Source organism: Micromonospora sp. NPDC047738 (genome assembly GCF_040642675.1).
Classification (GTDB): Bacteria; Actinomycetota; Actinomycetes; order Mycobacteriales; family Micromonosporaceae; genus Micromonospora.
The window spans coordinates 342,349-399,071 of record NZ_JBEYSO010000004.1 but is presented as its reverse complement, the minus strand read 5'-3'; the positions used below and the strand labels follow the sequence as shown (position 1 = coordinate 399,071).

Genomic DNA, 56,723 nt, shown 5'->3' with positions numbered 1-56,723 from the left:
GCGCCGGCGACCCGGCGAATCCGCCGGTCCGACCGCGTCCCCGTGCTCGCGCCCGGGTCGCTGCCCGGTGCGCCGGTTCCCGGTTCCGTCCCGTCAGGGCTGGCGGCCCGACGGCCGGCAGGGCCTGCCGGCGACCGTCCACCGGTGCGCCCGCTCCCCGTGCCAACCCGATGTGCGGCAGGCCGGCGTACCGGGACGGGGAGCGCGGCAGCGAGACCGTGGGCGAGCCGTCGAACGAACGGGCAGCATCCACCAGTCCGGGCAGCGGCCCCCTCGCCCCACCGTCGCCAAGCGACGACCCGGAACCCGGCCGGGCCGGGCGGCTCGCCACCGTCGGGCCGGTCGCCGGATCGCCGGCCCGGGGACCGGCGCTCGGCCGACCCGCGAACCCTGCCGTGCCGGCCACGCGGTCCAGGCGGGTCCCCGCGCCGGTCGCGGCGGCCACGCGGTCCAGGCGCGTCCCCGCGCCGGTCGCGGCGGCCACGCGGTCCGGGCGCGTCCCCGCGCCGGTCGCGGCTGCCACCGCGGGTTGCGGGCCGGTGCGCGCCCGCCCGGCGAACTCCGCCCGCAGCGCGCGGGGCAGCCGGTGCCGCGCCACCCGGGCCACCGTGGGCTCGGCGACGGCGTACCCGCCCAGGCCGGTCCGGCGCAGCAGGCCGGCCGCGACCAGGGCGCGCAGCACCGGCTCCGCCCGGCCCGGCGCCCAGCCGAGCAGCCGGTCCATTGTGGCGGCCGGAAACTCCGCGGGTTGGGCCGCGCCGGCCATCAGCACCGCCCGCTGGTCGCCGTCGAGCCGGTCCAACCGGGCGTCGACCCGGCGGCGCACCGTGTCCGGCACCCCGATCCGATCGCCGTCCTCGTCGAGCGCCCGGACGTACGCCTGCGCGACGGCCGGGTTGCCGCCGGTCAGCGGCAGCAGCTCCCCGGCCAGCGCGGCCGGTCGGCCGGCCCGGTCGAGCAGGTGCCGGAGCAGCCGCCCGGTGTCCACGGCGCCCAGCGCGGGCAGCGGCACCCGGCGACGTCGCCCGGCGGCGCCGGGCAGCAGGTCGGCCCAGCCCGGACCGTGGGTGGCCACCACGGCGAGGGGCAGTCCCCGCTCGCTCGCCGTGGCGAAGAGCCGGTGCAGGAACCGGTTCAACGCCGGGGCGGCCCGGTCGAGGTCGTCCACCGCCACCACGGTCGGCTGGTCGGCGGCCAGGTCGAGGAGGACCTCCCGCCAGACCTCGGCGCCGCGGCCCGCCGCGCCCGCGTCCTGCGGCGCCACGACCCAGTCCGCCAGCGCCTGCACCGCCGCGGCGCGGTGGGCCGGCGGCAGCAGCCCGGCCAGCGCCGTGGCCAGCCGGCGGCGGACGGTCGGGGTCGGATCGGTGTCGCGGACCCGGGCGAACGCGCGGACCGTGTCGGCCAACGGCGCCAGCTCTCCCTCCGGGTACGGCGGGCAGTGCGCCACGCACCAGCGGACCGGCGCACCGTCCACCGTCGACACCGCGCGGGTCAGCTCGTGCAGTACCCGGCTGCGGCCACTGCCGGCCGGGCCGACCAGGGAGACCCAGCGCGGCCGCCGGTCCCGGACGGCCCGGGCGATCTCGTCGCCGGCGGTGGCCAGCTCGCGGCGCCGACCGACCAGCGGGCCCTGGTGGCGGGTCGGCCGGGGCCGGGCCGCCCCCAGCACCCGCCAGACGTCCAGCGGCAGCGCCTTCCCGGCCACCGTCAACGCGGCCAGCGGGCGCTGGTCGACCAGCCCGTCGGTGGCCCGCCGGGTGGCCGCGCAGACCGCCACCCCGCCCGGCGGGGCGTACTCCTGGATGCGGGCGGCGGTGGTGATGACGGCGCCGCTGGCGGTGCCGTGTCCGCCGTCGCGGGTGCCGGCCAGGTCGACCAGGGCCTCGCCGGTCGCCACGCCGACGCGGACCCGCAGCCGGATGCCGGCCGGAGCCCGCCGGTCCAGCGCGTCCTGGATCTCCAGCCCGGCCCGCACCGCCCGGTACGCGTCGAACCCGTCCGACCCGTGCGCCCCGAACAGCGCCATCACCGCGTCGCCGATGTACTTCTCCACCACGCCGTTCCACCGGCGCAGCACCCCGGCGACCGTGTTGAAGTACGCGCGTTGCAGCTCCCGGACATCCTCCGGGTCGAGCCGCTCCACCAGACCGGTCGAGCCGACGATGTCGGCGAAGAGCACGGTGACGGTGCGTCTCTCCTCGGGCACCGGCCAGTGCGCGGCGGTGACGGGTTTCCGACTTCTCACGATCGTGGTCATGGGCCTCGCACCCACCCTTTCCCCCGCCCGGTGCCTGACGACCTCAGGAGACTTTCACCACCGGGTCCTCGGGGGATCGGTAGGACGACGTATGTCGACCACCCGCAACCTTTAGTCGTAATGTCGACGCGAGATGTACCACCACCGGCTCTCGCCCGTAGAACGGTGGGGGAACGTGTGACTAGGCTGCGAGCCATGGCCAGCGATGTGGACACCGCACCGCTTGTCGGCCGTGCCGACACCGTGACGGCGCTCCGGTCGGCCCTGCTCGACGACGTCGCGCCCGGGCACACCGCTGCGGTCTTCCTCACCGGTGAGAGCGGGGTGGGCAAGACCCGGCTGCTGGCCGAGGTCAGCGAGCGGTTGCGGGAGGCGGGCGCGCTCGTGCTGACCGGTTCCTGTCTCGACATCGGCGACGCCTCCCCGCTGCATCCGCTGCGGCAGGCGTTGCGCCGCTTCGACGCCGAGGCGACCGAGGCCCGCCTCGCCTCGGCGGTCCGCGGCCTGCTCCAGGTCTTCGACGAGGAGACCCCGGGCCCGGACGGCGCGGGCACCCTGCTGGAACGGGTCTCCCGCGGCTTGCAGCTGGTCGCCGGGGGGCGTCCGCTGGTCCTGGTCCTGGACGACTTCCAGTGGGTCGACCGGAGCACCCGCCAGCTTCTGCTCTATCTGCTCGCCGGCCTCGGTGACCTGCAGCTGTCGGTGCTCGCCGCGATCCGGGCCGAGTCGTTGCAGGGCGCGCACCCGTTGCGCCGGGTGCTCACCGAGCTGCGCCGGCTGCGTTCGGTCCGGGTGGTCGACCTGGCGCCGCTGGACCGCGCCGGCATTGACGAGCTGGCCGCCGCGATCGCCGGCGCGCCGCTGAACCCGGACGCGGCCGACCAGATGTGGCAGCGCAGCGGCGGCAACCCGTTCGTGGTCGAGGAGCTGGCCCGGGACCTGCGCGACGGCCGCGACGGCCTCTCCGACACGGTACGCGAGGTCTTCCTGGCCCGGGTGGACGCGCTGCCGCAGCACGCGCACGCGGTGGTGCACGCGGTCGCCGCGGGTGTCGAACCGGTCGAGCACTGGCTGCTCGCCCAGGTCGTCCGGTTGCCGGAGGAGGAGCTGATCGACGCGGTCCGGGCCGCCGTGGCGCACCGGCTGCTGGTCGGCGCCGACGACGGCTACCGGCTGCGGCACCGGCTCGTGGCCGAGGTGCTGGCGCACGAGCTGCTGCCCGCCGAGCGCGCCGCGCTGCACCGGCGCTACGCCGAGGCGCTGACCTCGGCCACCGCCGAGCTGCACCAGGCCCGGCTGGCCCACCACTGGCGGCTGGCCGGCGAGCCGGGCCGGGCGTTGCCGGCGGCGATGGCCGCGGCCCGCGAGGCCGAGCGGCTGCAGGGGTACGCGGAGGCGCACCGGCACTGGTCGGCGGCGTTGCAGCTGGCGAACAGCCCGGCCGCGGTGTCGCCGGACGGCGACCGGCCGGACCCGGTCGAGGTGAACCGCGCCGAGCTGCTGGAGCACGCGGCCGAGACGGCGCACCACTGCGGCGAGCACGCCCGGGCCCTGGCCCTGCTGGAGGAGTTGGCCGCGGACCCGGCCGGGCCGGCGACCTGCGCCCTGCACATCCGGCGGGCCCGCTACCTGGCCGCCGCCGGCCGGTCGGCGCCGGCGGAGGCCGAATACCGGCGGGCCCTGGAGGCCGCCGACTGCACCCCCCGGGAGCGGGCCACCGCCGCCGCCCACCTGGCCGAGCTGCTGCTGCACCTGGGCCGGTACGGCGAGGCCGGTGACCAGGCCCGGGAGGCGCTGGAGCTGGCCGCGGCGGTCGAGGGCTCCACCTCGGAGCTGGTGCTGGCCAGCGCCGCGCTCGGTTTCAGCGAGGCCTTCCTGGAGGACCCGGACGCCGGGCTGGCGGTGATGCGCAACGCGCTGGAGATCGCCGAGCGCGCCGGCCGGCCGGAGGATGTCGCGTGCGCGTACCTGCACCTGGCGGAGCTGCTCACCGGTCCGCTGAACATCCTCGAGGAGGGGGTGGTGGTCGCCCGCCGGGGTGCCGAGCGGGTCGCCGAACTGGGGCTGGGCCGCACCTGGGAGACCCGGCTGCTGGCCATCGCCACCAACGGGCTGTTCCGGGTCGGCCAGTGGGCCGAGGCGGAGAAGGTGGTCGCGGCGGCGCTGCGGCACCGTCCCTCCGGCGCCGACGCGGTGGAGCTGCTGCTCGCCCGCTGCCGGCTCTCCGTCGGGTACGGCGACATCGAGGCCTCCGACCGGGACCTGGAGGCGGTGGCCACCGTGCTGGCCGGCGGCGGGGCCCGGCACGTGCTGCCGATGCTGATCCTGCGGGCCGGACTGGCCATGTGGCAGGGGCGGCACGACCTGGCCCGGCAGGCCGTCCAGCGGGGCCTCACCGAGAGCCGCTCCGACGACGTCATCGTGCTCGCCACGCTGGCCTGGCACGGGCTGCGGGCGGAGGCGGAGGCGCACGCCAGCCGGACCGTCGAGGTGGACCCCACCGCGGTGCGGCGGCTGCGCGAGGTGGCCGACCGGGTGGCGCGCAAGAGCGAGAAGGCGGGGGCCCCGGTGCGCTACGTCGCCGACGGGTTCCTGGCGTTGTGTGACGCCGAGGTCAGCCGGCTCGACGGCAAGGGCGACCCGGAACTGTGGGCCCGCTCGGCCGAACTGTGGGACCACCGCAACCACCCCTATCCGGCGGCGTACTCCCGACTGCGGCAGGCCGAGGCGCTGCTGGCCCGGCGCAGCAAGCCGGCCACGGCGGGCAAGCTGCTGCGGCAGGCGTACCAGATGGCGCAGGGGCTGGGCGCGGTGCCGTTGAGCTCGGAGATCCGTACCCTGGCCGGTCGGGCCCGGGTGACCCTGGAGGAGCGGCCGGCCGGCGCCCGCCCGGTGCCCCGGCCCCGGCTGGCCCCGGCGGACGCCGCGCCGGCGGTGGACGAGCTGGCCGTGCTCACCGCCCGGGAGCGCGAGGTGCTCGCCGCGGTGGCGGAGGGGCTGACCAACAAGGAGATCGGCCAGCGGCTGTTCATCAGCGAGCGGACCATCGGTGTGCACGTGTCGCACATCTTCGACAAGCTCCAGGTCCGCACCCGGGTGCAGGCGAGCGCGATCTTCCTGCGCAACCGCTCCGCGTAGCCCGATCGCGCCGAATACGTCGTTCTACTGATCCGGCCGGCGTACGCCGGCTGGGAGGCTGTCCAGCGTCACCGTGGCGCCCCGCGGCGTTTCGGCACAGTGGAGGAGAGATGACTGAACCGGTCTGGGGTCCTGTGCACCAGGACATCGTCGGGTTGCTCGCCGACCACCCTGCCGACGTGCCGGCGGTCGTCGACCACCTCACCAAGCTCCAGGACATGCTGGTCCGGCTGCCTCCGCTCGAGGAGAGCTGCCCCCTCGCCGACTTCAACAAGCTCTACCTGGTCATCACCAGCACCGTTCTCGACGGCCTCTACGACGACCGGTTCGCCGACTCGGTCTTCCTAGCCCGGCTGGACGTGGAGTTCGCCACCCGCTACTTCGACGCGTTGCGGTACTGGACCGAGTCCAGCCCGAACACGCCGAAGGCGTGGGCCTGCCTGTTCCAGCGGATGCGCGGCCCGGACGCCCGGCCGCTGCCGTCCGCCGCGGCCGGGGTCAACGCGCACATCAACTACGACCTGCCGTTCGCGCTGGTCACCACGTTCGACAGCCTGGAGTCCGAGCCGGTCGATGGCAGCGAGCAGCACCGCGACTACCTGGAGATCAACAACATCTTCGCCGAGAAGATCCCGGGGCTGCGCCGCGGCTACCTGGACAACTGGCAGTTGATGATCGACATGCTGAACGGCGAGATCGACGACTGGTACCAGGGTGAACTGGTGGAGTACACCCGGAACGTGGCCTGGCGCAACGCGCAGAAGATCTGGCGCTGCCGGCACGATCCGGAGGCCCGCGAGTGTGAGCGGACGCGGCTGGACGACAACGCCGCGCTGCTCGGCCGGCTGCTGCTCTCGCCCCTCGGGGCGTTCCTGCAGTAGCCGGGACGGGGGGTCCCCGCGCTCCGGAGTCCAGGGGGGCGGAGCGCGGGGACGCCGTCCCGCCGCCGGACGGTGAGGACTTCATCCAGCCACCACGACGTGGCGCCGCGGCATCTGGTCCGGTCCGCCCGTGGCCGGTGTTGATCTTTTACTGGGCCGGCGCCTAGCTGGACCGGTGGACCGCCGCGCTGGCGTGACGGCTCAGCCGCGCCGGGTCCGGTTCCGGTACGCCGCTGCGGCGGCCCGGTTGTTGCACAGTTCGCAGCAGTAGCGCTGCCGGCCCGCCCGGGTCCGGTCGAGGTAGGGCGCCCGGCAGGGGTCGGCGGCGCAGACGCCGAACCGGTCCGTCCCGCCGGTCGTGGCGGCCCGGGCCAGGGCTCCGGTGACGGTGGCGGCGAACGGCCCGATCGGGCCGGGCCGGGGCAGCGGGGTCAGCCGCAGCGTGCCGTCCGGGCTGGCCTCGACCGCCGTCCCGGCGCTGACCTCGGTCAGCACCTCGTTGAGGGTGGCCACCCGGGCGGCCGGGTCGGGAGCGGCGAAGACCTGGTAGAGCCGTGTCCGCAGCTCCCGCAGCCGGGGCAGGTCGGCGTCGCCCAGCGGTTCGGTCAGCTCGGTGAGGCCGAGTTCCCGGCCGGCGGCCCGGAGCCGGGCGACGGAGAGCTGGTCGACCGGGTCCTGGAGCACCCAGTAGCTGTGCAGCAGCGCGACGGCCAGCCGCAGCGCCGGCTCCAGGGGTGGCACCGCGCTCATCCGCGCCCGCTCCGCCGTCCGGTTGCCGACACGCCCGCCGTCCTTCCCCGCTTGACCTACCGCCGCCTGCCATCCTACCGTCATCAGCTGTAAAACGCGTTTAAAAACTTATGGAGGTGTGTGGTGCGACGACTACCCGCACTCGTGTCCACGGCCGTGCTGCTGGTCACCGGCGCGTTCGTCAGCGCCGGCGGGGCGCACGCGCAGGCTCCGACCGACGCCGCGAGCGCCGGGGGACACCGGGCCGCCGTGCTGGTCCGGGACATCGAGATCCCGGTGCCCGGGCAGCCGGCCGTCCGGGCGTACCTGGTGCGGCCGCAGGGGTCCGGCGCCGGGCTGGCCGGCGTGCTGAACCTGCACTGGTTCGAGCCGGGCCGGGTCAACCAGGACCGCACCGAGTTCCTCGCCGAGGCGACCGCCCTGGCCGGGCGCGGGGTGGTCTCGCTGCTGCCCCAGCTCACCTTCCCGTGGGCGGGCGACCCGGTCGGCGACGCGCGGGACCGGGCCGCGGTGACCGCCCAGCTCGACGCGGTGCGGCACGCGTACCGGCGGCTGCTCGCCGAGCCCGGCGTCGACCGGACCCGCACCGCCGTGGTCGGCCACGACTACGGCGCGATGTACGCCGTCGACCTCGCCGCCGGCGAGCCGGGGCTGCGCACGGCAGTGCTCCTCGCGCCGGACACCACCTGGGCGAACTGGTTCGACCTGTACTGGCTCCAGCTGCCGGAGGGGGAGCAGGCGGCATACCGGGCGGTCTTCGCCGGGCTGGACCCGGTGGACCTGGTGGGGCGGCTCGGCGCCGGGGCGTACCTCCAGTTCGCCGGCGCGGACCGGTTCGTCGGCCCGGCGACCCGCGCGGCCTTCGCCGACGCCGCACCGCAGGCCCGGGTGTCGCTCTATCCGCGCGAGGAGCACGACCTGGGCGCGACCAGCGTCCGCGACGACCGGCTGGCCTGGCTCGCCGACCGGCTGGACCTGCGTGACTGACGACAGCGGGCGGGGGCCGGCCGGCCCGGGGGCGGCCGGCCGGTCCCGGCCCGCGGGATGGGCGGGCCCGGGCGCGGTGCCGACCACCGGGCCGTGGCCGGACCGGTGAGCCGCCGGGCGGCACCGTTCCGCCGCCCGGCCGATCTTGTCCGGGTTGCCGAGTTCGCCGGTCGGTGCTGCGGGTACCGCCTACCGTCGGGTCAGGCGCCGAGGGGTGGACATGACGGACGGGCGGGACGGGCCGCGACGCAGGCGGGGGCGGCGGGGCAACGCGGGGCGCGGTGACGAGCGCGGACTCGACGCCGCCGGCGACCGGGACCGCGCCCCGGGCCCCGGCCGGACGCCGGCGCGGATCCCGGAGTGCGTGCCGAGCCACACCCGGCCGGCGGAGCCGCCCAACCGGCTGAGCCGGTGGCTGTTCCAGCACCGGGTGCATCCGGTCGGCCCGGAGACGCTCGAGCCGGAGGCTCGGGCCCACCCCTGGTGGCAGGTGATGTGCCTGACCGGCGTGGACTACTTCTCCACCCTCTCCTACCTGCCCGGCATCGCCGCCCTGGCGGCCGGTGTGCTCTCCCCGGTGGCCACCCTGCTGATCGTGGCGCTGACCCTGTTCGGGATGCTGCCGATGTACCGGCGGGTGGCCCGGGAGAGCCCGCACGGGCAGGGCTCCGTGGCCATGCTGGAGCGGCTGCTGCCGTTCTGGCGGGGGAAGATCTTCGTACTTATCCTGCTCGGCTTCGTCGCCACCTCGTGGATCATCACGATCACCCTCTCCGCCGCGGACGCCACCGTGCACCTGCTGGAGAACCCCAAGCTGCCGGCGTCGGTCCCGCACGGCGCCACGGCGGCGGTGCTGGTGACGGTCGTGCTCCTGCTCATCCTCGGCGGCGTGTTCCTGATGGGCTTCAGCGAGGCGGTGCAGGTCGCCATCCCCCTGGTCGCGGTCTTCCTCGCGCTCAACGCGGTGGTCGTGGTGGTCGGGCTCGGTCAGGTGGCGGCCCACCCGGAGGTGCTGAGCGGCTGGCTCGAACTCCTCACCGCCCAGGTCACCAACGTCAGCGACCTGGTGGGGCCGGCCGTGCTGGCGTTCCCGCTGCTGGTGCTGGGCCTGTCCGGCTTCGAGACCGGGGTCAGCATGGAGCCGCTGGTCCGGGGCCGGGGCGCCGACCCGCAGGAGCGGCTCCGGTCCCGGATCCGGAACACCCGCAAGCTGCTCACCGCCGCGGCGCTCATCATGTCCGTCTACCTGGTCACGACCACCTTCGTCACCACCGTGCTGATCCCGGCGAAGGAGTTCCAGCCCGGTGGGGCGGCCAACGGGCGGGCGCTGGCCTTCCTGGCCCACGAGCACCTGGGCGAGGGGTTCGGCACCCTCTACGACATCAGCAGCATCCTCATCCTCTGGTTCGCCGGCGCCTCGGCGATGGCCGGCCTGATCAACATCGTGCCGCGTTACCTGCCGGACTACGGCATGGCGCCCGAGTGGGGCCGCGCGGTCCGCCCCGTGGTCCTCGTCTACACGTTGATCAGCATCGCCATCACGGTGGCCTTCCGCGCCGACGTGAACGCCCAGGCCGGGGCGTACGCGACGGGGATCCTGGCGATGATGTTTTCCGGCGCGATCGCGGTGGCCATCTCGGCGCTCCGCGCCCGGCACCGGGTCGCCGCGGCCGGCTTCACGGTGCTCACCGTGGTGCTGCTCTACGCGCTGCTGGCGAACGTCATCGAGAAGCCGGACGGCATCACGATCTCCGCGTTCTTCATCCTCGGCATCGTGGTGGTCTCGCTGGTCTCCCGGGTCACCCGCACGACTGAGCTGCGCGCCGCGCAGATCGAGTTCGACGAGCCGGCGCGGCGGTTCATCGCCGACTCGCTGGCGAACGACGGCCGGCTGCACCTGGTCGCGAACAAGCGGCAGAGCGGGACGGTGCAGGAATACCGGGCCAAGGAGCGGGCGCAGCGGGCGACCAATCCGGTGCCGGGCAAGGCCGATGTCCTCTTCCTCGAGATCGACGTGATCGATCCGTCGCAGTTCAGTCAGGTGCTGCGGGTGCACGGGGTGGAGGTGGACGGGTACCGGGTGCTGCGGGCCGGCAGCCCGGCCGTGCCGAACGCGATCGCGGCGATCCTGCTCGCGCTCCGGGACGCCACCGGGGTACGCCCGCACGCCCACTTCGAGTGGTCGGAGGGAAATCCGCTCGCGCATCTGCTGCGCTACCTGATCCTCGGCCGGGGGGACACCCCGCCGGTGGTCCGGGAGATCATCCGCAAGGCCGAGCCCGACCCCGCCCACCGCCCCGGCATCCACGTCGGCGGCTGAGGCGGCGTGTTCAGCCGGGCGTGCGGCGGAGCGCCCCAGGCCGCCGGCGAGAAACTCGTGGGCGGCTGCCCGTCCCGGCCGACGCCGGCCAACGCCCCCGTAAGCCAGCCTCCTAGGACGCCGTACGGAGGGTGACGGCGCCCGCGCCGGACCCGAAGCGGCCCGCGCCGCGGGGAGCGGGCGCGGGCCGGAAGGCGAGTGGCCTACTTCGAGGGCTCGGGGAGCGTGCAGTCCACCTTGGGGTTAGCGCCGATGTAGTTCAGTGGACCGGCCACGATGGTGACCAGAATGGTGCCGGCCTCGGCGCAGTTCTTGTCGTCGTTGCTGTAGTAGCCGCGCTGACCGGCGGCGATCGCGCCGATGATGAGCCAGATGACGACCAGGACGCCGAGTATCGAGGTGCCGCGCATGGGGTGCCTCCACGGGGTTGTGGCTGATTTGAGAGGTGGCGTCCCTGTACCCCGGGCGGGTGAGTGCCCAAACGGTGCCGCGAGACGCGCGGCTGATTTCGATCATCGCGGCCCCCGGTGGCGGCCCGCCGCGGCGCCGCTCACGGCATGCCGGCTCAGGTCGGCGGGGCTGGATCCTCCGGTGGCCGGCCCCGGCTACGCAGGTGGTCGGCGACGGCCACGCCGGCCAGCACCAGCATGGCGCCGAGCGCCGCGCACAGCGGCGGCAGGAACAGCACCGCCGGCGCGATGGTGAGCAGGGCGAGCAGCCCGCCGGGGCGGGACAGCGACACCCGGCTGAACACCTCGTACTCGAAGACGCTGCGGCCGACCAGGAACATCGCCGGCCCGCCGAGGATGACCGCCGCCCAGGCCGGCGGCGTACGCCCCGTCGGCTCGTGCAGCACCAGGTCGAAGCCGGCCGCGGTGGTCACCACCCCGGCCACCATCAGCAGGTGGGTGTAGGGCGCGGTGTTCAGGAACCGGCTCGGCTGCTTCGACTGGGAGATGGCCTGCGGCAGCAGCTCACCGGACTTGTGCACGTAGATCCGCCACAGCAGCAGGGTGGTGACGAAGGCGACCCCGAACGCGGCGATGTTCTCCGCCTCCGAATGGTGGAGGCTGAACATCGTGCCGGTGACCAGGATGGCGTCGCCGAGGGCGATGATGAAGAACTGTTGGTAGCGTTCGGACAGGTGCTCGGCGGTTACCTCCCGTTGCGAGTCGGGCACCACCCCGAGTCCGGGCACCGGGTACGCGAGCCGGAAGCCGAGATAGTCGATGCCCAACGCCAGTGCCCAGAACGCCTGCCGGGCGTCCTCCGACACCACGGCCCCGACCAGCCAGGGGACGGCGGAGACCGCGAACCAGAGGAAGACCCGCGTCGCCCGACGTCGGGTCGGCCCGTCGTGCCGGACCGCCGGCATGAGGAAGAGCCCGCGTCCAAGGTGGATGGCCACGTACGTCCCGGCGAAGACCAGGCCTCGGGTGCCGAAGGCGTCCGGGACGGCGGTGGTCATCAGCAGCGCGCCGAACATCACCACGGCGATCAACAGCTTGATCTGCGGGCGCTGCGGGTCGTACATGTCGGTGACCAGGGTGGTGATGGCCCAGGTCCACCAGATCGCCATCAGCATGAGCAGGGACTGGAACGCCCGCTCCCAGCTGACCTCGGTGACCAGGCCACGCGAGATGAGGGCGAGCGCGACCACGTAGACCAGGTCGAAGAAGAGCTCCAGCAGGGTCACCCGGCGGGAGGACTCGGGATCGCGGACCGGGGCCTGCCGGTGGGCGGGCTGCTCCGGCGTTGCGGAGGGCACGAACTGCTCCTGCGGTGGCGGGATCGGCGCGGCGGGCCGTCCGGCCCTTCACCGACGGTAGCCACGGCCGTCCTGACCCGTGTCCTTTTTCGCGCTTTCCGGGGCACCCTTCCGGGGGCGGTGGCGACGGCGTCGGCCGGGGCGGGGCGCGCCGGGCGGGTGCTGACGCCGTTCCGGCCGGCGCTGGCGCGGGCCGGTGGTGACGGAGCGTCACCACCGGCCCGGGGTGTTCAAGCGGTGGCGGGGCCGCTCAGGGCAGCACCGCCTCGGCCTCGGCGCGGGCGCCGGCCAGTACCTTCGCCTGCTGCGGCCAGGTCGCCACGCTCGGCGCGGCGCGCAGGCCGGCGGCCTTGATGGTCTCCCGCAGCGCCGCTTCGTCCAGCTCGGCGAGCTGCTGGTAGGTGCGGATGCCGGCGGCCTGGAGCGCGGCGGCCATCTTCGGTCCGATGCCCTGGATCTGCCGGAAGTCGTCGGCGGCCTGGTCGGCCGCCGCGGCGACCGGGGCCGCGGCGGGTTCCGCCGCGGCCGTGGTGGTGTTCTCGACCGAGGCGCGCGGCGCGGGGATGGTCACCGGGGTGGCCGGCTCCGCGGCCGGCGCGACCGGCTCGACCTCGGTGGTGGCGGGCTCGGGATCGACGGCCGCCGGCTCGGCCTTGACGGTGACCGGTGCGGCCTCGGCGGGCTGGTCGGCCGGGGCGGAGCCGGCCGATTCGGCGGACAGTGGGGCGGTTGCCTCGACGGCCGGGTTGGCGACCGGAGGAGCGTCCTGCTCGGCCGGGGCCGGCTCCTCGGTCACCGCGGCGGGCGCCGGGACCTCGTCGACGACCGCGGCGGGCCGTTCCTGGTCACTGGTGGCGGTCGCGGGGTCACCCTCCACCGTGGGCGCTGCCGGGCCGGCGGTGGTGCGGCCGCCGGCCAGCACCCGCCAGATCACCAGGCCCGCCACCACAGCCAGGATCACGACCAGCCATAGCCCGAAACTCGACTGCACGGCCAATCTCCTCCTCAGTACGTGAACGACAGTCGTGAGAAAACTCGGGGCAGCTTCGCACACGTACGTCGGGGATGACAGGGCGGTCCGCGGCTTTCGTCGCTGGTGGGATGGTTCGTGCCGAACGGTGGTGGTGGGATGACTGAGCGTGTGCCGCAGCAGGGGGTTTGGGGGCGCCCCGGACCCTGGTGCCTGATGGGGTCCGGGGCGCCCGGTCACCCGCGCTGCCGTGGGTGCGGTCAGCGGATCGGTGTGCGGGCTCCGGTGGCGTCCCAGCTGTAGAAGCAGCCGGCGACGGCCTCCCGTGGGGAGTGCCAGGTCGGCAGGTACGGCGACGTGTGCGCGGACAGTCGCTGGTTGACCTGCTCGAAGAGTGGGTGGTTGCGGATGCCGGCCGCCGCGTCCGGGTCGACGTCGGCGGTCTCCATCAGGTGGACGCACAGGTCGTGCAGGCTGTACAGAGACCGGTGCCGGACGCCGGTCAGGATGGGCAGCTCGGTCGCGTCGGACTCGGCGAAGATCTGCGCGACCCGTCCCTCCGCGCCCGGCACGATCCGGCTGACGACCAACAGTCGACTCATCGGGACCCCTCTCGCCGGCGGTGCCGCCGTCCCGCGCAGCCGGGCGTCGGACACCGTGTGCGCTCACATTGCCCGGTCGAGTGTCAACTGCTCGTCACGATCGGTCACTGTTCGGTGATGGTTGTCGTGACGCCGTCGCTGCGGCCGCACCGTCGGTTGTGTCCGGTGAGCGCGAGCCGGGTGCGGTGGGCGCGGTCGGTCCGCGGTGCGCGGGTGGGCCGGACGGCCGGCCGGGCGGGTTGCCCCGGTCGGATCGTCGGGATGGTGGCTCGTGCCGCGAGGCGCGCCGGATCGGGGCGAGGGTGTCGTCGAGCAGCGCGCACATCGCGGGGGACGGTTCCAGGCGCAGTTCGCGCAGGAGCAGGTCGCGGTAGACGTAGAAGGCGTGCACCGCCTCGAAGGCGTTGCCCTCGGCGAGGTGGATGCGGACCACGAGGCGGTGCGGGGTCTCCCGGAGTGGTTCGGCGGCCATCGCTTCCAGGGCCGCCTCCAGGGCCTCGCCGTGCCGGCCGGCGGCAAGGTGGTTGCCGGCGAGTTCCTCCAGCATGTGCAGCCGCAGCTGGCGCAGCCGTTCGCGTTCCAGCAGCACCCAGTCGTCGTACCAGCCGGGGAGCAGGTCGTGGCGTCCGGCGCTGGCGGCCCCGCGGGGCGTCTCGCGGTCGCGGACGCGGGCGGCGGTGTCGACCAGTTCGTCGACGTCGAGGTGGACGGTGTCGCCGAGCCGGACGGTGTCACCGTCGGTCAGCAGCGGGCAGCAGGGGTCCTGCCGCAACCGCCACAGGGCGGTACGCAGCGACGACAGCGCTCGTTCCTCGGAGGTTTCCGGCCACAGCAGGCCGGCCAGGTGGCTGCGGGTGGCGCCGGGTCGTAGCCCGATCAGGGCGATGACGCGTTGCAGTCCGCGGGGCACCACCACCGGCACGTCGTCGTGCAGCAACCGGAAGCCGCCGAGCAGGTGCAACGACACCGGTGACGCGGACGGATCCTCTGCCGCCGGCGTCCTCGATTCACCGGTCACGGGCGCACCCCCTGCACCGGAACCTTCGTTCCGACTGTCCTGTGTTGCCCGGCGCGGTGCCCGCGACCCCGGTGTCGGAACGGCTCCCGCCGCGGCGGCTGACGCCGCTGCAGCCGGGCTGACCGCAACGAACGTTACCAACTATGATTACTCTGGGTCAACAGTCATGGTGTCAAATGCGACTGTCCACACTCCGCGCGAAAACTGGCGCTGAACTGCGAAAAAGTGTCGGAATGAGTTCGCGGAAGTCGATCTTCTGATAGCTCGCGCACAGGATGCGTCAACGCAGCGTCACGACATTTCACCTCGGATGGCCCGCAGGTGACGCCCCGTTGACGGTGTCGGCGAGACGGTGACCGAGTCGTCCGGCGGGACCGGCCGCGCCATGCGCCGGGTTCGCGCACCCAAGGGGAGGCTCTCCATGGACCGTTCACTCATCGTCGCCAAGGTGGTGCCGACCGCCGAGGATCGGGTCGCCGAGATCTTCGCCGCGTCCGACGCGACCGAACTGCCCGGCGTGGTCGGCGTCCGCCACCGGTCGCTTTACCGGCTGCACGACCTCTACGTCCATCTCCTGGAGACGGAGCGGCCGGCCGACGGCGCGGTGGAGGACGCCCGCGGGCATCCCGAGTTCATCCGGGTCAGCGAGCGGCTGCGGCCGTACATCTCGCCGTATCTGCCGGACTGGCGCTCACCGCGGGACGCCATGGCCCACTGCTTCTACCGGTACGACGCGCCCGGGCGGCGGCCGTGACCACCACCGCGCCCCAGGACGAGCAGCTCTGGTCACGCTGCGACGGCTGCGCCTCGCTGCTGTACCGCAAGCGGTTGCGCCGCAACCTGGACGTCTGCCCGGAGTGCGGCTCGCACGCCCGGCTGGACGCCCCGGACCGGGTGGCGCAGCTGGTCGACCCGGACTCGTTCGTCCCGCTGCCGGAGCGGGCCGTCCAGGTCGACCCGATCGAGTTCGTCGACGCGGTGCCGTACCCGCACCGGCTCGGCGCGGCCCGCGTCGCCACCGGGCTGGACGAGGCGGTGCTCTGCGGCACCGCGCGCATCGGCGGTCATCCGGTGGCGCTGGCGGTGATGGACTTCCGCTTCCTCGGCGGCAGCCTCGGCTGCGCGGTTGGTGAGCTGATCACCCTGACCGCCGAGCGGGCGCTTGCCGAGGCGGTGCCGCTGGTGCTGGTCACCGCCTCCGGCGGAGCCCGGATGCAGGAGGGGGCGCTGTCGTTGATGCAGATGGCCACGGTCAGCCAGGCCCTCGCCGGGCTGCGCGAGGCGGGCCTGCTGACCGTCAGCGTCCTCACCGACCCCACCTACGGCGGGGTGGCCGCGTCCTACGCCACCAACACCGACGTGGTGCTCGCCGAGAGCGGCGCCCGGATGGGCTTCGCCGGCCCCCGGGTGATCCGGCAGGTCACCGGCGCCGCGCTGCCCGAGGGCTTCCAGACCGCCGAGTTCCTGCTGCGGCACGGGCAGATCGACATGGTGGTGCCCCGGCACGCGCTGCGCGGCCGGCTGACCACGCTGCTCGCCGCGGCGCACGCGGCCCGCCGGCGGGTGCCCGTACCCCGGCAGGTGCCGGCGCCGCGGCCGGCGACCGGGGGCGGCAGCGCCGTGCCCGCGACGGCGGCCGGCCCGGAGCGGGACGCCTGGGCGACGGTACGCACGGCCCGGCACCCCGGCCGGCCCACCACGCTGGACTACCTGGACACCGCCTTCGACGGCTTCGTCGAGCTGCACGGCGACCGGCTCGGCGCGGACTGCCCGGCCATCGTCGGTGGCCTGGCCCGGCTCGACGGCCGGCCGGTGATGGTGATCGGCCACCAGAAGGGGCACACCACCGCCGAGCTGGTGGCACACAACTTCGGCATGGCCAGCCCGGCCGGGCACCGCAAGGCGTTGCGGCTGATGCGGCTCGCGGCCCGGCTCGGCCTGCCGGTGGTGACGCTGGTGGACACCCCGGGCGCCGACCCGGGGGTGAGCGCGGAGCAGCAGGGGCAGGCGGCGGCGATCGCCGAGAACATCCTCGCGCTGAGCATGCTGCCCACCCCGGTCGTCGCGGTGGTCACCGGCGAGGGCGGCAGCGGCGGGGCGCTCGCCCTCGCGGTGGCCGACCGGGTGCTCATGCTCGAACGCGCCGTCTATTCGGTGATCAGCCCGGAGGGCTGCGCCGCGATCCTCTGGCCGGACAGCTCCGCCGCGCCGCAGGCGGCCCGCGCGCTGCGGCTCACCGCCACCGACCTGTGCCGGCTCGGGGTGGTCGACGAGGTGGTGCCGGAGCCGGCGCAGGCCGCGCACGGCGACCCGGCGGGCGCGGCCGAGCTGCTGGGCCGGGCGGTGGCGGCGAATCTCGCCCCGTTGCTCGACGTGCCGCCGGCCACCCTGGTCCGCCGCCGCCGGCAGCGGTTCCGTCGCTTCGGCGCGGCCCGCGCCGTGGGGGTTACCCGATGAGCGCCGGCGCCCGACCCGACGAGGTGCTGGACGGGCTGCGCCGGCACGCCCGCAAGCTGGTCGCCGAGCTGGCCGGCCCGGTGCGCCGGGTCCGGCTGCGCAGCGGCGAGAACGTGCTGGAGGTGGAGTGGCACGGTCCGGCCCAGGCGGCGCCCGCGCCGCGCGCCGATGCCGAGCCGGTCGCGGAACCGGCCACCGAGCCGGTGTCCGCGCCGGACCGGCTGGCCGTGCGGGCGCCCGTGGTGGGCACCTTCTACCGCGCCCCGGAACCGGGCGCCGCTCCCTTCGTCGCCGTCGGCGACCTGGTCCGGCCGGGCCAGGTGGTCGGCATCGTCGAGGCCATGAAGTTGATGAACGAGGTGACCGCCGACCAGGCCGGACGGGTGGTCGAGATGCTGGTCGAGGACGGCAAGCCCGTCGAGTACGACCAGCCGCTGGTCGCCCTGGAACCGCTCGCCACGCGAGGAAGCTGATGTTCGACAAGGTGCTGATCGCCAACCGGGGTGAGATCGCGCTGCGGGTCCTGCGGGCCTGCCGGGAGCTGGGAGTGCGTACCGTGGTGGTGCACTCCACCGCTGACGCCGACTCGTTGCCCGTGCGGCTGGCCGACGAGACCGTCCGGATCGGACCGGCAGCGAGCCGGCAGAGCTACCTGAACGCCGCGGCGATCGTCGAGGCCGCCCGGCAGACCGGTGCGCAGGCCGTGCATCCCGGCTACGGGTTCCTCTCCGAGGACGCCGACTTCGCCGAGATCTGCGCGGCCAACGGGCTGACGTTCGTCGGCCCGCCGCCGGAGGTGATGTCGGCGCTGGCCGACAAGTCCACCGCCCGGGCGCTGATGAGCAAGGCGGGACTGCCGCTGCCGCCGGGCGCCGTGCAGACCCTGCCGACGGTCGCCGACGCGTTGGAGGTGGCCGCCGAGGTGGGCTACCCGGTGATCATCAAGGCGGCGGCCGGCGGTGGCGGGCGCGGCATGACCGTGGTGCACGAGGCGGCCCAGTTGCCCCGCGCGTACGCGCGTACCCGCGCCGCCGCCCAGGTCGCCTTCGGCGACGACCGGGTGTACGTCGAGCGCTACCTCGCCGACGCCCGGCACGTCGAGGTGCAGGTGCTCTGCGACGGCCACGGCAACGGGGTGCACCTGGGCACCCGGGACTGCTCGGTGCAGCGGCGCCACCAGAAGCTCATCGAGGAGGCGCCCGCGCCGGCGCTGCGGCAGTCCACCCTGGACACGCTCGCGGAGACCGCACTGCGCGGCGTCCTGTCGGTCGGCTTCACCGGCGCCGGGACCGTCGAGTTCCTGGTCGACGGGGCGGAACAGGGCCACTTCCTGGAGATCAACTGCCGGATCCAGGTCGAGCACCCGGTGACCGAGCTGGTGACCGGCGTGGACCTGGTGCACGAGCAGTTGCACATCGCCGCCGGTACGCCGCTGCGGCTGCGGCAGGAGGACATCCGGCTGCGCGGGGTGGCCGTCGAGGCCCGGGTCAACGTGGAGGACCCGGACCGGGACTTCGCGCCCGCGCCCGGCCGGCTCGACCGGTTCCGGCCACCCGGCGGCCCGTTCACCCGGGTCGACACCCACGGCTATCCCGGCTATCTGGTCAGCCCGCACTACGACTCGCTGCTGGCCAAGGTCGCGGTCTGGGCGCAGGACCGGGACGGCGCGCTCGACCGCCTCGACCGCGCGCTCGGCGAGTTCGAGGTGACCGGGCCGGGTGTCCGCACCACCATCCCGTTCGTCCGGCGGGTGCTGCGCGACCCGGCGTTCCGCCGGGGCCGCCACACCACCGGCCTGGTCGACCGGCTGCTCACCGCCCCTGCCGAGGGGGCCGCGCCCGATGCCCCGCCGGCCACCGCTGCCACGCCCGCCCCCGCCGCCACGCCCATCGGCGGCACCGCGCCCGCCGAGGGCGGCGCGCCGCGCGTGGCCGGCCCCGCCAACGGCACGGTGCCCGCCGAGGGCGGCGCGCCGCGCGTGGCCGGTCCCGCCAACGGCACGGTGCCCGCCGAGGGCACCGCGCCCGCCGTCGGGGCCGCCGGCCACGTGGCCGGGAACGGCGGGCAGGGCGGGCCCGCCGCCGACGGCGGGCCGGATTCCGACCGCGCCACCCCCGTGCCCGCTGATCCCGTGTTCGTCACCCGTGCCGAGGCCGACCCGGCCGGCCGTACCCCCGTCACCGCCGTGCCCGCCGCCGGCCCGACCGCTTGGAGGACCCGATGACCGTCGCTTCCGACCGCCCGCTCGCCGCGCAGATCACCGACATCCTTGTCACCCACTGTGGCCTGGACGCGCAGGCCGCCGCCCGCACCCCGGCCGCCAGCCTGGAGGAGCTCGGCATGGACTCGCTCGCCCTGCTCGAACTCTCCGCGGTCGTGGCCGACCGGTGGCGGGTCAAGATCCCCGAGCAGGCCGGGCAGCTCAGCATCGCCGGCGTCGCCGATCTGGTGGCCGGCAAGGCCGACCCGCCCGGACACACCGAGAACGGCATCGAGATCGCCGCGCCGCTGCCCCTGGTCTGGGAGGTCACCAACGACGTGGCCCGGTGGACCGAGCTGTTCACCGAGTACGCGGCGGTGGAGATCCTGGACCGCACCGGCGACACCGTGCGGTTCCGGCTCACCATGCATCCCGACGAGAACGGCGTGGCCTGGAGCTGGGTCAGCGAACGCACCGCCGACCGGGCGAGCCGGCAGGTGCACGCCCACCGGGTGGAGACCGGCCCGTTCGAGTACATGCGCATCCACTGGCGCTACGACGAGGTCCCCGGCGGCACCCGAATGACCTGGGTGCAGGACTTCGCCATGAAGCCCACCGCCCCGGTCGACAACGCCGGCATGACCGAGCGGATCAACGCCAACAGCAAGGTCCAGCTGGCCGTCATCAAGGAACGGATCGAACGGCGGGCGGCCGCGTCGACCGGGAAGGAAGGCCGCGATGCCTGAGACCACCACCGCCCGCGTCTCCGTGCACGACGTTCCCGCCGACCGGCGGCGCGGCGGCGAGCTGCGGGTCCTGCTCGGCCCGAAGACCGTCGGCAGCACCTCCGGGTTCATGGGCGTGGCCGCCCTCGCCCCCGGGGAGCGGATCGCCGAGCACTACCACCCCTACAGCGAGGAGTTCCTCTACGTCGCCCGCGGCGCGATCACCGTCGACCTAGACGACCGGCCGGTGCCGCTCGGCGCGGGGGAGGCGCTCTTCGTGCCGAAGGACGTCCGGCACCGGCTGCGCAACACCGGCGACGAGCCGGCCGAGGTGGTCTTCCACCTCGGGCCCCTCGCTCCGCGCCCCGAGCTCGGCCACGTCGACACCGAGACACCCCCGCCCCCTCGGGAACCGTCGTGACCGGCCGGCGGACCGTGGTCACCGGCATCGGCGTCGTCGCACCCGGCGGCGCCACCCGGGACCGGTTCTGGAAGACCATCACCGAGGGGCGGACCGCCACCCGGCGGATCAGCTTCTTCGACCCGTCGCCGTTCCGCTCCCAGATCGCCGCCGAGTGCGACTTCGACCCGGACGCGGCAGGCATCACCCTCGCCGAACGGCAACGCGCCGACCGGTACGTGCAGTTCGCCCTGGCCTGCTCCACCGAGGCGCTCGCCGACAGCGGTCTCACCCTCACCGACGCCGACCGGGACCGCGCCGGCGTGGTGCTGGGCACCGCCGTCGGCGGCACCATGGCCCTGGAGCAGGAGTACGTCCGGGTCAGCGACTCCGGCCGGCACTGGCTGGTGGACCACACCCTCGGCGGGCGGTACCTCTACCAGGCGCTGGTCCCCAGCAGCCTGGCCGCCGACGTGGCCTGCCGGCACGGCCTGCACGGCCCGGCCCAGGTCGTCTCCACCGGCTGCACCTCCGGCATCGACGCCATCGGATACGCCCACCAGCTCATCGCCGACGGCGAGGCGGACGTGGTCCTGGCCGGGGCGGCGGACTCGCCGATCTCCCCGGTAACGGTCGCCTCGTTCGACGCCATCCAGGCCACCAGCCCGGACAACGACGACCCGGAGCACGCGTCCCGGCCGTTCGACGCCGACCGGCACGGTTTCGTCCTCGCCGAGGGGGCGGCCGTGCTGGTGCTGGAGGAGGTCGAGCATGCCCGCCGCCGGGGCGCCCACGTCTACTGCGAGGTGGCCGGGTACGCCAGCCGCAGCAACGGCTTCCACATGACCGGGCTGCGCCCGGACGGGGTGGAGATGGCCCTGGCCATCAGCGACGCGCTGCGCCAGGCCCGGCTCGCCCCGTCGGCCGTCTCGTACGTCAGCGCGCACGGCTCGGGCACCCGGCAGAACGACCGGCACGAGACGGCCGCGTTCAAGCGGACGCTCGGGCCCACCGCGTACCGGGTGCCGGTCAGCTCGATCAAGTCGATGGTGGGGCACTCGCTCGGCGCCATCGGCTCGATCGAGATGGCCGCGTGCGCGCTGGCCATCGAGTACGGGGTGGTCCCGCCCACCGCCAACTGGGCCACCCGGGACCCGGAGTGCGACCTGGACTACGTGCCCAACGAGGCGCGGGAGGTGCCCGTCGACGTGGCCCTGTCGGTGGGCAGCGGCTTCGGTGGCTTCCAGTCCGCGATGGTCTTCCGCCGGCTGGCGGTCACGCCATGACGGCGCGGGCGGTGGTGACCGGGATCGGGGTGGTGGCGCCGACCGGGATCGGTAACGACGCGCACTGGGCCAGCGTGGTCGCCGGCACCCGGCGCACCGGGCCGATCACCCTGTTCGATCCGGCGAGCTATCCCACCCGGGTCGCCGGGGAGGTGCCCGACTTCGACCCCGGCGGGTTCGCCGACACCCGGCAGCGGGTGCAGACGGACCGGTGGACGCATCTCGGGTTCGCGGCCACCCGGCTGGCGCTGGCCGACGCCGGGCTGCCGGAGCGGGCACCGGACCCGTACCGGTGGGCGGTAACGCTGGCCAGTTCCTCCGGCGGGAACCTGTTCGGCCAGCGGGAGCTGCAGCGGCTGTGGGGTGGGCCGACGCGGACCGTCGGGGCGTACCAGTCGATCGCCTGGTTCTACGCGGCCAGCGTCGGGCAGGTGTCCATCCACCACCAGCTCAAGGGGCCGTGTGGGGTGACGGTGTCAGAGTCGGCCGGTGGGCTGGACAGCCTGGCCCACGCGGTCCGGACCGTCCGTCGGGGCACCCCGCTGGTGGTGGCCGGGGCGACCGAGTGCCCGCTCAGCCCCTACGCGCTGGCCTGCCAGCTCCGCTCGGGGCTGCTCAGCGACATCGCCGACCCCGAGCGGGCCTACCGGCCGTTCGACGCCGGGGCCAGCGGGTACGTGCCGGCCGAGGGCGGCGCCGTCTTCGTGGTGGAGGAGTTGGGACACGCGCTGGACCGGGGCGCCCGGATCTACGGCGAGATCACCGGCTGGGCGGCCACCCACGACGCCGCCCCGACCGATCCCGAGGCCGGCCCAGATCCGACCCACTACGCCCGGGCGCTGCGGCTGGCCCTGCAGCGCGCCGGCGTACGGCCGCACGACGTGGACGTGGTCTGGCCGGACGCGCTGGGCGTGCCGGCGTTCGACCGGGCGGAGGCGAGCGCCCTGCGGGCGGTGTTCGGGGAGCGTACGCCGTCGGTCACCACCCAGAAGCCGCTGACCGGCCGGGCGCACCAGGGTGGGTCGGCGCTGGACGCGGCGACCGCGCTGCTCGCCTTCCACCACGGCCTGCTGCCCGCCTCCGCCGGCCCGCAGCGGCCCGCCGCGGGCTGCGAGCTGCCCTTCCTGCGGGATCCACGCCGCCCGCGCAGCCGTATCGCGCTGGTCGGGGCACGCGGCTTCGACGGCTTCAACAGCGCGCTGGTCCTGCGCGGCGCCGCGCCCCCACCCGCGCCGGAAGAGAGTCCCTAGGCGGGTGGTCCAGGTCTTGCGGCACAACACGATCTTGGAGGCTCTTTCGCGGTGCCCAGACGTTGACCCCTGACTTCGGCTTTGCTCGTCTGGTCGGCGGATCAGTCGGGCTCGACCAGGAGTCGGGCGTAGTTGGCCGTCGACCGCTGGTAGCGCGGCAGGTGCTTGGCGAGCGCCCCGACGGCGATCGACACTGCCTCCCGCTCCCGGCCGACGCTGGTCAGTGCCAGCGCGAGCGCCGCGCTGACCGCGTCGTCGAGCTCGTCGGAGCCGCGCCCGCGCTCCTCGGTCAGCAGCCGGACGCTCTCCCCGGGCTGCCCGATGTTGCGCAGCGAGCTGGACATCTGGATCACCGAGCGCCGCCGCCGGATGCCGTCGATGCCCAGCTCCAGCGCCTTGCGGTAGAGCGGAACCGCCTTGTCCGAATGACCGGTCGAGTCCCAGGCGCAGGCTCGCTCGAACGCCGCCACCGGATGATCCGACCCCAGCTCGTCGGCGAGGGCGCCGACCCGGTCGCGGAACTCCTCCTGGTCCCAGTCGTCGGGCGCCGCGTTGAAGGCTGCCCACAGGTCCGCGCTGCGCTGCTCCCAGTCGGCCCTCGGGTTCATCGTCGTTCTCCTCTTGATCGTCGGTTCGGACGGGAGACACTCTGCGAGCGCTGGTACCGTGGCCGCCAGTGATTCGGCATGGGCCGAATCTCTACTCCTCTCGGAAGGCGCGGATGGCGGTCACGCTGCGGTTCAGCCCCACCGACCTGCTGCGCTGCCGCTTCGCCATCTCACCCATGCTTGAGACGCTGTCCGCAGTGCGCCTGCTGTCCCCGCGCGAAGGGGTCGGCCCCCACCGCCGCTGGCTCGACACCCTCGACACGCGGGGACTCGACCTGCGGCCGATCGCCCTGCTCCAGCCGCGTCGCGGCTACACCCCCGATTTCCTGTCGCCGCCTCCGGTCAGCCCGCACGCCCGGTTCGAGGACGAGATCGAGGCGGTGGCGGCCACCGACCATCATCGGGTACGCGCAGAGCTGCGCCGGTCGCTGGCGGACACCCCGGGGGCGGCCGAATCGGCGACCGGACGGCTCCTGCTGGGCGACCCGGCCTTCGTTCTTCAGACGCTGGTCTCACTCGTGAGGCAGGCGTGGGAGGTCCTGGTCGAACCGGTCTGGCCGCAAGTGCACGGGCTGCTTGACGCCGATGTGGGGTTTCAGACCCGGCGTCTCGCCGAGGGCGGCCTGGACCGGTTGTTCGCCGAGGTGCATCCACGACTGCGCTGGCACAACGGCGTGCTGACCCGCGATTACGGCGACGACGAGCATCGCGATCTGCGAGGCGAGGGGCTTGTCCTGGTGCCCAGCGCCTTCAAGTGGGATCAGGTCGTCGTCATCGTGGACCCGCCGTGGCAGCCCACGGTGATCTATCCGGCGCGCGGGCTCGGCACGCTCTGGCAGCCCCTGTCCACCGATCGGCATGCGGCGCTCGGTCGGTTGATCGGCAGAACCCGGGCGGTGCTGCTGCTCGGCCTCGACGAGCCGACCAGCACGACCACGCTGGCCCACCGCAACGCGCTGGCAGCCGGGACGGTCTCCGAGCATTTGTCGGTGCTGCGCGACGCCGGGTTCGTCGCCGGGGAACGACACCGGCACGAGATCCGCTATCGGCGCACGCCCCTCGGCGAAGCCGTGCTCCGTTAGTGCGGTGTCCACCACGTCCACCGGGTGTGCCGGTGGACGTGGTGGATCCTCGCCGGGCGGGCGAGCGCCGTCCCCGTCACGGTGCCGGTGATTGCCGGGCAAGGGGCGGCGGCCGGCGGTGGACTGGAGCCGGCGTAATCGCGATCCTGCCCTGTCCGATCGATCCTCGGCAATCCACCCAGCCGCTTTTCCTGATCTAGCCATTTGCATCTAGCTATGCCTCGAAGGGCTGCCGTAGGGTCTCGTCAGCACTCCGGGTAACGCACCTATTGGGCGGATTTCGGCCACTTTGAGGCTGGGTGGTGGACGGTCGTGACTGTGCATCCTGTAGCGGAAGATCCTGTGGCGGCAGAGGCGAGCTGGGTGGACGACATCCTGTTCACCGGGCGTCCCACCGACGTCTGCCTACGCCTGCCCGAACCGGTCGACAAGGGCACCCTGCGCCGCCTGGTCGGCGAGGCGCAGGCTCGGCTCGCCGAGGCCGGGCTGCGTCCCGGCGGGGCCGCCGCGCTGCGGCTGCCGCCGTCGCTGGCGTACGTGGTGAACCTGCTCGCCACCTGGCGCAGCGGCGCCCAGGCCGTGCTGCTGGACCACCGGCTCACCGACCACGAGGTCGACCGGGCGCTGCGCCGGCTCACCCCGCAGGTGGTGGTGGCCCCGGTGCGGACCGGCGGGGGAGCGCTGCGGATCTTCGTCGACGTCACCGACGGGATCACGGCCTACTCCGACCGCCCGGCCGGCAGCCGGCACGCGGTGATCCAGCTCAGCTCCGGATCCACCGGACCGTCGAAGGTGATCGGCCGCACCGCCGGGGACCTGGTCGGCGAGGTGCACCGCTACACGCGCATCGACGGGGTGGCGCTGCCCGGCGAGCGGATCATCCTGCTGCCGTCCATGGTGCACGTGCTCGGCCTGGTCGGCGGGCTGCTCTACGGCCTGCACGCCGGCGTCGAACTGGTGCCGCCGGAGCGGCTCACCGGCGACGCGATCCTCGCCGCCGTCGCCGCCCAGCACACCCCGGCCACCGTGCTCGGCGTGCCGTTCCACATCGGACTGCTCGCCTCCACCACCCCGCCGGGACCGCTGCCCCAGCTCAAGCGGATGACCACCGGCGGCGAACTGGTCCCGGCGGCCGTCGCCCGCGCCTTCACCGACCGCTACGGCGTCCCGCTGGGCAACATGTACGGGATGACCGAGGTCGGCGTCATCGGCACCGACCTGTACGGGGCGAACCGCCCCGCCATCGCCCCCGCCCCCGGCATGCGCGTGCGCGAGTCCGGCGGTGAGCTGTGGGTGAGCTGCCCGGCGTCCCCGTACGTCGGGCTCGCCGACCCGACCCGGTGGGCCGACGGCTGGCTGCACACCCGCGACGCCGGCACCGTCGACCCGAAGACCGGGCTGGTCACGGTGCAGGGCCGGCTCGACTCGCAGGTGTCGGTGGGCGGCATGAAGGTCGACCTGACCGAGGTGGAGGCCACCGTCGCCGAGCTGCCCGGGGTGGGCGCCGCGGTGGTGGTCTGGGACGACGGCATCACCGCGTACGTCCAGCCGGACGGTCCGCTGTCCGCGGAGACGCTGGACAAGCTGCTCGCCGAACGCCTCGCCGGCTACAAGCGGCCGCGGACCCTGCACCTGCTCGACCAGTTGCCGCGCACCACCACCGGCAAGCTGGTCCGGTCGACGGCGGCGCTGCGGGACGCGGCGTCATGACCGGCCCGCTACGCGAGCACGACGTCGACCTCCCCGGCCGCCCCGGCGACCGCCACCGCGAGCACCAGGCCGTCCCCGGCCGGCGGGTGGCCCACCCGTACGCCGGGACAGGCGGGCACCGGGCGCAGCAGGTCGCCGGGACCGCCTGGCACCGGCATCCGCCGGCGCAGCCCGCCGTCGCGCAGCCCGGTGCCGAGCGCCTTGCCGACCGCCTCCTTCGCCGTCCACAGGCGCAGGAAGTCCAGGTCCCGGCCGGCCTCGTCCCGGGCCCGCAGCCAGGCCGCCTCCCCCGGGTCGTACCAGCGGTCCCCGAGGGGGGCGGCGGGCAGCGGCCGGCGCCGCTCGACGTCCACCCCGACCGTCCCGCCCGCCCGGGCGGCCACCACGACCAGACCGTCGACGTGGCTCACGCTCACCGGCAGCGTCCGCCCGTCGCCGGCGTACACCTCGGGCCGCCCGCCGGGCGCCCGCCGTACCCCGATCTCCGTCCCGGACCGGCCGAGCAGCGCGCCACCCGCGCGCCGCAGCAGCCGCCGCGTCAGCTCCCGCTGGTCGCCGGCGGTGCGGCCGAGCCACACGTACACGGTGTCCCGACCGGGCACCGGTAGCTGCCTCACGGAAAGAGGTTAACGCCATGCGCGACGAGGTCCGCACCTTCGTCATCGAGCAGCTCGCCGACATGAACTACGACGTCGAGGACGTCGACGACGACACCACCCTGGGCCCCTCCGGGGTCGACCTCGAGTCGCTGGCCCTGGCCGACCTGGCCGTGCGGGTCGAGGACCGGTACGGCCTGAAGTTCGCCGACGACGAGTCGGAGCAGCTGGCCCTGATGACGGTCGGCGAGTTCACCACGATGGTCGCCGACCGGGTAGCCGGCGCGACGAGCGACCGCTCCTGATGGCCGGTCAGCCCGACCTGGGGCGAGCTGACCTGGTGAGCATGCTCGCCGAACTGACCGCGAAACCCGTCGACCAGGTGCCGGACCGGATCGGCTCGATGGAGCTGGCCTGGCTGGTGCACCTCGTCGAGCAACGCTACGACCGCCGGATGGAGCTCAGCGACGACCAGCTCGCCGGCATCCGCACCGTCGACGACGCGCTGGCGGTGTTCCACACCTCGCTGACCGCGCCCGCAGATGGCTGAGCGGCAGCACCTGAGGATCACCGGCGTCCACGCGCTCAGCGCCCTCGGCAGGGGCGCCGACGCGCTGCTCGCCGGGGTGCTCACCGGCACCCCGGCGTTCGCGCCGGTCCGCAGGTTCGACACCACCGGCCGCCGGGTCACCGTGGCGGCCACCCTGCCCGAGGTCGGCCCGCTGGCCGACGAGCTGACCGACGCGGTCGACGCCGCCTGCCGGGCGGCCGGGCTGGACCGGCCGCACCGGTCCGCGGCGGCGCTGTTCCTGGCCGTCCACGGTGGACCCGAGGTGCCCGCGCTCGCCGCCGACCTGGCCCGGCGCTGCGGGCTGGCGGAGCGGCTCCGGGTCTACACCACCGCCTGCGTGTCGGCGAGCACCGCGGTGGCCGACGCGGCGACCCTGATCGGCCGGGGCGACCTGGACCGGGTCGTCGTCGCGGCCGGCTACCTGGTCGAGCCGGACCAGTACGCGCTCTTCGACGCCGGCCGGGCGTTAGCCGCCGACGGGGCGGTCCGACCGTTCAGCGCCGGCCGGCAGGGGTTGCTGCTCGGCGACGGGGTGGCCGCCGTGGTGCTGGAGTCACCCACCGCCGCCGCCCGCCGGGGCGCCCCCACCCTCGCCACCGTGCCCGGCTGGGGCCGGGCCGGGGACGCGTACCACCCCTGCCAGCCCGACCCGCAGGGGAGCGGGCTGGCCCGGGCGGTCGCCGCGGCGGTGCGCCGGGCCGGGCTGCCGGCCGAGGCGCTCGGCTACGTCAACGCCAACGCCACCGGCACCCCGTACAGCGACGCCGCCGAGGCGGCGGCGCTGCGCCGGGTGTTCGGCGACCGGGCCGGCCGAATCCCGGTCAGCTCCACCAAGTCGGTGCACGGGCACGCCCTCGAAGCGTCCGGGCTGCTCGAACTGGTGGTCACCGTGCTGGCGCTGCGGCACGGCAAGCTGCCGGTCAACGCCGGGTTCCTCGGCCCGGACGACACCTGCCCACTGGACGTGATCACCGACGCGCCCCGGCCGGCGGTCACCGACTACGCGCTGACCCTCAACGCGGCCTTCGGCGGCGCCAACACGGCCCTGCTGGTCGGTGCGCCGTGATCGCCGCGAGCGGGCTGCGGGTCCTCGCCGAGGCGCGCTGGCCGGAACCCGGCGACGGGGCGCCGCCCCCGGTGCCCGGGTTCGTGCACTCGGCGTTCCCGCCGCTGGTGGCCGCGGTCGCCGACCGCTGCCTGACCCGCCGGCACGGCGCGTGTCCCGTACCGGCCGGCATCCGCACGGCGGTCGTGCTGATCAGCGCCAGCGGCGACCGGGCCAGCGCGGAGCACGTCCGGGCCACGGTCGCCGCCGGCGGCCGGATCGGGCCGCTGTTCTTCTTCCAGTCGGTGCCGAACAGCGTGGCCGGGCACGTCGCGGCGCGCTGGGGACTGGACGGCCCGGTGGTCTGCCTGAGCCCGACCGGGGAGCCGCGGGCCGACGGCACGGCCGAGGCGGAACTGCTGCTGTACGACGGCGACGCCGACGAGGCGTTGCTGGTCCTGATCGAACAGGCGCCGGACGGGACGCCGGGCGAGGCGACCGCGGTGCTGCTGGGGGAAGGAACGCCATGAGGAGCAAGGGACTACGCGGCGCGCTGGCCGCCGACACGGCGCTCGGCGCGGGCAACGTGCTGGCCCGGGTGCTGGCCCACGGCGCCGACCCGGACGGCCCGGGGCTCACCTTCGACACCCCCGTCGACGGTCACCCGGCCGAGCACCCGCTGACCCTCGGCCAGCTCGCCGAGCGGGTCGCCGCCCGGGCCGCCTGGCTGCACCAACGCGGAGTGCGGCGGCGGGACCCGGTCGCCGTGTGGGCCGGCACCGCCGCCGACATGGTGCTGTCGTTCCTGGCGTTGACCCGGCTCGGCGCGATCCCCGCGCTGATGAACGGCAAGCTGCGGCCGGAGATCGCCGCCGAGTACATCCGCCGGCTGCGGGCCGCCGGGGTGCTCGCCGACGCCGCCCACGCCGCGGCCCTGCACGGGCACGACCTCGGTGCCCCGCTGCTCGGCGAGCCCGCCGAGGCGGGCGCCGGCGACCCGGCCGCCGCTCCGGCCCACCACCGGCATCACCCGGACGACCCGGTCGTCATCACCCACACCTCCGGCACCACCGGCGTGCCGAAGGCCGTGCTGCACTCGCACGCCAGCCTGTTCGCCGCCACCCGGCACCTGCTGTCCATGCCGCAGGCGCAGGGCACCGGCCGGATCCTCAACGCGCTGCCCGCCCCACACACCGCGACGGTGCTGATGGTCAACCAGGCGCTCGGCAACCGGGCGGAGATGTACCTGCTGTCCGAGCAGGGCGGCGAGCGGGTGCTCGACGCGATCCAGCGGTGGCGGCCGGACGGAGTCTTCGGGTTCTCCGTCACCTGGGCGGAACTGGCCCGCTTCGACCTGTCCGGCTACGACCTCGACTCGGTGCGGCTGTGGTTCAACACCGGCGACTGCTCACACGAGCCGCACGTGCGGCGGCTGGTCAAGGTCGGCTCGCGGGACGTGGTGACCCGGGAGGGCGTGACCCGGGTACCGGGGTCGGTTTTCATCGACGGGCTGGGCTCCAGCGAGATGGGGCACTCGATGTTCCACATCACCCACACCGTCGACACCGACCGGTACGGCCGCTGCGTCGGCCGCCCGTACCGGTTCACCAAGGTCGCCGTCCTCGACGACGACGGCGACGAACTGCCCCCGGGGCAGGTCGGCTGGCTCGGCATCGACTCGCCGTCGCTGTTCCGCGGCTACTGGAACGACTCGGTCACCACCTACCGGTCCCGGCTGCGCGGCTGGTACCTCACCGGTGACCTGGTCTACGCCGACGACGAGGGGCGCTACTACCACCTGGACCGGGCCGTCGACTCGGTCGACGCCGGCGACGGGAAGCGCTTCTTCACCGCGCTGTCCGAGGAGCGGATCCTCGCCGCCTGCGCCGACGTCACCGACTGCACGGTGGTGATCGTCAAGGAGGGCGACCGGGCCGGCCGACCACTCCGGCTCGACTCGTCCGACGCCGCGCCGCGACCCCCGGTCGTCACCGACGTGCTCCTCGAACTGGCCGCCGGGGCCGACCCGGCGGAGGACCGCACCGAGCGGATCCGCGCCGCGCTCGGCCCGGACCTGGCCGCCACCCTGCGCCGGGTGGTGCCGGTCCGCGCCGACGACCTCCCGGTCACCGTGACCGGCAAGGTCCGCAAGGTGGCGCTGCGCGAGCGCTACCTGACCGAGTCGGCGTCATGACCGCCGTCATCACCGGCATGGGGCTGTTCACCCCGGCCGGCCGGGGCGTCGAGGAGACCTTCGACGCGCTCACCACCGGCCGGTCCGGGCTGCGCCGCCCGCCCGAGGGGCACCCGGCCCGGGACTGCCTGGAGGTGGCCGGGATGCTGCCGGAGGTGGATCCGCGCAGCGTCGCCTCCGGGCCGGAGACGAAGGTGCTCGACCGGATCGTGCTGCTCGCCCTGATCACCGCCGCCGAGGCGCTCGCCGACGCCGGCATCGAGGTGGGGCGGGACGTCGACCCGGACCGGATCGGGGTGATCGTCGGCGGCGTCGGCGGCATGTCCACGCTGGAGAGCCAGGTGCTCGCCCGGGCCGCCCGGGGCCGGGCCGCGGTCAGCCCGTACCTGCTGACCGGGATCCTGCCGAACATGCCGTCGGCCCGGATCGCCATCGCGCACGGCATCCGGGGCTACAGCTCGGCGGTGGGCACGGCCTGCGCGTCCGGCGCCCAGGCGGTCGCCGACGCGGTCCGGCTCATCCGCGCCGGCGAGGCCGACGTGGTGCTCTGCGGGGCGAGCGAGGCACCGCTGTTCCCGACCTTCGCCGACACCTTCGGCAACGCCCGCGCGCTGGCCCGCGGCTGGGCCGAGCCGACCGAGGCCAGCCGCCCGTTCGACAAGCGGCGCAACGGGTTCGTCCTCGCCGAGGGAGCGGCGCTGCTGGTGCTGGAACGCGCCGAGCACGCCGCCGCCCGCGGCGTCACCGGCTACGCCGAGGTCGCCGGGTACGGGGTGAACAGCGACGCGTACCACCCGACCGCGCCCCGGCCGGACGGCGCCGGGGCGGCCGGCTGCATGCGCCGCGCCCTGGCCGGCGGGGGCGCCGAGCCGGGCCAGGTCGGCTACGTCAACGCGCACGGCACCGGCACGAAGCTCGGCGACATCGCCGAGACCACCGCGCTGGCCGAGGTGTTCGGCGTCGGCGGGGTGCCGGTCAGCTCCACCAAGGCACTCACCGGGCACCTGCTGGGCGCCTCCGGGGTGCTGGAGGCCGCGGCGACCGCGCTGGCGCTCGGCCGCGGGCTGCTGCCGCCCACCTACCACCTCGACGACCCGGACCCGGACTGCGCGGCGGACCACATCCGCACGGCGCCCCGGGCCACCCGGGCCGAGTACGCACTGACCAACTCGTTCGGGTTCGGCGGCCAGAACGTCAGCCTGCTGCTCCGCCGCGCCGTGCCGGCGCGGCGGGCCGCCGGCGCCGCGACGCCGGCCGCCGGGGCGGGGAGGTGATCCGACGTTCCACCCCGGGCGGCGCAGGCCCGGGACGGCAGTCACGGGGGGACATCGGGAAAGGCTGACAGATGGACATCAACGGAATAGACCACATCGAACTGTACGTGGGGGACGCCCGGCAGGCCGCCTTCTACTTCGGCACCGCGGTCGGGTTCCGGCTGCGCGGCCAGGGCGGCCCGGAGACCGGGCTCGCCGACCAGCGCTCGCTGCTGCTGGCGCAGGCCGACATCCGGATGCTGCTCACCTCCGGGCTGACCGCCGAGCACCCGGCGTCGGCGTACGTGCAGCGGCACGGCGACGGCATCGCGGTGGTGGCACTCGAGGTCGACGACGCCGCCGGGGCGTACGCGGAGCTGGTGGGCCGGGGGGCCGCCGGGCTGACCCCGCCGCGGACCTTCACCGGCGCGGACGCCGAGGTGGTGACCGCGGAGGTGGGCGGCTTCGGCGACGTGGTGCACCGCCTGGTCGAGCGGCGCGGCGACCGCACGGAGTTCCTGCCGGGTGCGGTCGAGTCGCTGCCGGCCGGCGACGACGACAAGCTGCTCGCCGCGATCGACCACCTGGCGGTCTGCGTGCCGCCCGGCCAGCTCGACGGGACCGTCGCGCACTACGAGCGGGTGTTCGGCTTCGCGCAGATCTTCGAGGAGCACATCGAGGTCGCCGGGCAGGCGATGAACTCCAAGGTGGTGCAGAGCCCGTCCGAGCGGGTCACGGTTGTGCTGCTGGAGCCGGACACCAGCCGCCGGCCCGGGCAGATCGAGGACTTCCTGCGCTGGCACGCCGGCGCGGGGGTGCAGCATCTCGGGCTGCGCACCGACGACATCGTCACCGCGGTCGGCGCCCTCGCCGAGCGGGGGGTCCGCTTCGCCGGCACCCCCGCCGCCTACTACGACGACCTGGAGCGGCGCGTCGGGCCGGTCGACGCGCCACTGGACCGGCTGCGCGACCTGAGCATCCTGGTCGACTCCGACCACGGCGGCCAGCTCCTGCAGATCTTCACCGAGTCGATGCACGTGCGCCGCACCCTCTTCCTCGAACTCATCGAGCGGCGCGGGGCGCGCACCTTCGGCAGCGGCAACATCAAGGCGCTCTACGAGGCCAAGGAACGGGAACTGGCCGCGGCGGGGGCGAGTGCCGCCGCCGCGGCCGCCACCGCGGGAGGGGTTGGGGCATGACCACCACACATCCGGTGCTGACCGCCGAGGAGCAGGCGCTGCTGCCGTCCGACGAGGACGTGCGCCACTACGCCGAACACGGCTGGTACCTGTCGAAGAAGCTGTTCACCGACGACGAGGTGGACGAGCTGCTCGCGGCAACCGACCGCTACTACGCCGGGGAACGCGACCGGCGGCTGCCCGTGCGGCCGCCGAAGCTGGCGTACTGGGAGCCGGCGTTGGGGGACGTGCAGCGGCACAACGACTACGTGCACTACGAGCACGACGTCATCGGCCGGATCCTGCGCAAGCCGTTGATCGGGGCGGTGGCCGCCCGGCTGGCCGGGGCCGAGGAGATCCGCGTCTTCCAGTCTACGCTGATCTACAAGCCGCCGATCTCCGGCGAGCCGTCCAACATCGTGCCCTGGCACTTCGACAAGCACTACTGGGCGGCGCTGTCGTCGGAGCGGATGCTCACCGCGTTCATCCCCTTCCACGACTGCGGGGAGGAGATGGGCACCATCACCATGGTTGACGGGTCGCACCGCTGGCAGGAGATCGGCGCCGACGACACCGTGGTCCGGCACTTCGCCGACCGGGACCGCGACCAGCTCGAGGCGATGCTCGCCGAGAACGCCGCCCACAACCACGCCGAGATTCGCAAGATCCCCATGGTCATCCCCAAGGGGCACATGAGCTTCCACCACTGCCGGATCTACCACGGCAGCGGCCCGAACGTCAGCGGCCGGCCCCGCCGGGCGATCTCGCTGCACCTGCAGGACGGCGGCAACGGCTGGCGGGAGTATCCGCTCTCCGACGGCACGCTCGCCGCGTACAACCACGACGTGCTGGTCCGCCGCACCCCCGACGGCCGGCCGGACTACGCGGACCCCGAATTCTGCCCGGTCATCTGGCGCGACCGCGCCCAGCAGGGAGGCTGAACATGTCACGGTACGACTGGGGTAGGACGCACCCGGGCATCGAGCGGCTGGAGCGGGCGGTGACCGACCGCCGCGACGTGGTGGTCAAGCACCCGCTCTACGCCAACCTGGACACCCATGACGCGCTGGTCACGTTCATGGAGCACCACGTCTTCGCGGTGTGGGACTTCATGTCGCTGCTCAAGTCGTTGCAGCGCCAGCTCACCTGCGTGACCGTCCCGTGGATCCCCACCGGCCCGACCGGTAGCCGCCGCCTCATCAACGACATCGTCATGGTCGAGGAGAGCGACGAGCTGGGCGACGGTTACATCAGCCACTTCGAGCTCTACGTGCAGGGCATGGCGGAGGCCGGCGCGGACACCACCGCCGTGGAAAAGCTGGTCGACCTGCTGCGCGCCGGCCGGCCGGTGACCGAAGCTCTGGTCGAGGCCGGGGTGCCGGCCCCGTCCGCGGCGTTCGCCGGCACCACCTGGCGGATCATCGACAGCACCCCGGTGCACTGCCAGGCGGCGGCCTTCGCGTTTGGCCGCGAGGACCTCATCCCCGAGATGTTCACCCAGGTCGTCGCCGTCAACGAACGCAGCCAGCGGCTCAACAAGTTCGTCGACTACCTGGAGCGGCACATCGAGGTTGACGGGGAGCAGCACACCCCGATGGCCATGCAGATGCTCGCCGACCTGTGCGGCGACGACGACGCCAAGTGGCAGCAGTGCGCGGACACCGTCAACGCCGCGCTCGCCGCCCGGGCCAAGCTCTGGGACGACATCCTCGCCGCGATCAAGGAGGAGCGCCCGGCGTGACCCACAACCCGGTCGGGCTCTACCGGACGGTACGGCTGATCCGCCGCTTCGAGGAGCTGGCCATCGAACTGGTCCGCGCCGGGGAGATCGTCGGCGGCATCCACCCGTACCTCGGGCAGGAGGGGATCGCCGCCGGGGTCAGCGCCGCGCTGCGCGACGACGACCTGGTGACCGGCACCCATCGCGGGCACGGGCACGTGCTCGCGAAGGGCGCCGATCCGGCCCGGATGCTCGCCGAGCTCTGCGGCCGGGTCACCGGCCTCAACCGGGGCCGGGGCGGGTCGATGCACGCCGCCGACTTCGGCGTCGGGGTGCTCGGCGCCAACGCCATCGTCGGGGCCGCCGGCGCGATCCTCACCGGGGCGGTGTGGGCACGCCGGCGGCGCGGCGACGACATCGTGGGGGCGACCTTCTTCGGTGACGGCGCGGTCAACGAGGGGATGCTGCTGGAGGCGTTCAACCTGGCCGCGCTCTGGCGGGTGCCGGTGCTGTTCGTCTGCGAGAACAACGGATACGCCACCACCATGCCCGTCGCGGGCGCGGTCGCCGGCACCATCGGCGGCCGCGCGGCGGCGTTCGGCATGCCGGCGACCGTCGTGGACGGGCAGGACCCCGAGGAGGTACGCGACGCCACCGCCGCCGCCGTCACCCGGATGCGCGCCGGTGGCGGCCCGGAACTGGTGGAGGCGCACACCTACCGGTTCGACGCCCACCACACCTTCGAGCACGTGGTCCGCCTCGACTACCGCCCGCCAGCCGAGGTGGCCCGGGGCCGCGCCCGCGACCCGGTCGCGATCCAGGGCGCGCGGCTGCCACGGTCGGTTCGGGACGCCGTCGACGCCGAGGTCGAGGCGACCCTGGCGGCGGCCGTCGAGTACGCCCTGGCCAGCCCGGCCCCGGACCCGGCCGGGGCGTTGGAGCACCTGTACGCCAGCGGGCTGACCGCCCGGACCGGAGGTGGCTGATGCCCCGGCTGTCCTACCGCAGGGCGCTCACCCGCGCGCTCGCCGACGAGATGACCCGCGACGAGTCGGTCTTCCTGCTCGGCGAGGACATCCGGGTGGCCGCCGCGAACGTCACCTCCGGGCTGCTCAAGCGGTTCGGGCCGGAGCGGGTCGTCGACACCCCGCTGTCCGAGCAGGCGTTCACCAGCTTCGCCACCGGCGCCGCGCTGGCCGGGCTGCGGCCGGTGCTCGAGTTCCAGATCCCGTCGCTGCTCTTCCTGGTCTTCGAGCAGATCGTCAACCACGCCCACAAGTTCCCGCTGATGACCGGCGGGCAGTGCGCCGTGCCGGTCACCTACCTGGTGCCCGGTTCCGGCTCCCGGACCGGCTGGGCCGGGCAGCACTCCGACCACCCGTACAGTCTCTTCGCCCACGTCGGGGTGACCACCGTGGTGCCGGCCACCCCGGCCGACGCGTACGGGCTGCTGGTGTCGGCGATCCGCTGCGACGACCCGGTGGTGGTGTTCGCCCCCGCCGGGGCGATGGACCTCCGGGCCGACGTGGCCGACCCGGCCCCGGTGCCGCTCGGCCGGGGCGTGGTCCGCCGGGTCGGCACCGACGTCACCGTGGTCGCGGTCGGGCACCTGGTGCACGACGCGCTGGCCGTCGCCGGCGACCTCGCCGGCCAGGTGTCGGTGGAGGTCTTCGACCCCCGGACGCTGTACCCGTTCGACTGGGACGGGCTGGTCGAGTCGGTGTCCCGTACCGGGCGCCTCGTGGTGGTGGACGACTCCAACCGGTCCTGCGGCATCGCCGGCGAGATCATCGCCACTGTGGTCGAACGGGTCCGGCTGCTCGCGCCGCCGCGCCGGGTCACCCGCCCGGACGGCGCCGTGCTGCCCTTCGCGCCCGCCCTGGACCGGGCCGTGCAGCCCGGCCGCGACCAGCTCACCGCCGCCATCCAACTCACCGTGAAGGACGGTTGACCGATGGACCCGAACTACCCGTGGCCGCCCGCCGAGCAGGCGTGGACCGACCTTCCCGAGTCGACCCGCAGGGCGATGGTGGCCGCCGGCGCCGCCGAATGGGAGCGGATCTACCACGGCCGGGCGACGTACAACAAGCAGTGGCGGCTGGCCCGGCCACCGGTGCTCACCGCCGACGCTTTCCGCGAGCTGAACGAGGTCTGCGACCGGATCGCCCAGCTCATCCTGGAGGCGTGCCAGCGGCGTGCCCGCACCGCCGGCGAGCTGCGCCGGCTACTCGACGTGCCGGCGGGGGAGACCAAGCTGCTCGACGAGGACGAGCCGCTGCACGAGGGGCTGCTCGCCGCGTACCGGCCGGACGTGCTGCTCTCCGGCGGGGTGCCGTGCATCGTGGAGTACAACATCGACAGCAGCCTCGGTGGCGGCTTCGACGCGGACACCGTGATCTACCGGTATGCCGACCTCTACCGCCAGCACGGCCTGCTCGACGGGCTGCCGGCCCGCCCGGCGCCGTCCCTGCTGGACCAGCGGTTCGTGGCGATCCGGGACACCCTCGGGCTGGCCGAGGGGGCCCGGGTGGCGCTGCTGATGGACTTCGACGCCGAGTACCCGGGGCTGGACGACCCGGAGACGTTCGTCCGGATCCTCTCCCCGCTCGCCGACCAGGCCGAGCGGTTCGGCATCGACCTGGTCATCGCCCCGGTCTCCACCGCCACCCTGGACGAGGGGCAGCGACTGGTGGTCGGCGGTGGCCCGGTGGACGCGCTGTTCCGGCTGTTCGTGCCGAACCGGGTCACCCCCAGCGCCGGTCTGGACGCGGTCGCCGGGGCCCTCGCGGCCGGTACCCTGCCGATGTTCGTCAGCACCGCCGCCTGGCTGCTCAGCAACAAGCTGAACTACGCCTGGCTCTGGGCCGACCTGGCGTTGCTGTCGGCGGCCGACCAGGCGCTGATCCGCCGGTACGTCCCGCACACCGTGGCGCTCACGGCCGACCAGTTGGACCGCGCGCTGGCCGAGCAGGCCGACCTGGTGGCGAAGCCGGCCGGCGGCTCGGCCGGGCACGGGGTGCTGATCGGCCGGGAGATGAGCGCGGTGGCCTGGGAGGACGGCGTCCGCGCCGCGATCGACGCGGGCGGCAACATCCTGCAGCGCTACCACGAGGCCGACCGGGTGGCGATGGACTTCGTGCAGGTCGAGACCGGGGAGACGGTCAGCGCCGAGGTGCCCTACAGCCTTGCCCCGTACCTGTTCGGCCGGACCGGCTCCGGCGCCCTGGCCCGGGTCGGCTACCCCGGCTGCGAGCCGGTGCTCAACCTGGCCCGCGGCGTCCTCCTGACCGGCATCCTCCTCACCGACTGAGCCCGCTCCCCACCCGCCCACCTGCGTTGATCAAGAGGTTTGCGGCGTCCGGAGCCTGGCTCTCGACGCGAACTTCTTGATCAACACGGGGTCAGGGGTGGCGCCAGCGGGTGAGGAGGGCGGCGCAGTAGGCATCGACGGCCATCGAGGGCATCGGGCGGCGGCTGCGGTGGACGGCGGACACCGCCTTCGCGACCGTGGGGTCCCAGCGACGTAGTGGCAACCAGCCGGCGACGTGCGCCTCGTGGCGGGCGGTGCCGGGTCGACCGGCGCCGCTGACGTCGCGTCGTACGGTCGGCCGCAGACCGAGGCGGCGCGTGCTGACGTGGTGGGTGAAGGTACGCGCCAGGGCCCGCATGTCGGCCTCCGTGAAGACCTCGGGCAGCCCGGGCGTCAGGCGGTACAGCACGGCGAAGTCGATGTCGAGCAGCGCGTGGGTGACGTCCTCGGCCTTCGGCACGGCATGGAACAGCGGACGGTAGCGGGAGCCGTCGCGGACCGGATCGCCGGTCTTCGCCCAGCCGCCGTAGACCCGGCCGAACGAGGGCCAGTACGGCCAGACGAAGCCGCCGCCCCGGACCGCGAACTGCCGGCGCAGGGTGCGGGCCATGGCGGCCGCCCGGTCGACGTAGTCGCGGTCGCCGGTCGCGGCGGCCAGCTGGATCAGCGCCCGCCCGACGGCGAGGAACTCGTTGGTGGGCAGTTCGGCACCGGCGAACCCGACGGGCTCGTCCGGCAACCAGGCGTAGTAGCCCTCCCCGTCGGCGGAGACCCGCCACTGGTGGTCGTGCACGGCGAGCGCCTCGTGCGCCACGGCGAGATAGTCGTCGGTACGCGCCGTGACGGCGGCCGGCACCAGGTCGGGCTGTTCACGGGCGAGCCGGGCGAGACCGGCGAGCGGATAGGTGATCATCCCGGTCTGCGCCGCCAGGACCACCCGCGCCGGCCGGCACGGGTAGCTGCCCGGCCGGACCCGGCGTGGGTCGGGCGCACCGGTCGCCGCCGCCCCGGCACCCGGCGGCCCGGCGAGCAGGTCCACGGTCACCGGCGCGGCGGCACTGTGCTGCGCGTAGGCCAACCGGTCGGCGCGGCGCGGGTCGGTGGGATCGAGGCTGAGCTCGGCCAGCACGATCGGCGGCCGGTCGCCGCCCGGGGTGACCGTGAGCGCGAACCGGCCGTCCGCGACCGGGGTGACCTGGACGGTCGCCTTCAACCCGTGCGGTGGGAGGTGGTGCACGTGCAGGGCCGGCGCGCCGGTCAGGTCCGGGACCACGGCGGTGGCCACGGTGAACTTGCTGGCGGAACTCCACACCGGCAGGCTCTGGCCGCGGTGGTCCCGCACGCCCCGCAGGTGGTCCCGAGCCGCGATGACCGCGTCCGCCATGCGTACCAGGCGATCAAGGTAGCCGGGGTCGCCGGTGGCCTCCGCCATGAGCAGGTACGCCTGCATCCGCCAGGCGAGCCCCCAGCCGAGCGCGCCGGCGTCGTTGTCCGGCACGACCGGGTCAGCTGACCCCAGGGAGGGAAGGACCGCTTCGACCGCGTCGAACAGCCCGTCGTCGCTGGTGGACGCTGCTCCGCGGGTCGTCGTGAACAGTGGCGGCATCCCGGGATTGTGCCATCACCGGGGTTCGATCTGTGTCCCCTCGGACACGTGGCGTGGCGACGTGGTCAGGTGGGCGGCCAGCACGCGGAGGGTCTCGGCGGTGGCGATGGCGTCGCTGCGGGCGCTGCCGTGCCGGCCGTCGCCGCTGTACAGCGACGGGTCGGCGACGGCCGGGTGGTCGGTGAGGTGCACGTGCAGGGTGCCGAGCCGCTCGGCCAGCCGACCGGTGTGGGTCGACAGTTGCCGCATCCGCTCCCGCAGACCCGCTCGCAGCGCCTCGGGGACGGCGGGGCTGTGCGAGACGTCGAACATGCCGACCGTGATCACACTCGCCCCGGCGTCCTGGAGGGCGGTGATCATCACGGACAGTTCGGCGTCGACCGCGTCCGGGTCGTACCCGGGCCGGAAGGCGTCGTTGCCGCCGCACACCACCAGCGCCAGGTCCGGGCCGAACGCCAGCGCCGACGCCAGCTGGGCCGCCCGCACCTCGTGCGCGCGCAGCCCACGCCGCCCCAGGTTGCGGTAGGCCAGTCCGGGCTGGACCGCGCGCAGCTCGGCGGCGATCCGGTCGGCCCACTGCAGGTCGGAGTAGCCGTCGACCGGCTCGCACAGCCCCTCGGCGACACTGTCGCCCAGCACCACGAACCGCCGCCACGGATGCCCCCGCAGCAGCTCGGCCGCCTCGCCCGAGCGGAGGCACCACGGATCCGTCGCTTCGGTCAACGTCGATCCCACCCCCGCACGCTAACCCACCCGCCCTCGATGCGTCGATCATGAGGTTGGCGGCCCTTCACCCGGCGTGTCGCGCCGCTGACCCCATGACCAACCGCCGCAATGGAGGGATGCGGGTGCAGGTGGCGGTGTGCGGGCCGGCGAAGGCGTCGCCGGGCGAGGAGGCGTGGGCGCGGCGGGTGGGGGAGCTGCTCGCGCAGCACGGGGCCGTCGTGCTCTGCGGCGGGGGAGGCGGGGTGATGGCCGCCGTCGCCGCCGGCGCCCGGTCCCGCGGCGGCCTGGTGGTCGGGGTACGCCCCGACGACGGCACCGACCCGGGTGAGGCCGACGTGTCGGCGGCGGTGGTGACCAACATGGGACAGGCCCGCAACGCGATCCTGGTGTGGAGCGCCGACGCGGTGATCGCCGTCGGCGGCTCGTGGGGCACCCTCAGCGAGGTGGCGCTGGCGATGCGGCGCGGTGTCCCGCTGGCCGTGCTCGGCGGCTGGCAGATCCTCGACCCGGCCGGTGCTCCGCTGCCCGGCCCGCGGCACGTCGACACCCCGGAAAAGGCGGTCGACGTCGCGCTGCGCCGGCCGGGCTGACCAGGTCAGCCGAGCAGCGACAGCAGCTCCTCCGGCCGGCCGGCGGCCAGGTCCGCCGGCTCCGCGGCGTCGTACTGGTGGCCCCAGCCGGCCGCCACGGCCAGCGCGCCGCTGCTCCGGGCGGCCCGCAGGTCGAGCGGCGAGTCACCGACGTACGCGGCACGGTGGGGATCGAGCCCCAGCAGCCGGCAGGCCAGCTCGACGCCGTCCGGGTGCGGCTTGGGCCGCGCGACCTCGTCCCCGCCGAGGACCACCCGGAAGTGGCCGCGCAGGCCGGCCCGGTCGAGCAGGATCTCGGCGGCCCGGTGGCTGGCCCCGGTGAAGAGACCGACCGGCACCCGGCCGGCGACGTCGGCGAGCACGTCCGCGACGCCGGGATAGACGGTGACCTGCCCGGCGAGCGTGGCCAGGTGAGCGTGGTAGGCGGCGAGGTCCGCGTCGGTGGCCGGCCGCCCGATCAGATGCGTCAGCAGCGCGGCCGGCGGACCGAGCGAATACCCCGCGATGATCTCGGCGTCGGACAGCGCCGGCCCGCCGCCGTCCACGATGGCGGCCCGGTACGCCGCCGGCACCACCGCGTGCGACTCGATCAGGGTGCCGTCCATGTCGAAGACGATCCCGTCCACCCGCGCGTGCCCCCGCCGGGTACGTTCCGGCGAGCCGGAACGCGGGGCAGCGCTCACCGGGACTCCGCCCGGTGGGCGGCGGCGAGCCGTTTCGGGGCGCGGGCGTACCACGCCTCGGTGATCAGCTCGGTCAGCTCCGCGACGTCGATCCGGTCCAGGCGGACCAGCACGGCCGGATAACCGTCGAAGTGCGGTGTGGTGAAGTAGACGGTGGGATCATCGGCCAGCAGCGCCTCCTTGGCGCCCAGGTCGGGCACCCGGACGCCGAGGATCGGGCCGTCGGGGGCGGCGTCGCCCAGGGCGTCGAGGTCGGCGCGGCGCAGCGGCCGTTCCCAGACGAAGGACTTGTCCCGGACCCGCCAGGCGGGCAGGTCGTCGTGGCTGCCCCGCTCGGTGGTCTCCGGCAGGGCGAGCGCGATCCGGCGTACGTCATCCCAGGTCGCCATGGGCCGACTCTAGTGGCTCAAGCGATGTGACACAGGGCGCCCGCGCCCGACCGGCCGCACGTGCCGAGGCTGCACCACCGGCGCAGCCCGCTGTCGTCGAGGAACAGCCAGCCGCACGCCGGATCGGGGCAGGTCCGGATGGTGAGCCGGCGTGGGTCGGCGAGGAGTTCCGCAGCGCTCCAGGCGACCGCGTGCACCGGAAGCCGCAGCCCGGCCCGCAGGTCCGGCCACCATCGGCCGCGGCCGTCCACCCCGCGTCGGAACACCTGCACCTGGGCGGCCGCCTCGGCGTGGCGGGCCACCGCGTCGAAGGCGCGGTAATCGTCCGGGGTGGTCAGGCAGGCGTACAACCGGGCGCGCAACGTCCGAGCCTCGTCGAGCACGGCGGCGGCGTCGCGGGGATCCCGCCGGGCCAGTTCGATGAGCCGGGCCACCGCGACGTCGTCGACCAGCCCGACGTGACCGGCCCACACCGCCAGGGTGCGGTAGCCGCGCAGCCACTCGGCGCCGGGCAGTGGCGCCGGGTGCTGCCAGCCGGCGAAGGTGTTGCAGAATTCGAGCGCCGGGTGCCCGCCGACGCTCCATGGCAGGCTCTCACCGCGTACCCGTACCTCGTACATTCGGCGGCCCGGGCGGTCGAGCCGGTGGTCCGCGCGGAGGATCCGCCGGTGCACCTCGCGCAGCCTCGTCCCGGGATCGACGCCGAGGTTCTCCACCAGGGCGTGCCAGGTGGTCTGGTAGAGGGTCAGCGCCTCGGCCTGCCGGCCACCCTGGTACAGCGCGGTCATCAGGGTGCCGACGAGCTGTTCCCGGGTCGGGTGCCGGGCGACCAGCGGGGCCAGCTCGGCGGCCACCCGGGCGTGCTGGCCGAGCGCGAGCTGGGCCTCGGCCCGCAGTTCGACACCGGTGAGGCGGAGCTCCTCCAGCGGCCCGTGCAGCCGCTCGCGCAGCTCGTCGTCGGCGGTGTCGGCGAGCAGCGGGCCGCGCCAGAGGGCCAGCGCCCGATCGAGCAGGGACAGCCGCTCGGCCGGGTCGGTGGCGTCGCTGGCCCGGTAGCTGAGGCGGCTGAACTCGTTGATGTCGATCTGATACCCGTCGGCCTCCACCAGGTAGCCGTCGCGTCGGCTGCCGATCGTGACCCGGTACGGCACGAGGGCGGCGCGGAGCCGCCCGACGTACGTGTGCACGACGCCCCGGGCCGAGGCCGGCGGCTGGCCGTTCCAGAGCAGGTCGATGAGCCGGTCGGTGCGCACCAGGCGGCCCGGGTCGAGCAGCAGGAGGGCGAGGAGGCAGCGCTCCTGCCGCCGGTTGCTGAGCGCGACCGGTTCGCCGTCCTGGTAGGCCTCGAACGGGCCGAGCAGTCGGAACTCCATGTCAGGTTGACCGCCTGGCACCCGCCTCAGGTTGTCGTCTCCAACGAGCGGGTGCTCGCACCCGGAGTTCGATCACGGCGCGCGGGTGACGGACCGCGTGGTGAGGATCTGGTGAGCGGCGTCGGCGAGCCTGGGTCCTGATCGTGCGTCAAGAATGGAGTGATCATGCGTCGGATGTTCAACCTCGGGGCCGCCCTCGTCGTAGGCGCCCTGGTGGCCACGGTGTCCACCACTCCGGCCGGGGCGGCCGGGAACGGGGGCGGGCACGGCTGGGTGCCGGCTCCGCAGCAGCCGTTCGACCAGCCTGCCGGTGCCCGGTGCGACTTCCCGATCCACGTCGAGGCCGTGGTGGACGAGGTCCGCAAGAAGGTGCTGGCGGAGTTCCCGGACGGTTCGCCGCGTCGGGAGCTGTACCAGGGCGCGCTGCTGACCAAGGTGACGAACACCGCGACCGGGGTCAGCACCCTGCTGGACGCGGGCGGCATGGCGATGGTCGAGTACGCCACGGACGGCTCGACGACCTGGTACGTGACCGGGCCGGTGCTGTTCGGTTTCGGCGAGAACGGAGGCAACCTGCCGCGCGGCGCGTGGCTCATCGACGGGCAGTTCGTCGTCGAGTTCTCCCCGACGAACTTCAAGACCCTCACCATGGTGCATGGCACGACCCACAACGTCTGCACGGACCTGGACTGACGTCGGGGTGGTGGCACGGCCCGGCTCAGGCCGGGGTGGACATCGCCGGCTCCGCCGCCGGGCGGTCGGCGCGCGACCGGGTCAGCAGCAGCGGCCCCACGGTCAGCACCAGACAGGCCACCGCCATCACCAGCAGCGCCGGGGCCAACTCGAGGGCCGCCACCGACCAACCGCCGAGCAGCGCCCCCACCGGCAGGCCCAGGAAGGCCACCGACCCGGAGATGCCCAGCACCCGGGTCTGCAGCGGCGCCGGCACCCGCTCGTACAGGGCCGCGCCGAGCAGCGGGTTCACCGCCGCGATCGCCACCCCGGACAGGAACGTCACGGTGAGCACCACCACCAGTTCGTCGCTGAGGGCGAGCGCCAGCAGCCGGGGTGCGCCGCTGAGCGCCAGCCCCAGCGCGAAGGTCGACCGGCGGGGCAACCGCGTGCCGGCCAGCGTGAACAGCAGGTTGCCCAGCAGCGCCCCGCCCGAGAACACGCCGAGCACCAGGCCGAAGCCGGCCGGGTCGCCGAGCACCCGGTCCACCCAGAGCGGGATCCACACCGCGACGCTGGCGTTGGCGAACATGTTCGACGCCGAGACCACCACCAGCATGGTCAGCAGCGTCCGGTCGGTGCGCAGGTAGCCGAAGCCGCCGCGCAGCGCCCGCAGGTAGCTCTCCCGGGGCGCCGGCTCCGCCGGGGCGGGTGGCCGGACCAGCACCCCGATGAGCAGCGCGCAGACCGCGAAGGTGGCCGCGTCGATCCAGATCGCCCGGGTCACTCCCACCCAGTCGATCAGCAGCCCGCCGAGCACCGCCCCGAACAGCGTCATGCCCCGGGCCAGGCCGTCGTAGGCGGAGGTGAGCCGGATCAGCGGCACACCGGCGCGCTCGGCGGCGGGCTTGAACAGCACATGCTTGACCCGGTCGCCGATGCCGCGCAGCCCACCGGCCACCGCGACCAGCGCCAGCAGCGCCCCGAACCCCAGCCAGGGAGCCAGCGCCACCACCGCCATCGCCGCCGCGCTCGCGGCGTCGACCGTGACGGCGGTACGCCGCACCCCGAACCGGTCCGCCCACGGGGTCGCGAGGGCGCTGGAGAGCATGTACGGCAGGGTCTCCGCCGCCGCGACCAGACCCATCCGGGTCGGGCTGCCGGTGGTCTCCAGCACCAGCCAGGGAATGGCCACCACCGAGATCCGGGTGCCCAGGTTGGACAGCAGATCCGCGCCGACCAGGGTGTACAGCTCCCGACGCGGGGTCACGCCGGGCTGCCGATCACCGTGCCCACCGCGTCCGTGTCGGTCGGATGGGCGGCGGCGTACCGGGCGCGCAGGGCCCGCTTGTCCACCTTGGCGGAGCGGTTCAGCGGCAGCGCGTCGACGAACTCCACCGCGCCGGGCGCCCAGGTCTCGCTCAGCTCACGGGTGACCAGCGCGATCAGGTCGCCCCCGGTCACCGTCGCCCCCGGCGCGGGCACCACGTACGCGTACGGCAGCTCACCGGCCACCGGGTCCGGTACGCCGATGACGGCGGCGGCGCGTACCTCGGGGTGGGCGGCGAGCACGTCCTCGATCGGGCGGGAGTAGATCGGCCAGCTTCGCTGCCGGGTGAGGATCCGGTCCTGGAGCCGGTCGACCAGGTAGAGGTAGCCGTCGGTGTCGAGGTGGCCGATGTCGCGGGTCCGTACCCAGCCGTCGACCAGCGTCTCGGCGGTCAGTTCGGGCTGGCCGTGGTAGCCGGCGAAACTGAGCTTGGTGCGTACCCACACCTCGCCGTCTTCGCCGGGCGGCAGCACCCGGCCGTCGGGGTCCCGGATCTCCACCGCCACGTCCCCGTACGGCCGGCCGCAGGAGCGCAGCCGCTCCGGGTGTTCCGGGTCGTCGGTCAGCCCGGGCAGGGCACAGATCACCACGGCCTCGCTCAGCCCGTACACGATGCGCAGGCACGGGCCGAAGCGCGCGATCGCCTGGCGCAGCCGGGCCGGCGCGGCGGGCCCGGCGCCCACGTTGAACATGAACATGGCGGAGAAGTCGGCGCCGTCCAGCGCCGGATGGTCGAGCACCTCGTAGAGCATCGGCGGGGTGACGAAGGTGGAGGTGAGCCGCTCGGCGTCCACGGTCCGGATGAACGCCTCCGGGTCCCACCGCTCGCGCAGGAACAGCACCCCGCCGGTGAACAGGTTGAACAGCGTGGTGATCTGGCCGCTGGCCAGCCACATCGGCGAGTGCGACAGGTGCCGCAGCAGCGGGAAGCCGGCCGCCCGGAAGTCGGCGGCCAGGGCGAGGACCTGCCGGTAGAAGCTCTCCCGGTGGTGCACCAGCTTCGGCGTGCCGGTGGTGCCGCTGGTCTGCAGGAACGACTCCGGCGCGGGCACCTTGGCGGGCAGTTCCACCGGCTCGCCGCCCGCGGTGAGGTCCGGCCCGGCGCCGTCCGGCCCGAGGCAGAGCACCGGTACGCCGGCCAGCCCGGCGGCGATCTCCGCGCCGACCGGGTCGCGGGGGTCGTGGATGAAGGCGTCGGGGCGGGCCAGCGCGACGAACTCGTCGACCTCCCGCCGCGAGGTCACCGGGGCGATCCACATGCTCCGGCAGCCGAGCAGGTGCAGCGCCAGTTGCAGCAGCGGCCCCTCCACCGGGTTGCCGAGCATCACCAGCACCGCGTCGCCGGGGCGTACGCCGTGCCGCAGCAGCGCGCCGGCCAGGCCCCGCACCTCGGCGGCGACCTCGGCATAGGTCAGCCGGCGATCTCCGCCGACGAGCGCCTCCCGGTCGCCGAACCGGGCGAACAGCTCCAGTGCCTCGTGCACGTAGTTCGGCTGATCAGTCATCGCAGCGCCCCCAGGTGACAGGGTCGGCGACCGCACCGCCGCCGGGTTCGAGCCTAGGCACGCCGGGTCGGGACAGGACAGAGCCGAACGGCGTCGGCCGGCACCCGGCGGACATTCGATCATGTCGATCAGGTTGATTGACGCTCGTCATCATCGACAGCTAGTTTCCGGTCCATCGCCCGGGCCGTGTCGCCGACTCGTGCCACGCCCGGGGCTGCCAACGATGGAGGATCAATGCCGACCCCGAAGAGATGGCACGTCATAGCTTTCGCCGCAACGATGCTGATCGCCGGCACCCCGGCCGTCACCGCCAGCGCCGGCCCCGCCGACAACGACGGCGCCCTGCCGGGGCGTACCGAGTGGGCGGGCAGCTGGGCCGCCGCGGTGACCCGCGGCAACACCGTCGGCCTGACCAACACCGGCCTGAACAACCAGAGCATCCGGATGACCCTGCAGACCACCGTCGGCGGTGACCGGCTCCGGGTCCGGCTGACCAACCTCTACGGCGAGCAGGCCGTGCAGGTCGGGCATGCCACCGTCGCCCGGCCCGACACCACCACCCCCGACGACCTGTCCGACATCGACCCGGCCAGCGTCCACCCGCTGACCTTCGACGGCGCCGCGTCGGCCACCATCCACAAGGGCGCCGAGCTGCTCAGCGACCCCCTGGCCTTCCCGGTGACGGAGCAGGAGGACCTGGTCGTCACCCTCTACTTCCCGGTGCTCACCGGCCCGGTCACCTTCCACGGGCAGTCCCGGGTCACCAACTTCATCGGCGCCGGCGACCTCACCACCGCGGCCGCCGGCACCGGCTTCACCATCCGGCCCAACTGCTGCTGGATGTTCCTGTCCGGCATCGACGTGGAACGCCGGCTCAGCCCCGGCGCGGTGGTCGTGCTCGGCGACTCCATCGGCGACGGCAACGGCAGCACGGCCAACACCGACCGGCGCTGGCCGGACCTGCTCGCCAAGCGGCTCATCGACGCCCGCCCCGAGGTACGCACCCCGGGCGTGCTGAACCTGAGCCTGTCCGGCAACCGGCTCAACCACGAGGGCACCGAGCCCGGCGCGGGCGGCTTCCCCGGCTACTACGAGCTCGGCCCCAACGCGCTGGCCCGGCTCAACGAGGACGTCTTCCCGCAGACCGGGGTGCGGACCCTGATCACCCACCTGGGCATCAACGACATCTGGATGAACGGCGACAGCGCGGAGCGCATCATCGCCTCGCTGCGGCAGATCAACCGGCAGGCCCAGGCCCGCGGCCTGACCAGCCTGGTCGGCACCATCACCCCGTACGAGGGCAACGGCGGCCCCGGGGTGTGGACGCCGGAGAAGGAGACCACCCGGCAGGCGGTGAACAGCTGGCTGCGCGGCACGGGCGCGACCGAGTTCGACGGGGTGCTCGACTTCGACGCGGTGCTGCGCGACCCGGAGCACCCCGCGCGGCTGCTGCCGGCGTACGACGCCGGGGACCACATCCACCCGAACGACACCGGGGCCCAGGCGATGGCGGAGGCCGTACCGCTGCGGCTGCTCGGGCTGTGACACCGGCGGGGCGGCGTGGACAGCACGCCGCCCTCGCCGCCGATCCTGGGGAGGAACGATGGATGTCGACGAGATCCTGACCGGCCTGTACAGCGAGCCGGGCCGGCAGGACCCCTATCCGTGGTACGCGGCCCTGCACGAGCACGGGCCGATCAGCGCCATCCCGACCCGCGCCGAGCACAGCACCGTCACCGCCGTCGCCGGTGGGTACGACCTGGTCGACCAGGTGCTGCGCGACCCCGAGTGGTACAAGGGCAGCCCGCCGGGCTGGCAGGAGCAGGAGATCCTGCGTACCTTCCTCACCTCGATGATGTTCATCAACCCGCCGGACCACACCCGGATGCGGGCCGTCTTCGCGAAGACGTTCACCCCGCGCCGGCTGGGCGCGCTGGAGCCGGTGATCGTCCGGGTCGTCGAGGAGCGGCTGGACCGGCTGGCCGAGGCTGGCGCCGACGGGGGCGAGGTCGACTTCGTCGCCGACTTCGCGTACCCGGTCCCGGCGCTGGTGATGGCCGAGTTCATCGGCCTGCCCGAGGCCGACCTGGCCTGGTACCGGCAGCGGGTCGACTGGATCGACGAGTACATGGACGTCGCCGGCAAGACCCCGGAACGGCTGGCCCGGGCCAACCAGGCCGCCGACGAACTGCGCGCGTACTACCGGGACCTGATCGCCCACCGGCGTCGGCAGCCCGGCGAGGACCTGATCAGCGGGCTGGTCGAGGTGCTGGACGCGGGCGGCGTCGAGCTGACCGAGGAAGAGCTGATCAGCAACCTGATCGTGCTGTTCAACGCCAGCTTCGTCACCACCGTCTACATGTTCAGCAACGGCCTGCCGCTGCTGCTGGGCCACCCCGACGTGGTCGCCGCGCTGCCCGGCGACGACGCGCTGGCCCGGGGCTGCGTGGACGAGGTCCTGCGGATGGAGAGCCCGGTGCACTTCCTGGCCCGCTCCGCGCCGCGCGACACCGAGCTGGGCGGCGTACCGGTCGAACGGGACGAGAACGTGCTGCTGCTGATCGCTGCGGCCAACCGCGACCCGTCCCGTTTCCCCGACCCGGACCGCTTCGACCCGCACCGCGCCGGCCCGCCGTCGCTCGCCTTCGGGGTGGGACTGCACTTCTGCCTCGGCTCGGCGGTGTCCCGGCTGGAGGGGCGGCTCGCCCTGCCTCGGCTCTTCGCCCGCTTCCCCCGCCTGACGATCACCCAGCCCTTCACGTACAGCGGCAGCCTGTTCCTGCGCGGCATCGACAAGCTCTTCGTCACCACCGGCAACTAGGAGGACGTGATGGCGCTCGATCCGCAGGTGGTCGCGTACCGGGCCGAACGGGCGGCCGCCGGCACCGCACCGCTCTACACGCAGAGCCTGGCCGAGGCCCGCGCGGCCGACCTCGCCGCGATCCGCGCCGGCGCCGGCGCGGTCGAGCCGGTCCACGAGGTACGCGACACGCACCTCCCCGGCCCGGACGGGCCGCTCCCGGTGCGCATCCACCGGCCGGCCGGCGACGGCCCGCTGCCCACGCTGGTCTACTTCTTCGGCGGTGGCTGGACGCTCGGCAGCGTGGACACCGCCGACGGGATCTGCCGCCGGCTGGCCAACGCCACGCCCTGCCAGACGGTGACCGTCGGCTACCGGCTGGCCCCCGAGCACCGCTTCCCGGCCGCGGTGGAGGACTGCTACGCGGCGCTGCGCCGGCTGGCCGGGCACGCCGACGAGTACCGGGTCGACCCGGACCGGCTCGCGGTGGGCGGGGACAGCGCCGGCGGCAACCTCGCCGCCGCGGTCACCCTGCTGGCCCGCGCGGACGGCGGCCCCCGGCTCGCCGCCCAGCTGCTGGTCTACCCGAACACCGACCAGCGGCCCGGTGCCGGGCCGGCCGGCGACGAGGACGCGCTGCTGTTCAACCGGCACTCGGTCGACTGGTACCGGCGGCACTACCTGGCCGACCCGGCCGACGCGGCCCACCCGCTCGCCTCGCCGCTGCTCGCCGAGGACCTGTCCGGCCTGCCGCCGGCGTTGGTGATCACCGCGGAACACGACCCGCTGTGCGACGAGGGGGAGCGGTACGCCGGGCGGCTGCGGGACGCCGGCGTGCCCACCGACCTGACCCGTTACGCCGGCATGATCCACGGATTCTTCGCCATGCCCGGCGTGTTCGACGCGGGTCGCCGGGCGCAGGAGCAGGCGGCCGCCTTCCTGCGGGACCGCTTCCGGCTGGGGGTCGCGTCGGCGGCCGGGTCGATTGCGGGTGGGTCGGACCGTGGCTGAGCCGACCGACGAGCTGGTGCTCGGATGCCAGCCGGCGCCGGCCGGGCCGGACGGATCCGCGCCGGCAGCCCCGTCCGGCGGCGGGCCGGCCGCCCCGGACGCGACCGCCCCGGCCGGACCGGCCGCCGCGGACCCGGTCGCCCCGGCTGGACCGGCCGCCGGCGCCTCGACCGCTGCCGGGTTCGTCCCGCCGGCCAGCCTGGCCGGCTTCGCCGAGCTGGCCCGGGCCGTGCTGCCCGGCGACGTGTGGGACTTCGTGGCCGGCGGCAGCGGCGCCGAGACGACCCTCGCCGCCAACCGGGCCGCCCTGGACCGGGTGGCGGTGCTGCCCCGGGTGCTGACCGGGGTGGACCGCCCGCGCACCGAGGCGGCGCTGCCCGGCGGCACCTACGCCCTGCCGGTGGCGGTCGCGCCGATGGCGTACCAGAGGCTGCTGCACCCGGACGGGGAGCTCGGCCTGGCCGCCGCCGCCCGGACCGCCGGCGTGCCGTACGTGGCGAGCACTCTCGGCAGCACGCCGATCGAGGAGATCACCGCGGCCGGTGGCAGCGTCTGGTTCCAGCTCTACTGGCTGCGTGACCGGGGCCTGGTGGCCGACCTGCTGGACCGGGCCCACGCCGCCGGCTGCGCCGCCCTGATGGTCACCGTCGACGTGCCGGTGCTCGGCCGGCGGCTGCGCGACGTCCGCAACGGCTTCGCCCTGCCGCCGCAGGTCACCGCGGCGAACCTGCCCGGTGGCCGCGACGACCTGGCCCACCAGGGCACCCCCGGGGTGTCCGCCGTCGCGGTGCACACCGGCGCGGTCTTCGCCCCGGCGCTGAGCTGGGCCGACCTGGCCTGGCTGCGGGAGCGTACCCGGCTGCCGTTGCTGGTGAAGGGTGTCCTGGACCCGCGCGACGCGGTCCGCGCCGCCGAGGCCGGTGCCGACGCCGTGGTGGTCTCCAACCACGGCGGGCGGCAGTTCGACGGCGCCCCCGCCACCGCGACCGTGCTGCCCGAGGTGGTCGCGGCGGTGGCGGACCGCTGCGCCGTGCTGCTGGACAGCGGCGTGCGCAGCGGCACCGACGTGCTGCGCGCCCTCGCCCTCGGCGCGGCCGGCGTGCTGGTCGGCCGACCGCTGCTCTGGGCCCTGGCGACCGGCGGCCGGGCCGGCGCCGAGGCCGCGCTGGCGCTGCTCGCCGCCGAGCTGCGCGACGCGCTCACCCTGACCGGCTGTGCCGACCCGGCGGCGGCCCGGCACCTGCGCACCCTGACCGGAGGTTGACGTGGAGCCGGTGGACCTGACCGTCGCGGCCCTGCACCGCAGTGTCGACGACCCCGCGCTGAACTCGATGAACTTCCTCAACGAGGTGGCGCAGCACTACCCGGACGCGGTCTCGCTCGCCGCCGGTCGGCCCTACGAGGAGTTCTTCGACTCCGCCGTGCTGCACCGGCACCTGGACACCTTCCGCCGGCACCTCGCCGACGACCTCGGGCTGAGCCCCGCCCAGGTCGACCGCACCCTGCTCCAGTACGGCCGGACCAAGGGCATCGTGCACCACCTGATCGCCCGTAACCTGGCCGTCGACGAGCAGATCACCGTCGACCCGGAGACGATCGTGGTGACGGTCGGTTGCCAGGAGGCGATGTTCCTGGTGCTGCGGGCGCTGCGGGCCGGACCGGAGGACATGCTGCTCGCCGTCGCCCCCACGTACGTCGGGCTGACCGGTGCGGCCCGCCTGGTCGACCTGCCGGTGCGCCCGGTCGCCGGCGGCCCGGACGGAATCGACCTGGCCGACCTGCGCGCGCAACTGCGCCGGGCCCGGGCCGAGGGGCTGCGCCCGCGCGCCTGCTACGTGATGCCCGACTTCGCCAATCCGTCCGGGGTCAGCATGGACGTAGCGCAGCGGCGGCGGCTGCTCGACCTCGCCGTCGACGAGGAGTTGCTGCTCATCGAGGACAACCCGTACGGCCTCTTCCCGGCCGGGGGCACCGAGCGGCGGCCGACGCTCAAGGCCCTGGACGGCCGGCGCCGGGTGGTCTACCTCGGCTCGTTCGCCAAGACCGTGCTGCCCGGCGCCCGGGTCGGGTACGTGGTCGCCGACCAGCGCGTCGCCGGCTCCGACGGGACCGTCGGCCCGCTCGCCGACCAGCTCGCCAAGATCAAGAGCATGATCACCGTGAACACCTCGCCGATCGCCCAGGCGGTGATCGGCGGGGCGCTGCTGGCCCACGACTGCTCATTGGTCGCGGCGAACGCGCGGGAGCGGGCCGCGTACGCCCGCAACCTGCGGCACCTGGTCGACGGGCTGGCCCGCCGCTTCCCCTCCGGCGGCCCGGTGCGCTGGAACGTGCCGGCCGGCGGCTTCTTCGTGGTGGTGACCGTGCCCTTCGGCGTGGACGATGCGCTGCTGCACCGCTCGGCCCGCGAGTACGGCGTGCTCTGGACCCCGATGGCCCACTTCTACGACGACGGAGCGACGGTGAACGCGCTGCGGCTGTCGGTGAGCGCGGTCACCCCGGACCAGATCGACCTGGGCCTGGACCGGCTCGCCGCCCTGGTCACCGACGAACTGGCCGCGCTGGCCGCCCCGGCTTGACAGCACAGGGTCGCCGGTCCGCCACCCCCCGTGCGTCCGGTGCTGGAAGTGACCGTAGATAATGGACGGATGGTTGCCTGGGAGTACGCGTTGCTGGTCCGTCGCTATCAGGGGCAGGGCCGGAATTTCCACGTCACGTTCGTCTGGTACGCGCCGGACGGGTCGCGCACCGACGTGACGGCGTACGGGGACACCGCCATCGGGCACCTCAACCGGGTCGGCCGGGAAGGCTGGGAGCTGGTCTCCGCCGCCGAGGACGTGAACAACGTCCAGGGCAGCACCGAGGTGCACCGCTACCACCTCAAGCGCCCCCTCCGCTGACCGAGCCCTGCCCACCGGCCCACCCGCCCCACGGACCCGCCCCGTTGATCATGAGGTTCGCAGCGGAGAGAGCGTTTTCCGCTGCCGCTAACCTCATGATCAACGGGTGGTCCAGCCGGATGTGCCGACGCCCCGCGCGGCCGGAGGCCGGGCGGGGCGTCGGGAGCGGGGGCGGTCGGTCAGGCGAGGTTGATGGCGGGGTAGAGGGGGAAGGGGGCGAGCAGTTCGCTGGCCTGCTTGCTCACCTTGTCCGCCAGGGCCGCGTCGAGCACGTACTTTGCCTTGGACGGGGTGCCGTCCGGGTTCGCACCCGGGGTGGTCTGGGTGAGCACGGTGTGGATCAGCTCGGCGGTGGCGTCCATCTCGGCGGTGCCGAGGCCCCGGGTGGTCAGCGCCGGGGTGCCGATCCGGATGCCCGAGGTGTACCAGGCGCCGTTCGGGTCCTGCGGCACGGCGTTGCGGTTGGTGACGATGCCCGAGTCCAGCAGCGCCTGCTCGGCCTGCCGGCCGGTGAGGCCGTACCCGGAGACGTCGATCAGCACCAGGTGGTTGTCGGTGCCGCCGGTGACCAGCTTCGCGCCCCGGCGCAGCAGCCCCTCGGCGAGCGCCTGGGCGTTGGCGACGATGCGCTGCGCGTAGTCGGCGAACTCGGGGCGGCGGGCCTCGGCCAGCGCGACCGCCTTGGCGGCCATCACGTGCGGCAGCGGGCCGCCGAGCACCATCGGGCAGCCGCGGTCGACCTGGTCGGCCAGCTCCGGGCCGCAGAGCACCATGCCGCCGCGCGGGCCGCGCAGCGACTTGTGGGTGGTGGTGGTGACGATGTGCGCGTGCGGCACCGGGTCGAAGTCGCCGGTGAAGACCTTGCCCGCGACCAGGCCGGCGAAGTGCGCCATGTCGACCATGAAGGTGGCGCCGACCTCGTCGGCGATCTCCCGCATGATCCGGAAGTTGACCTTCCGGGGGTACGCCGAGTAGCCGGCGACCAGGATCAGAGGCTTGAACTCCCGCGCCGCCTCGGCGACCTTGTCGTAGTCGACCAGCCCAGTGGCCGGGTCGGTGCCGTAGCTGCGCTGGTCGAACATCTTGCCGGAGATGTTCGGCCGGAAGCCGTGGGTCAGGTGCCCGCCGGCGTCCAGCGACATGCCGAGCATCCGCTGGTTGCCCAGCTCCCGGCGCAGCGCGAACCAGTCCGCCTCGGTCAGCTCGTTGACCTGGCGTACCTGGGCCTTCTTCAGGGCCGGGGACTCCACGCGGTCGGCCAGGATCGCCCAGAAGGCGACCAGGTTGGCGTCGATGCCGGAGTGCGGCTGCACGTACGCGTGGGCCGCACCGAACAGCTCCCGGGCGTGCTCGGCGGCGAGTGCCTCGACGGTGTCCACGTTCTGGCAGCCCGCGTAGAAGCGGCGGCCGACGGTGCCCTCGGCGTATTTGTCGCTGAACCAGTTGCCCATGGCCAGCAGGGTGGCGGGGGAGGCGTAGTTCTCGCTGGCGATGAGCTTGAGCGACTCGCGCTGGTCGGCCAGCTCCGCCCCGATGGCGTCCGCCACCCGCGGCTCGACGGCGCGGATCACCTCCAGCGCGCTGCGGAAGGCGGTGGATTCGGCGTTCAGCGACATGCGACCTCCTGATGACGTGCGGAAGGCCCAGGCGCTCGGCGTGCGTCCTCGTGACGGGACCGCTCCCCGATGGTGCTCCATCCCACGCGCCAGTCACGGCCCGCGCCGATCCTACCGGGTCCGCCCGGGCCGGCCCGGTCCACCTCCGGCCGCTCGGGCAGTTCGTGCCGGCCAGCACCGGCCGGCAGCCGAGATCGGCGTTCACCCTGGCGGGCCGGGGTGGGGCTGGACGCTGGCTGCCCTTCGTCGCGGGCGGGGCGATCATGACGCGGGACCCGGCCCACCGGTCCCGCGTGGCGTCGGGGGTCGCTCAGGCCGTCACCGCGTCCAGTGACTTCTTGAGCGCCTTCGGGGCGGTGGGGGTCTTCGGCGCCTTCGGGCGCAGTTCGATCATGCGCGCGCCGATCTCCTGCAGCTGGTTCCGCCCGAGCGCCGCGCGCACCTTCGGGAACCACTCTTCCTCTTCCTCCTGGACGTGGTGCAGGACGTTCTCGATCAGCACCGTCGTCTTGGCGGTGTACCGCTCGTCCTCGGCATCCATGGAGAAGAGCTCGAAGCAGAGCACGTCCGCCACGTGGTGCTCCTCGTACGACTCGAGGATGTCGTCCTCGACGTCGGGCACCAGCTTGCGGACCTCCGGGTACATCACCTCGTTCTCCAGGTAGGTGTGCACGGTCAGCGCCTCGATGATCTGCCGGACCAGCTGCTGCCGTTCGCTCGCCGGCCCCTCCTCGGCGTCCTGGAACGCCTTGAACAGGCGGCGCATCTCCTTGTGGTCCTCTTTCAGCCGGACGATGGCATCGGTGGACACCGGGTGACCTCCTCGAGTCGGCGGATGCCGCCCCCGGTACCCCCGCCCGGAACAGCGCAAACAGCAGGACGGGGCCCGGCGTGGGAACGCCGGACCCCGTCGCTGGTGGTGCGGGTGTTACTTGACCACGTTGAACGCGTCGACCATGCCGGCGCCGTAGAACCCGTTCCGCGCACCGCCGGAGCAGTACGACGGGCCGATGTTGTGCGGCCACGTGGCCGGCGGAATCGGCACCGGCCAGTTCGGCACCGGGTCGTAGACGCCCGCCGGGCAGGACTGCGCCACCGCCGTACGCTCCAGGAACGCGGACAGCTGGCCCGGGGTCATGCCCGGGTGCGCCGACAGCGCCAGCGCCGCGACACCGGTGGCGTGCGGGCCGGACATCGAGGTGCCCTGCTTGTAACCCCACCCGTTGACCATGTTGCCCTGGGC

51 protein-coding genes, 2 pseudogenes and 1 riboswitch (2 of these 54 only partly in view) are annotated in these 56,723 nt (G+C 74.3%); of the genes and pseudogenes, 34 read left to right on the top strand and 19 right to left on the bottom strand.

Translation table 11 applies throughout. The features are described 5' to 3' along the window. Positions 1–2,260 carry the 5' portion of an adenylate/guanylate cyclase domain-containing protein gene (locus tag ABZ783_RS10040; protein WP_357435894.1) on the bottom strand. It extends 14 nt beyond the left edge of the window, so only the first 2,260 of its 2,274 coding nucleotides appear in the window; its start codon is at positions 2,258–2,260; its stop codon lies beyond the left edge, outside the window. Positions 2,261–2,455: 195 nt separating this feature from the next. Between ABZ783_RS10040 and ABZ783_RS10035 the strand changes: the two genes are divergently transcribed. Together ABZ783_RS10035 and ABZ783_RS10030 are read left to right on the top strand one after the other, a co-directional pair. Then, on the top strand, positions 2,456–5,398 hold the full coding sequence (locus ABZ783_RS10035; protein ID WP_357435893.1) for an AAA family ATPase: 2,943 nt from the start codon (positions 2,456–2,458) through the stop codon (positions 5,396–5,398). A gap of 110 nt (positions 5,399–5,508) precedes the next feature. Further along, a complete protein-coding gene (locus tag ABZ783_RS10030) occupies positions 5,509–6,279 on the top strand; it encodes a DUF5995 family protein (protein ID WP_357435891.1) in 771 nt (256 codons plus the stop codon). Positions 6,280–6,480: 201 nt separating this feature from the next. Here the strand turns inward: ABZ783_RS10030 and ABZ783_RS10025 are convergent, their stop codons facing one another. After that, entirely contained in the window at positions 6,481–7,029 is a 549-nt protein-coding gene (locus ABZ783_RS10025; protein ID WP_357435890.1) for a CGNR zinc finger domain-containing protein, read from the bottom strand. A gap of 123 nt (positions 7,030–7,152) precedes the next feature. Between ABZ783_RS10025 and ABZ783_RS10020 the strand changes: the two genes are divergently transcribed. Both ABZ783_RS10020 and ABZ783_RS10015 read left to right on the top strand, forming a co-directional pair. Further along, on the top strand, positions 7,153–8,016 hold the full coding sequence (locus tag ABZ783_RS10020) for a hypothetical protein (protein ID WP_357435888.1): 864 nt from the start codon (positions 7,153–7,155) through the stop codon (positions 8,014–8,016). A gap of 220 nt (positions 8,017–8,236) precedes the next feature. After that, positions 8,237–10,336 (top strand): amino acid transporter, encoded by a 2,100-nt coding sequence (locus tag ABZ783_RS10015; RefSeq protein ID WP_357435886.1) that lies wholly within the window; start codon positions 8,237–8,239, stop codon positions 10,334–10,336. Between the two features lie 203 nt (positions 10,337–10,539). Here the strand turns inward: ABZ783_RS10015 and ABZ783_RS10010 are convergent, their stop codons facing one another. From ABZ783_RS10010 to ABZ783_RS09990, 5 genes and pseudogenes are all read right to left on the bottom strand, one after another. Then, complete coding sequence (locus ABZ783_RS10010; RefSeq protein ID WP_073836253.1) at positions 10,540–10,746, bottom strand: hypothetical protein; 207 nt, start codon at positions 10,744–10,746, stop codon at positions 10,540–10,542. A 155-nt stretch (positions 10,747–10,901) separates the two neighbouring features. Continuing rightward, entirely contained in the window at positions 10,902–12,104 is a 1,203-nt protein-coding gene (locus ABZ783_RS10005) for a low temperature requirement protein A (protein WP_357435884.1), read from the bottom strand. A gap of 250 nt (positions 12,105–12,354) precedes the next feature. Next, positions 12,355–13,095, bottom strand: coding sequence for a helix-hairpin-helix domain-containing protein (locus tag ABZ783_RS10000; protein ID WP_357435882.1), 741 nt, complete (start codon positions 13,093–13,095; stop codon positions 12,355–12,357). Between the two features lie 239 nt (positions 13,096–13,334). Next, positions 13,335–13,676, bottom strand: coding sequence for a TcmI family type II polyketide cyclase (locus tag ABZ783_RS09995; RefSeq protein ID WP_357435881.1), 342 nt, complete (start codon positions 13,674–13,676; stop codon positions 13,335–13,337). Between the two features lie 274 nt (positions 13,677–13,950). Beyond that, a pseudogene (locus ABZ783_RS09990) lies at positions 13,951–14,694 on the bottom strand (BTAD domain-containing putative transcriptional regulator); the annotation flags it as partial. A gap of 421 nt (positions 14,695–15,115) precedes the next feature. Between ABZ783_RS09990 and ABZ783_RS09985 the strand changes: the two are divergent. The 8 genes and pseudogenes from ABZ783_RS09985 (at position 15,116) to ABZ783_RS09950 (ending at position 23,012) form a co-directional block, all read left to right on the top strand. Next, positions 15,116–15,448: a TcmI family type II polyketide cyclase gene (locus tag ABZ783_RS09985; protein ID WP_357435880.1), complete on the top strand. Its 333-nt coding sequence runs from the start codon at positions 15,116–15,118 to the stop codon at positions 15,446–15,448. Further along, positions 15,445–17,151 (top strand): acetyl-CoA carboxylase carboxyltransferase subunit alpha, encoded by a 1,707-nt coding sequence (locus ABZ783_RS09980; RefSeq protein ID WP_357435878.1) that lies wholly within the window; start codon positions 15,445–15,447, stop codon positions 17,149–17,151. Before ABZ783_RS09985 ends, ABZ783_RS09980 begins: the two co-directional genes overlap by 4 nt. Beyond that, on the top strand, positions 17,148–17,624 hold the full coding sequence (gene accB, locus ABZ783_RS09975) for an acetyl-CoA carboxylase biotin carboxyl carrier protein (protein ID WP_357435876.1): 477 nt from the start codon (positions 17,148–17,150) through the stop codon (positions 17,622–17,624). The genes ABZ783_RS09980 and accB overlap by 4 nt, the downstream gene beginning before the upstream one ends. Next, positions 17,624–18,964: pseudogene (locus ABZ783_RS09970) on the top strand (acetyl-CoA carboxylase biotin carboxylase subunit); the annotation flags it as partial. The gene accB and the pseudogene ABZ783_RS09970, both read left to right, overlap by 1 nt. 407 nt (positions 18,965–19,371) lie before the next feature. Continuing rightward, positions 19,372–20,097, top strand: coding sequence for an SRPBCC family protein (locus tag ABZ783_RS09965; RefSeq protein ID WP_357435874.1), 726 nt, complete (start codon positions 19,372–19,374; stop codon positions 20,095–20,097). After that, a complete protein-coding gene (locus ABZ783_RS09960; protein ID WP_073836261.1) occupies positions 20,090–20,497 on the top strand; it encodes a cupin domain-containing protein in 408 nt (135 codons plus the stop codon). Before ABZ783_RS09965 ends, ABZ783_RS09960 begins: the two co-directional genes overlap by 8 nt. Next, positions 20,494–21,762, top strand: a complete 1,269-nt coding sequence (locus ABZ783_RS09955; protein WP_357435872.1) for a beta-ketoacyl-[acyl-carrier-protein] synthase family protein — start codon at positions 20,494–20,496, stop codon at positions 21,760–21,762. The genes ABZ783_RS09960 and ABZ783_RS09955 overlap by 4 nt, the downstream gene beginning before the upstream one ends. Next, positions 21,759–23,012, top strand: coding sequence for a beta-ketoacyl synthase N-terminal-like domain-containing protein (locus ABZ783_RS09950; protein ID WP_357435869.1), 1,254 nt, complete (start codon positions 21,759–21,761; stop codon positions 23,010–23,012). The genes ABZ783_RS09955 and ABZ783_RS09950 overlap by 4 nt, the downstream gene beginning before the upstream one ends. 101 nt (positions 23,013–23,113) lie before the next feature. Here the strand turns inward: ABZ783_RS09950 and ABZ783_RS09945 are convergent, their stop codons facing one another. After that, positions 23,114–23,620, bottom strand: coding sequence for a tetratricopeptide repeat protein (locus ABZ783_RS09945; RefSeq protein WP_357435866.1), 507 nt, complete (start codon positions 23,618–23,620; stop codon positions 23,114–23,116). Between the two features lie 113 nt (positions 23,621–23,733). On the opposite strand from ABZ783_RS09945, the gene ABZ783_RS09940 reads away from it, so the two are divergent. Both ABZ783_RS09940 and ABZ783_RS09935 read left to right on the top strand, forming a co-directional pair. Then, positions 23,734–24,702, top strand: a complete 969-nt coding sequence (locus ABZ783_RS09940) for a DUF5937 family protein (protein ID WP_357435865.1) — start codon at positions 23,734–23,736, stop codon at positions 24,700–24,702. Positions 24,703–25,065: 363 nt separating this feature from the next. After that, complete coding sequence (locus tag ABZ783_RS09935; protein WP_357435864.1) at positions 25,066–26,412, top strand: class I adenylate-forming enzyme family protein; 1,347 nt, start codon at positions 25,066–25,068, stop codon at positions 26,410–26,412. Between the two features lie 8 nt (positions 26,413–26,420). Here the strand turns inward: ABZ783_RS09935 and ABZ783_RS09930 are convergent, their stop codons facing one another. Further along, the gene (locus tag ABZ783_RS09930) at positions 26,421–27,029 is read right to left on the bottom strand and encodes a 4'-phosphopantetheinyl transferase superfamily protein (RefSeq protein ID WP_357435862.1); all 609 of its coding nucleotides are present in this window, start codon (positions 27,027–27,029) and stop codon (positions 26,421–26,423) included. Between the two features lie 17 nt (positions 27,030–27,046). Between ABZ783_RS09930 and ABZ783_RS09925 the strand changes: the two genes are divergently transcribed. From ABZ783_RS09925 to ABZ783_RS09870, 12 genes are all read left to right on the top strand, one after another. Continuing rightward, positions 27,047–27,313, top strand: a complete 267-nt coding sequence (locus tag ABZ783_RS09925) for a phosphopantetheine-binding protein (RefSeq protein WP_073836266.1) — start codon at positions 27,047–27,049, stop codon at positions 27,311–27,313. Beyond that, positions 27,313–27,558: a hypothetical protein gene (locus ABZ783_RS09920; protein WP_073836267.1), complete on the top strand. Its 246-nt coding sequence runs from the start codon at positions 27,313–27,315 to the stop codon at positions 27,556–27,558. The genes ABZ783_RS09925 and ABZ783_RS09920 overlap by 1 nt, the downstream gene beginning before the upstream one ends. Then, entirely contained in the window at positions 27,551–28,645 is a 1,095-nt protein-coding gene (locus ABZ783_RS09915; protein WP_357435860.1) for a beta-ketoacyl synthase N-terminal-like domain-containing protein, read from the top strand. Before ABZ783_RS09920 ends, ABZ783_RS09915 begins: the two co-directional genes overlap by 8 nt. Beyond that, positions 28,642–29,154: a beta-ketoacyl synthase chain length factor gene (locus tag ABZ783_RS09910; protein WP_357435859.1), complete on the top strand. Its 513-nt coding sequence runs from the start codon at positions 28,642–28,644 to the stop codon at positions 29,152–29,154. Before ABZ783_RS09915 ends, ABZ783_RS09910 begins: the two co-directional genes overlap by 4 nt. After that, complete coding sequence (locus ABZ783_RS09905; protein WP_357435858.1) at positions 29,151–30,818, top strand: class I adenylate-forming enzyme family protein; 1,668 nt, start codon at positions 29,151–29,153, stop codon at positions 30,816–30,818. The genes ABZ783_RS09910 and ABZ783_RS09905 overlap by 4 nt, the downstream gene beginning before the upstream one ends. Then, the gene (locus ABZ783_RS09900; protein ID WP_357435857.1) at positions 30,815–32,092 is read left to right on the top strand and encodes a beta-ketoacyl-[acyl-carrier-protein] synthase family protein; all 1,278 of its coding nucleotides are present in this window, start codon (positions 30,815–30,817) and stop codon (positions 32,090–32,092) included. Before ABZ783_RS09905 ends, ABZ783_RS09900 begins: the two co-directional genes overlap by 4 nt. 71 nt (positions 32,093–32,163) lie before the next feature. After that, positions 32,164–33,270, top strand: a complete 1,107-nt coding sequence (hppD, locus tag ABZ783_RS09895; RefSeq protein ID WP_357435856.1) for a 4-hydroxyphenylpyruvate dioxygenase — start codon at positions 32,164–32,166, stop codon at positions 33,268–33,270. Then, entirely contained in the window at positions 33,267–34,190 is a 924-nt protein-coding gene (locus ABZ783_RS09890) for a phytanoyl-CoA dioxygenase family protein (protein ID WP_357435854.1), read from the top strand. The genes hppD and ABZ783_RS09890 overlap by 4 nt, the downstream gene beginning before the upstream one ends. Positions 34,191–34,192: 2 nt before the next feature. Next, on the top strand, positions 34,193–34,990 hold the full coding sequence (locus ABZ783_RS09885) for a DUF3050 domain-containing protein (protein WP_357435852.1): 798 nt from the start codon (positions 34,193–34,195) through the stop codon (positions 34,988–34,990). Further along, positions 34,987–35,955 (top strand): thiamine pyrophosphate-dependent dehydrogenase E1 component subunit alpha, encoded by a 969-nt coding sequence (locus tag ABZ783_RS09880; protein WP_357435850.1) that lies wholly within the window; start codon positions 34,987–34,989, stop codon positions 35,953–35,955. Before ABZ783_RS09885 ends, ABZ783_RS09880 begins: the two co-directional genes overlap by 4 nt. Next, the gene (locus ABZ783_RS09875) at positions 35,955–36,920 is read left to right on the top strand and encodes a transketolase C-terminal domain-containing protein (protein WP_357435848.1); all 966 of its coding nucleotides are present in this window, start codon (positions 35,955–35,957) and stop codon (positions 36,918–36,920) included. Before ABZ783_RS09880 ends, ABZ783_RS09875 begins: the two co-directional genes overlap by 1 nt. A 3-nt stretch (positions 36,921–36,923) precedes the next feature. After that, positions 36,924–38,279 carry a hypothetical protein gene (locus ABZ783_RS09870; protein WP_357435843.1) on the top strand — a complete coding sequence of 452 codons (1,356 nt, stop codon included), beginning with the start codon at positions 36,924–36,926 and terminating at the stop codon, positions 38,277–38,279. A gap of 91 nt (positions 38,280–38,370) precedes the next feature. Here the strand turns inward: ABZ783_RS09870 and ABZ783_RS09865 are convergent, their stop codons facing one another. Next, positions 38,371–39,885 (bottom strand): hypothetical protein, encoded by a 1,515-nt coding sequence (locus ABZ783_RS09865; RefSeq protein ID WP_357435841.1) that lies wholly within the window; start codon positions 39,883–39,885, stop codon positions 38,371–38,373. Positions 39,886–39,900: 15 nt separating this feature from the next. After that, a complete protein-coding gene (locus ABZ783_RS09860; RefSeq protein ID WP_357435839.1) occupies positions 39,901–40,620 on the bottom strand; it encodes an SGNH/GDSL hydrolase family protein in 720 nt (239 codons plus the stop codon). A gap of 107 nt (positions 40,621–40,727) precedes the next feature. On the opposite strand from ABZ783_RS09860, the gene ABZ783_RS09855 reads away from it, so the two are divergent. Continuing rightward, the gene (locus ABZ783_RS09855; protein ID WP_357435837.1) at positions 40,728–41,201 is read left to right on the top strand and encodes a TIGR00725 family protein; all 474 of its coding nucleotides are present in this window, start codon (positions 40,728–40,730) and stop codon (positions 41,199–41,201) included. A 5-nt stretch (positions 41,202–41,206) separates the two neighbouring features. Here the strand turns inward: ABZ783_RS09855 and ABZ783_RS09850 are convergent, their stop codons facing one another. From ABZ783_RS09850 to ABZ783_RS09840, 3 genes are read right to left on the bottom strand one after another with little or no spacing between them, the layout of a single operon-like run. Continuing rightward, the gene (locus tag ABZ783_RS09850) at positions 41,207–41,884 is read right to left on the bottom strand and encodes an HAD family hydrolase (protein ID WP_357435835.1); all 678 of its coding nucleotides are present in this window, start codon (positions 41,882–41,884) and stop codon (positions 41,207–41,209) included. Continuing rightward, positions 41,881–42,273 carry an MmcQ/YjbR family DNA-binding protein gene (locus ABZ783_RS09845; RefSeq protein ID WP_357435833.1) on the bottom strand — a complete coding sequence of 131 codons (393 nt, stop codon included), beginning with the start codon at positions 42,271–42,273 and terminating at the stop codon, positions 41,881–41,883. The genes ABZ783_RS09850 and ABZ783_RS09845 overlap by 4 nt, the downstream gene beginning before the upstream one ends. A 17-nt stretch (positions 42,274–42,290) precedes the next feature. Beyond that, positions 42,291–43,646, bottom strand: coding sequence for a BTAD domain-containing putative transcriptional regulator (locus tag ABZ783_RS09840; protein WP_357435831.1), 1,356 nt, complete (start codon positions 43,644–43,646; stop codon positions 42,291–42,293). A 165-nt stretch (positions 43,647–43,811) separates the two neighbouring features. On the opposite strand from ABZ783_RS09840, the gene ABZ783_RS09835 reads away from it, so the two are divergent. Beyond that, complete coding sequence (locus ABZ783_RS09835) at positions 43,812–44,339, top strand: hypothetical protein (protein WP_357435830.1); 528 nt, start codon at positions 43,812–43,814, stop codon at positions 44,337–44,339. 25 nt (positions 44,340–44,364) lie between these two features. On the opposite strand, the gene ABZ783_RS09830 is transcribed toward ABZ783_RS09835, so the two are convergent. Both ABZ783_RS09830 and ABZ783_RS09825 read right to left on the bottom strand, forming a co-directional pair. After that, complete coding sequence (locus ABZ783_RS09830) at positions 44,365–45,588, bottom strand: MFS transporter (RefSeq protein ID WP_357435829.1); 1,224 nt, start codon at positions 45,586–45,588, stop codon at positions 44,365–44,367. Beyond that, on the bottom strand, positions 45,585–47,153 hold the full coding sequence (locus ABZ783_RS09825; RefSeq protein WP_357435828.1) for an AMP-binding protein: 1,569 nt from the start codon (positions 47,151–47,153) through the stop codon (positions 45,585–45,587). The genes ABZ783_RS09830 and ABZ783_RS09825 overlap by 4 nt, the downstream gene beginning before the upstream one ends. A 261-nt stretch (positions 47,154–47,414) precedes the next feature. Here ABZ783_RS09825 and ABZ783_RS09820 point away from each other — a divergent pair, with 261 nt between their 5' ends. The 6 genes from ABZ783_RS09820 (at position 47,415) to ABZ783_RS09795 (ending at position 53,864) form a co-directional block, all read left to right on the top strand. Beyond that, a complete protein-coding gene (locus ABZ783_RS09820) occupies positions 47,415–48,698 on the top strand; it encodes an SGNH/GDSL hydrolase family protein (RefSeq protein ID WP_357435980.1) in 1,284 nt (427 codons plus the stop codon). 58 nt (positions 48,699–48,756) lie between these two features. After that, complete coding sequence (locus tag ABZ783_RS09815) at positions 48,757–49,974, top strand: cytochrome P450 (RefSeq protein ID WP_357435826.1); 1,218 nt, start codon at positions 48,757–48,759, stop codon at positions 49,972–49,974. A 9-nt stretch (positions 49,975–49,983) separates the two neighbouring features. After that, positions 49,984–50,964 (top strand): alpha/beta hydrolase, encoded by a 981-nt coding sequence (locus ABZ783_RS09810; protein ID WP_357435824.1) that lies wholly within the window; start codon positions 49,984–49,986, stop codon positions 50,962–50,964. Between the two features lie 199 nt (positions 50,965–51,163). Next, positions 51,164–52,228 (top strand): alpha-hydroxy acid oxidase, encoded by a 1,065-nt coding sequence (locus tag ABZ783_RS09805; protein WP_357435978.1) that lies wholly within the window; start codon positions 51,164–51,166, stop codon positions 52,226–52,228. Between the two features lies 1 nt (position 52,229). Continuing rightward, the gene (locus ABZ783_RS09800) at positions 52,230–53,543 is read left to right on the top strand and encodes a PLP-dependent aminotransferase family protein (RefSeq protein WP_357435822.1); all 1,314 of its coding nucleotides are present in this window, start codon (positions 52,230–52,232) and stop codon (positions 53,541–53,543) included. A gap of 69 nt (positions 53,544–53,612) precedes the next feature. Then, on the top strand, positions 53,613–53,864 hold the full coding sequence (locus ABZ783_RS09795; protein WP_073836290.1) for a hypothetical protein: 252 nt from the start codon (positions 53,613–53,615) through the stop codon (positions 53,862–53,864). A 179-nt stretch (positions 53,865–54,043) separates the two neighbouring features. Here the strand turns inward: ABZ783_RS09795 and ABZ783_RS09790 are convergent, their stop codons facing one another. The 3 genes from ABZ783_RS09790 to ABZ783_RS09780 all read right to left on the bottom strand — a co-directional run. Continuing rightward, the gene (locus ABZ783_RS09790; RefSeq protein WP_357435820.1) at positions 54,044–55,480 is read right to left on the bottom strand and encodes a glycine hydroxymethyltransferase; all 1,437 of its coding nucleotides are present in this window, start codon (positions 55,478–55,480) and stop codon (positions 54,044–54,046) included. An 18-nt stretch (positions 55,481–55,498) separates the two neighbouring features. Continuing rightward, a riboswitch (ZMP/ZTP riboswitch) is annotated at positions 55,499–55,587 on the bottom strand. A 203-nt stretch (positions 55,588–55,790) separates the two neighbouring features. Continuing rightward, the gene (locus ABZ783_RS09785; protein ID WP_357435819.1) at positions 55,791–56,291 is read right to left on the bottom strand and encodes a hemerythrin domain-containing protein; all 501 of its coding nucleotides are present in this window, start codon (positions 56,289–56,291) and stop codon (positions 55,791–55,793) included. Positions 56,292–56,408: 117 nt separating this feature from the next. Continuing rightward, positions 56,409–56,723, bottom strand: the 3' portion of a protein-coding gene (locus tag ABZ783_RS09780; RefSeq protein ID WP_357435817.1) for a S8 family serine peptidase. Its footprint extends 1,212 nt past the window's final position; only the last 315 of its 1,527 coding nucleotides appear in the window; the start codon falls outside the window, past its right edge; its stop codon occupies positions 56,409–56,411.

Coding starts and splice junctions, on each gene's coding strand:
- ABZ783_RS09995 (WP_357435881.1), bottom strand. CDS start 13,676: ATGAGTCGACTGTTGGTCGTCAGCCGGATCGTGCCGGGCGCGGAGGGA.
- ABZ783_RS09915 (WP_357435860.1), top strand. CDS start 27,551: ATGGCTGAGCGGCAGCACCTGAGGATCACCGGCGTCCACGCGCTCAGC.
- hppD (WP_357435856.1), top strand. CDS start 32,164: ATGGACATCAACGGAATAGACCACATCGAACTGTACGTGGGGGACGCC.
- ABZ783_RS09845 (WP_357435833.1), bottom strand. CDS start 42,273: ATGGCGACCTGGGATGACGTACGCCGGATCGCGCTCGCCCTGCCGGAG.
- ABZ783_RS09875 (WP_357435848.1), top strand. CDS start 35,955: ATGCCCCGGCTGTCCTACCGCAGGGCGCTCACCCGCGCGCTCGCCGAC.
- ABZ783_RS09810 (WP_357435824.1), top strand. CDS start 49,984: ATGGCGCTCGATCCGCAGGTGGTCGCGTACCGGGCCGAACGGGCGGCC.
- ABZ783_RS09815 (WP_357435826.1), top strand. CDS start 48,757: ATGGATGTCGACGAGATCCTGACCGGCCTGTACAGCGAGCCGGGCCGG.
- ABZ783_RS09950 (WP_357435869.1), top strand. CDS start 21,759: ATGACGGCGCGGGCGGTGGTGACCGGGATCGGGGTGGTGGCGCCGACC.
- ABZ783_RS10015 (WP_357435886.1), top strand. CDS start 8,237: ATGACGGACGGGCGGGACGGGCCGCGACGCAGGCGGGGGCGGCGGGGC.
- ABZ783_RS09790 (WP_357435820.1), bottom strand. CDS start 55,480: ATGTCGCTGAACGCCGAATCCACCGCCTTCCGCAGCGCGCTGGAGGTG.
- ABZ783_RS09795 (WP_073836290.1), top strand. CDS start 53,613: ATGGTTGCCTGGGAGTACGCGTTGCTGGTCCGTCGCTATCAGGGGCAG.
- ABZ783_RS09945 (WP_357435866.1), bottom strand. CDS start 23,620: ATGAACCCGAGGGCCGACTGGGAGCAGCGCAGCGCGGACCTGTGGGCA.
- ABZ783_RS09905 (WP_357435858.1), top strand. CDS start 29,151: ATGAGGAGCAAGGGACTACGCGGCGCGCTGGCCGCCGACACGGCGCTC.
- ABZ783_RS09960 (WP_073836261.1), top strand. CDS start 20,090: ATGCCTGAGACCACCACCGCCCGCGTCTCCGTGCACGACGTTCCCGCC.
- ABZ783_RS09865 (WP_357435841.1), bottom strand. CDS start 39,885: ATGCCGCCACTGTTCACGACGACCCGCGGAGCAGCGTCCACCAGCGAC.
- ABZ783_RS09840 (WP_357435831.1), bottom strand. CDS start 43,646: ATGGAGTTCCGACTGCTCGGCCCGTTCGAGGCCTACCAGGACGGCGAA.
- ABZ783_RS09965 (WP_357435874.1), top strand. CDS start 19,372: ATGACCGTCGCTTCCGACCGCCCGCTCGCCGCGCAGATCACCGACATC.
- ABZ783_RS09900 (WP_357435857.1), top strand. CDS start 30,815: ATGACCGCCGTCATCACCGGCATGGGGCTGTTCACCCCGGCCGGCCGG.
- ABZ783_RS09985 (WP_357435880.1), top strand. CDS start 15,116: ATGGACCGTTCACTCATCGTCGCCAAGGTGGTGCCGACCGCCGAGGAT.
- ABZ783_RS09920 (WP_073836267.1), top strand. CDS start 27,313: ATGGCCGGTCAGCCCGACCTGGGGCGAGCTGACCTGGTGAGCATGCTC.
- ABZ783_RS09835 (WP_357435830.1), top strand. CDS start 43,812: ATGCGTCGGATGTTCAACCTCGGGGCCGCCCTCGTCGTAGGCGCCCTG.
- ABZ783_RS09890 (WP_357435854.1), top strand. CDS start 33,267: ATGACCACCACACATCCGGTGCTGACCGCCGAGGAGCAGGCGCTGCTG.
- ABZ783_RS09855 (WP_357435837.1), top strand. CDS start 40,728: ATGCGGGTGCAGGTGGCGGTGTGCGGGCCGGCGAAGGCGTCGCCGGGC.
- accB (WP_357435876.1), top strand. CDS start 17,148: ATGAGCGCCGGCGCCCGACCCGACGAGGTGCTGGACGGGCTGCGCCGG.
- ABZ783_RS09885 (WP_357435852.1), top strand. CDS start 34,193: ATGTCACGGTACGACTGGGGTAGGACGCACCCGGGCATCGAGCGGCTG.
- ABZ783_RS09870 (WP_357435843.1), top strand. CDS start 36,924: ATGGACCCGAACTACCCGTGGCCGCCCGCCGAGCAGGCGTGGACCGAC.
- ABZ783_RS10035 (WP_357435893.1), top strand. CDS start 2,456: ATGGCCAGCGATGTGGACACCGCACCGCTTGTCGGCCGTGCCGACACC.
- ABZ783_RS10025 (WP_357435890.1), bottom strand. CDS start 7,029: ATGAGCGCGGTGCCACCCCTGGAGCCGGCGCTGCGGCTGGCCGTCGCG.
- ABZ783_RS09825 (WP_357435828.1), bottom strand. CDS start 47,153: ATGACTGATCAGCCGAACTACGTGCACGAGGCACTGGAGCTGTTCGCC.
- ABZ783_RS10010 (WP_073836253.1), bottom strand. CDS start 10,746: ATGCGCGGCACCTCGATACTCGGCGTCCTGGTCGTCATCTGGCTCATC.
- ABZ783_RS10030 (WP_357435891.1), top strand. CDS start 5,509: ATGACTGAACCGGTCTGGGGTCCTGTGCACCAGGACATCGTCGGGTTG.
- ABZ783_RS09925 (WP_073836266.1), top strand. CDS start 27,047: ATGCGCGACGAGGTCCGCACCTTCGTCATCGAGCAGCTCGCCGACATG.
- ABZ783_RS09940 (WP_357435865.1), top strand. CDS start 23,734: ATGGCGGTCACGCTGCGGTTCAGCCCCACCGACCTGCTGCGCTGCCGC.